40 protein-coding genes, 1 tRNA gene and 1 pseudogene are annotated in these 46,049 nt (G+C 65.9%); 11 read left to right on the top strand and 31 right to left on the bottom strand.

All coding sequences use genetic code 11. The features are described from left to right. Positions 1–168: 168 nt before the first annotated feature. From HMPREF2883_RS03660 to HMPREF2883_RS03650, 3 genes are all read left to right on the top strand, one after another. Positions 169–831 (top strand): hypothetical protein, encoded by a 663-nt coding sequence (locus tag HMPREF2883_RS03660; RefSeq protein ID WP_070659025.1) that lies wholly within the window; start codon positions 169–171, stop codon positions 829–831. Positions 832–925: 94 nt separating this feature from the next. Beyond that, the gene (locus tag HMPREF2883_RS03655; protein WP_141759018.1) at positions 926–1,339 is read left to right on the top strand and encodes a V-type ATPase 116kDa subunit family protein; all 414 of its coding nucleotides are present in this window, start codon (positions 926–928) and stop codon (positions 1,337–1,339) included. 286 nt (positions 1,340–1,625) lie between these two features. Beyond that, positions 1,626–3,086 (top strand): ATP-dependent nuclease, encoded by a 1,461-nt coding sequence (locus HMPREF2883_RS03650; protein ID WP_070659023.1) that lies wholly within the window; start codon positions 1,626–1,628, stop codon positions 3,084–3,086. A gap of 470 nt (positions 3,087–3,556) precedes the next feature. Here the strand turns inward: HMPREF2883_RS03650 and HMPREF2883_RS14630 are convergent, their stop codons facing one another. The 21 genes from HMPREF2883_RS14630 to HMPREF2883_RS03550 form a co-directional block, all read right to left on the bottom strand. Continuing rightward, on the bottom strand, positions 3,557–3,901 hold the full coding sequence (locus tag HMPREF2883_RS14630) for a hypothetical protein (protein ID WP_141759017.1): 345 nt from the start codon (positions 3,899–3,901) through the stop codon (positions 3,557–3,559). A 710-nt stretch (positions 3,902–4,611) separates the two neighbouring features. Further along, positions 4,612–4,839 (bottom strand): helix-turn-helix domain-containing protein, encoded by a 228-nt coding sequence (locus HMPREF2883_RS15020; RefSeq protein WP_070659022.1) that lies wholly within the window; start codon positions 4,837–4,839, stop codon positions 4,612–4,614. 275 nt (positions 4,840–5,114) lie between these two features. Further along, positions 5,115–6,545 carry a pyruvate kinase gene (gene pyk / locus HMPREF2883_RS03635; protein ID WP_070659020.1) on the bottom strand — a complete coding sequence of 477 codons (1,431 nt, stop codon included), beginning with the start codon at positions 6,543–6,545 and terminating at the stop codon, positions 5,115–5,117. Between the two features lie 122 nt (positions 6,546–6,667). Further along, positions 6,668–7,666: a prolipoprotein diacylglyceryl transferase gene (lgt, locus tag HMPREF2883_RS03630; protein WP_081381297.1), complete on the bottom strand. Its 999-nt coding sequence runs from the start codon at positions 7,664–7,666 to the stop codon at positions 6,668–6,670. 36 nt (positions 7,667–7,702) lie between these two features. Then, entirely contained in the window at positions 7,703–8,527 is an 825-nt protein-coding gene (locus tag HMPREF2883_RS03625) for an indole-3-glycerol phosphate synthase TrpC (RefSeq protein ID WP_070659018.1), read from the bottom strand. Positions 8,528–8,642: 115 nt separating this feature from the next. Beyond that, positions 8,643–9,005 carry a phosphoribosyl-AMP cyclohydrolase gene (gene hisI / locus HMPREF2883_RS03620; RefSeq protein WP_176747136.1) on the bottom strand — a complete coding sequence of 121 codons (363 nt, stop codon included), beginning with the start codon at positions 9,003–9,005 and terminating at the stop codon, positions 8,643–8,645. A gap of 27 nt (positions 9,006–9,032) precedes the next feature. After that, the gene (locus HMPREF2883_RS03615) at positions 9,033–9,422 is read right to left on the bottom strand and encodes a DUF2752 domain-containing protein (protein ID WP_070659038.1); all 390 of its coding nucleotides are present in this window, start codon (positions 9,420–9,422) and stop codon (positions 9,033–9,035) included. Between the two features lie 98 nt (positions 9,423–9,520). Beyond that, complete coding sequence (locus HMPREF2883_RS03610; protein WP_256277312.1) at positions 9,521–10,114, bottom strand: DUF4190 domain-containing protein; 594 nt, start codon at positions 10,112–10,114, stop codon at positions 9,521–9,523. Between the two features lie 190 nt (positions 10,115–10,304). Further along, complete coding sequence (locus HMPREF2883_RS03605) at positions 10,305–10,640, bottom strand: DUF4190 domain-containing protein (protein WP_176747135.1); 336 nt, start codon at positions 10,638–10,640, stop codon at positions 10,305–10,307. 139 nt (positions 10,641–10,779) lie between these two features. Then, the gene (locus HMPREF2883_RS13955) at positions 10,780–11,085 is read right to left on the bottom strand and encodes a DUF4190 domain-containing protein (RefSeq protein ID WP_081381298.1); all 306 of its coding nucleotides are present in this window, start codon (positions 11,083–11,085) and stop codon (positions 10,780–10,782) included. An 87-nt stretch (positions 11,086–11,172) separates the two neighbouring features. Then, positions 11,173–11,943: an imidazole glycerol phosphate synthase subunit HisF gene (hisF, locus tag HMPREF2883_RS03600; RefSeq protein WP_070659016.1), complete on the bottom strand. Its 771-nt coding sequence runs from the start codon at positions 11,941–11,943 to the stop codon at positions 11,173–11,175. Then, positions 11,940–13,037 carry a hypothetical protein gene (locus HMPREF2883_RS03595; protein ID WP_256277311.1) on the bottom strand — a complete coding sequence of 366 codons (1,098 nt, stop codon included), beginning with the start codon at positions 13,035–13,037 and terminating at the stop codon, positions 11,940–11,942. The genes hisF and HMPREF2883_RS03595 overlap by 4 nt, the downstream gene beginning before the upstream one ends. Positions 13,038–13,441: 404 nt before the next feature. Then, on the bottom strand, positions 13,442–14,887 hold the full coding sequence (pafA, locus tag HMPREF2883_RS03590; RefSeq protein WP_070659015.1) for a Pup--protein ligase: 1,446 nt from the start codon (positions 14,885–14,887) through the stop codon (positions 13,442–13,444). Next, on the bottom strand, positions 14,884–15,099 hold the full coding sequence (locus HMPREF2883_RS13950) for a ubiquitin-like protein Pup (RefSeq protein ID WP_075370963.1): 216 nt from the start codon (positions 15,097–15,099) through the stop codon (positions 14,884–14,886). The genes pafA and HMPREF2883_RS13950 overlap by 4 nt, the downstream gene beginning before the upstream one ends. Before the next feature lie 59 nt (positions 15,100–15,158). Continuing rightward, complete coding sequence (dop, locus tag HMPREF2883_RS03580; protein WP_070659014.1) at positions 15,159–16,799, bottom strand: depupylase/deamidase Dop; 1,641 nt, start codon at positions 16,797–16,799, stop codon at positions 15,159–15,161. Continuing rightward, on the bottom strand, positions 16,796–18,499 hold the full coding sequence (gene arc / locus HMPREF2883_RS03575; RefSeq protein ID WP_070659013.1) for a proteasome ATPase: 1,704 nt from the start codon (positions 18,497–18,499) through the stop codon (positions 16,796–16,798). The genes dop and arc overlap by 4 nt, the downstream gene beginning before the upstream one ends. Then, the gene (locus tag HMPREF2883_RS03570; protein ID WP_070659012.1) at positions 18,492–19,583 is read right to left on the bottom strand and encodes a tRNA (adenine-N1)-methyltransferase; all 1,092 of its coding nucleotides are present in this window, start codon (positions 19,581–19,583) and stop codon (positions 18,492–18,494) included. The genes arc and HMPREF2883_RS03570 overlap by 8 nt, the downstream gene beginning before the upstream one ends. A gap of 30 nt (positions 19,584–19,613) precedes the next feature. Further along, complete coding sequence (locus HMPREF2883_RS03565) at positions 19,614–20,408, bottom strand: family 1 encapsulin nanocompartment shell protein (protein WP_070659011.1); 795 nt, start codon at positions 20,406–20,408, stop codon at positions 19,614–19,616. Then, positions 20,405–21,544 (bottom strand): Dyp-type peroxidase, encoded by a 1,140-nt coding sequence (locus HMPREF2883_RS03560; protein ID WP_070659010.1) that lies wholly within the window; start codon positions 21,542–21,544, stop codon positions 20,405–20,407. Before HMPREF2883_RS03560 ends, HMPREF2883_RS03565 begins: the two co-directional genes overlap by 4 nt. Positions 21,545–21,894: 350 nt before the next feature. Next, positions 21,895–22,797 carry a class I SAM-dependent methyltransferase gene (locus HMPREF2883_RS03555; protein ID WP_070659009.1) on the bottom strand — a complete coding sequence of 301 codons (903 nt, stop codon included), beginning with the start codon at positions 22,795–22,797 and terminating at the stop codon, positions 21,895–21,897. A 47-nt stretch (positions 22,798–22,844) separates the two neighbouring features. After that, positions 22,845–23,966: a CBS domain-containing protein gene (locus HMPREF2883_RS03550; RefSeq protein ID WP_070659008.1), complete on the bottom strand. Its 1,122-nt coding sequence runs from the start codon at positions 23,964–23,966 to the stop codon at positions 22,845–22,847. A gap of 155 nt (positions 23,967–24,121) precedes the next feature. Here HMPREF2883_RS03550 and HMPREF2883_RS03545 point away from each other — a divergent pair, with 155 nt between their 5' ends. The 4 genes from HMPREF2883_RS03545 (at position 24,122) to HMPREF2883_RS03530 (ending at position 27,830) form a co-directional block, all read left to right on the top strand. Next, positions 24,122–25,051, top strand: a complete 930-nt coding sequence (locus tag HMPREF2883_RS03545) for a RecB family exonuclease (RefSeq protein WP_256277310.1) — start codon at positions 24,122–24,124, stop codon at positions 25,049–25,051. 386 nt (positions 25,052–25,437) lie between these two features. Continuing rightward, positions 25,438–26,523, top strand: a complete 1,086-nt coding sequence (locus tag HMPREF2883_RS03540) for a YeeE/YedE family protein (protein WP_070659007.1) — start codon at positions 25,438–25,440, stop codon at positions 26,521–26,523. Positions 26,524–26,604: 81 nt separating this feature from the next. Next, positions 26,605–26,826 (top strand): sulfurtransferase TusA family protein, encoded by a 222-nt coding sequence (locus HMPREF2883_RS15015; RefSeq protein ID WP_010615135.1) that lies wholly within the window; start codon positions 26,605–26,607, stop codon positions 26,824–26,826. Positions 26,827–26,849: 23 nt separating this feature from the next. Continuing rightward, positions 26,850–27,830, top strand: coding sequence for an aldo/keto reductase (locus tag HMPREF2883_RS03530; protein ID WP_070659006.1), 981 nt, complete (start codon positions 26,850–26,852; stop codon positions 27,828–27,830). A 79-nt stretch (positions 27,831–27,909) separates the two neighbouring features. On the opposite strand, the gene HMPREF2883_RS03525 is transcribed toward HMPREF2883_RS03530, so the two are convergent. From HMPREF2883_RS03525 to HMPREF2883_RS03515, 3 genes are all read right to left on the bottom strand, one after another. Then, positions 27,910–28,233 carry a DNA primase gene (locus HMPREF2883_RS03525; protein ID WP_070659005.1) on the bottom strand — a complete coding sequence of 108 codons (324 nt, stop codon included), beginning with the start codon at positions 28,231–28,233 and terminating at the stop codon, positions 27,910–27,912. Between the two features lie 82 nt (positions 28,234–28,315). Then, complete coding sequence (locus HMPREF2883_RS03520) at positions 28,316–29,416, bottom strand: NAD(P)/FAD-dependent oxidoreductase (protein WP_070659004.1); 1,101 nt, start codon at positions 29,414–29,416, stop codon at positions 28,316–28,318. A gap of 48 nt (positions 29,417–29,464) precedes the next feature. Then, positions 29,465–31,516, bottom strand: a complete 2,052-nt coding sequence (locus HMPREF2883_RS03515) for a M3 family metallopeptidase (RefSeq protein WP_070659032.1) — start codon at positions 31,514–31,516, stop codon at positions 29,465–29,467. Positions 31,517–31,640: 124 nt separating this feature from the next. Between HMPREF2883_RS03515 and HMPREF2883_RS03510 the strand changes: the two genes are divergently transcribed. Further along, a complete protein-coding gene (locus HMPREF2883_RS03510; RefSeq protein ID WP_070659003.1) occupies positions 31,641–33,383 on the top strand; it encodes a pyruvate dehydrogenase in 1,743 nt (580 codons plus the stop codon). A gap of 9 nt (positions 33,384–33,392) precedes the next feature. Here the strand turns inward: HMPREF2883_RS03510 and HMPREF2883_RS03505 are convergent, their stop codons facing one another. The 3 genes and pseudogenes from HMPREF2883_RS03505 to HMPREF2883_RS03495 all read right to left on the bottom strand — a co-directional run bounded on the left by HMPREF2883_RS03505 (position 33,393) and on the right by HMPREF2883_RS03495 (position 36,384). After that, positions 33,393–33,941, bottom strand: a complete 549-nt coding sequence (locus HMPREF2883_RS03505) for a TetR/AcrR family transcriptional regulator (protein ID WP_070659002.1) — start codon at positions 33,939–33,941, stop codon at positions 33,393–33,395. Beyond that, positions 33,938–35,182: pseudogene (locus HMPREF2883_RS03500) on the bottom strand (MFS transporter); the annotation flags it as partial. The gene HMPREF2883_RS03505 and the pseudogene HMPREF2883_RS03500, both read right to left, overlap by 4 nt. A gap of 62 nt (positions 35,183–35,244) precedes the next feature. Beyond that, positions 35,245–36,384 carry a bifunctional GNAT family N-acetyltransferase/nucleoside triphosphate pyrophosphohydrolase family protein gene (locus HMPREF2883_RS03495; RefSeq protein WP_070659001.1) on the bottom strand — a complete coding sequence of 380 codons (1,140 nt, stop codon included), beginning with the start codon at positions 36,382–36,384 and terminating at the stop codon, positions 35,245–35,247. A gap of 119 nt (positions 36,385–36,503) precedes the next feature. Here HMPREF2883_RS03495 and HMPREF2883_RS03490 point away from each other — a divergent pair, with 119 nt between their 5' ends. Beyond that, positions 36,504–37,853, top strand: a complete 1,350-nt coding sequence (locus tag HMPREF2883_RS03490; RefSeq protein WP_070659000.1) for a hypothetical protein — start codon at positions 36,504–36,506, stop codon at positions 37,851–37,853. Here the strand turns inward: HMPREF2883_RS03490 and HMPREF2883_RS03485 are convergent. Next, entirely contained in the window at positions 37,835–39,100 is a 1,266-nt protein-coding gene (locus HMPREF2883_RS03485; protein ID WP_070658999.1) for an MFS transporter, read from the bottom strand. The two genes, HMPREF2883_RS03490 and HMPREF2883_RS03485, sit on opposite strands and share 19 nt — an antisense overlap. Before the next feature lie 209 nt (positions 39,101–39,309). On the opposite strand from HMPREF2883_RS03485, the gene HMPREF2883_RS03480 reads away from it, so the two are divergent. Further along, positions 39,310–39,873, top strand: coding sequence for a DUF805 domain-containing protein (locus HMPREF2883_RS03480; RefSeq protein WP_070658998.1), 564 nt, complete (start codon positions 39,310–39,312; stop codon positions 39,871–39,873). A gap of 65 nt (positions 39,874–39,938) precedes the next feature. Here the strand turns inward: HMPREF2883_RS03480 and HMPREF2883_RS03475 are convergent. Further along, positions 39,939–40,029 (bottom strand) — tRNA-Leu (locus tag HMPREF2883_RS03475). Positions 40,030–40,142: 113 nt separating this feature from the next. After that, on the bottom strand, positions 40,143–41,054 hold the full coding sequence (locus tag HMPREF2883_RS03470) for a D-hexose-6-phosphate mutarotase (RefSeq protein ID WP_070658997.1): 912 nt from the start codon (positions 41,052–41,054) through the stop codon (positions 40,143–40,145). 69 nt (positions 41,055–41,123) lie between these two features. Here HMPREF2883_RS03470 and HMPREF2883_RS03465 point away from each other — a divergent pair, with 69 nt between their 5' ends. After that, on the top strand, positions 41,124–42,581 hold the full coding sequence (locus tag HMPREF2883_RS03465; RefSeq protein WP_070658996.1) for an AI-2E family transporter: 1,458 nt from the start codon (positions 41,124–41,126) through the stop codon (positions 42,579–42,581). Between the two features lie 12 nt (positions 42,582–42,593). Here HMPREF2883_RS03465 and HMPREF2883_RS03460 read toward each other — a convergent pair whose 3' ends face one another. Next, the gene (locus HMPREF2883_RS03460; protein WP_070658995.1) at positions 42,594–45,992 is read right to left on the bottom strand and encodes an error-prone DNA polymerase; all 3,399 of its coding nucleotides are present in this window, start codon (positions 45,990–45,992) and stop codon (positions 42,594–42,596) included. Between the last annotated feature and the right edge of the window lie 57 nt (positions 45,993–46,049).

The raw sequence follows: 46,049 nt of genomic DNA, 5'->3' as shown, positions 1-46,049 counted from the left end.
TCCGCATCGCCCACGCCCTCGACACCGACGCCGGTGGGCTGGTGAGCGGGTTGGAGGTGTAGGAGAAGAGGAGGACGTCACTGGCTACGATGCCGCCATGAGCCAACGTGCACCCCTCCCCCAGGGTCATCCCACCGACACCGATCTGGCGCGGCGCACCAGACGATCATGAGCGTTGCGACTTTCAGCGTCGATACTGCCGTCGGCATCGTTACCGCGCTGACTGGCCTGATCGCTGCCGCTGTGGCCGCAACACAGTTGTCCTACCGCCACCGGATGATGCGCACCGCCACTTGGGCACAGGAGCAGGTCCCTTCAGCCACCGGTGAGCGCAAGCAGCACCTAGAAAACATGCAGCGCTGGGCGCAGTCCGAGGTGGTGGCAGCGACGATGATTCCGGCCTGGAAGTATGTTGAAGCGATTGTTGCTGCAACGGTCACCGTGGTGGGTCCCGTTCTCCGAGAGCAACCCTTAGTGCCGTTCCTACTCACTATGTTCGGGCTCCAGATGTTGGAGTATCGGCGCGTTATCCTCCTATATCTCGAGCGCCGTCGCTGCGCAGCCGACTACTACGGGGATCAGCCAGTGCAGCCTGCACGTATCGGATTCCTAATTCCACTCAACAAGCAGACGTGCAAGACTTTCATTCCAGCTAGTCTTGCCGCTCTCGCGGTGACGATAACGTCATTTGCGTTAGCGAAGTTCGTTCACCACAGTGGGAATAGCGCATTTATGTGCGCCATTATTATAGATGTTGTGGCACTCAACTGTATTGGAGATGTCCGCCGCTCCGCCATTCATCCTTTTCTCGAGCACTTGAAGACATACTAGTTGTATCGACGATGCACCGTTGACAGACCGAACTCTTTCTATCCATCATGATGTCGTGGTTTACACTCGAACACCAACATGCTTAAATAGAAGTATGACTGAAAAGGACTTTCAACGTATACAAGAATTATTAACCACGAGTCTCAACGCCACAGAGGCACGGAATGCTGAACGCTTCGACAAGATCGACAAGCGCTTAGACGGTATGGAGAGACGGCTCGACAAGCTAGAGCATGAGATAAAAGACGTGCGCAGCAGCATGGAGGAAGGTTTCGACGCCATCGGTGCTCAGTTTAATGAGATTGACAATCGGTTTGCAGAACTGGATGAGAAGATCGATCGCAATCATCAGGAAGTAACCGAGCGGATCGACGCACTCAGTAAAGACATCGAGTCTCAGCACCAAGACGCCCTCGAGGCGAAAGGCGCACTACGGCTGCTCACCACGCAGCATGAGGACCTCGCCGGCCGGGTAGCGGTTGTTGAGAGTAGGTTGCAGGCGGCATAACGGGACCTTCGTTTTCACAGAGCGATTTTGAGCCCCAATGAGTTGATTGTTATTAAGAGGCATGCAACTCCAGCCCAACACCGATCAGTCTAGGATGCCTACCACTTAAGGTGCCACATCCAGATCGACAAGCGGCTTGAGAGGTCCGCGCCCCGCTGCCGTTACCAAACCGCAACGGCGTAGGCTCACTCACCATCCTCACGACAAGCTATCGTGAAAGCGCCCCACTCGGGCACGATGTCGCAATGGCTGCGACAGGCACACCATGAGGAATCAGGAATCCATCATGTACTTCAAGTCCCTAACTATCACCAACTTCAAGTCTTTCGAGGGCGAACAGAAGATCACCTTTTCCAAAGGGATCAACTATATCGTTGGTGACAATAACTGCGGAAAGTCTACAATAGTTCACGCACTGCGCTACCTCATTGAGAACGTCGGCGAGCAGTCAAGTTTACAGAACAAGTCGACCACTGAAGACCTGTCAGTGGAAGCAATTTTCGCCGGCCAAGACTTAATCAATATCGTTCAGTCAGAAAAGTACAAAAAACTCGCAAAGTACTTAAACAATAACCACGAAGAGCCCTATTTTAGAGTCCGTCGGTCACCGAAAGTAGAGACAATCACACAAGGCCGCAAAACAGCGGCACTTGACGGAAAGAAGATTACTTTCTGGAATCCTGAGACGCAGCAGTTCGAGAACCCAACCGGCATCGACGCACTTTTCAGGTCGTTAGTCGACCTCGTGCCGGTGCTTGCCGACACCACCACCTCCGAAGTCGTCGATCTTGGTACAACAAAACCACTCGGTAAACTCATCGCGGCCGTCTCGCAAAAATTCCAAGAGACCGACAGGTGGACGGCGTTTCAGAAGGCTCATACAGAGGCATTCTCCGATGGCGAGGAATCGCTCTCGTCTCTGACCGAAGATGTCACCAGCCAAGTTGAAATCCTTTTACAGGCGCAATACGGCGCGGCCAAAGTCCGGCTCGACTTCGATCTTCCTGATGCTACGACCTTCATCAAGGGTGGCCAGCTACTCGTCACGGATGGCAACTACGAGACCCCGCTGTGCGACAAAGGTACCGGGATGCAGCGCGCCGTCACGTTGGCACTGATTCAGGTGTACTCGAATATGCAGCACAAAACGAAGGAGCTTGCGCCCCTTACGCTCCTCCTGGACGAGCCCGAAACCTGGCTCCACCCTCGTGCGCAGATTCAGCTCGGAAAAGCGCTGGCAAAAATCTCGGAAAACGAGCAACTATTCCTCATCACGCACTCGCCGTACATGCTGCGCTCATACCGCCCAGCACAGCACAAACTGCTCATCCTTTCGCGCGAAGATGGCGGGCCATCGATTCGGTACTCGGAAGAACTCGGACTCGTTGCCAGCCAAAAGCCTTCTCTAGGCGAGATCACCTACTTTGCATTTGGAATTTCTTCGCCTGAATTCCATGATGAGTTGTGGGGTGAGATACAGGTGATTACGAAACGTAAGAGTGAGTGGAGTCTTAACGTCTGCCTACACGATACGCACAAGCTGCCATACGACAAAGAATGGAAACGCGATGACCGGCCGAACGATGGCCCAGAGGGAGCCACACTTCCATACTTCATTCGGAACTCTATACACCATCCAGAGAACAGACTCAACGCTCCATACACGGACGACGAGTTGGAAGAGTCAACCGAGAGTCTCATCGCAGTACTGAAGGCGCTACAGGGCACGCAAGTTAGCAACCCGTAAAAAAGGCTCGGCCACTCACATCAAACACCGTTGCCTACCAGAAGGCTGTCGGTCGTGCACCTGTGGAATGTGCCAGGGATTCTCCGCACCTTCCACAGGTGGCACGCCTGCGCCATCAGTTCGCAACGGTTCGCATCCGTGTTGATACTGAAGAAGCTGGGCACCGTGTTCTCGATGCACAGCCACCACTCAGCTGGACGCCCGACGGAACATCACGGATGTCGCGGCTGAGCGGCACAACGCCGCTGACAGAACATATTAACTGCTCAATATGTTGCGTAAGCTCACTACATGCAGAAGCCCGGCCTACTGACCTCACCATCTTGCAACACACTCCCACTCTGAGAGTTAGGCACGATATTCATCTGCGTGTCACTGGCGCCCTTCACTACCCTCCGCTGCCGCAGCGCTCCGATAGTTCCCCTCCCCCTCTGATATCAAGTTGCAAGATGTATTCCAGACGAGTTGCATCACTCTAGATTACTGGCACGGTGATTCAAGATTGCCGACGCTGCATCTCGCGCGCCCACATCTATGATTGTGAAGTATGAGTATACGGTTGAAATTGAAGTTAGCGCTAATAATAAGGCGATATATTGTAGGTTGAAGATGCCACCAGAAACGATCCATACGCCGACCAACGAGAATGCACCTATAATAGCAAAGGCACCTCTGAGCCTGAGATCTTGACTTGCCTTGATCGACGCAGAGATTGCAAGCATTCTTTCTGATTCACCACTAATCTCTGGATACCCGTAGTCTTTGAGTATTTTGTTTGTCTGGCGGATTATTCGTGGAACGTCCAAGCTTGACATATTCCCACTGTATGGCAATTAACAACGATAGGTGCTGTATTTTGTGCGTGACTCACATCTCATATAACAAGGGCAAGATAGTTCACTGTTTTACATTTGAAGACGGTACTCACGACTCTCAGAATCATCACACGACGAAGTTCTAAAGCATTGTCTTTAGGAATATAACGTAATCGTGCGCTCGCCGAAGTGGTAACCGCACGTCAAGTATTAGCTCGATTCAGATACGATCGCAAACAGCAAAGATATGCGGATGCTGCCCCATCGGTTCTATTGCGTAACGAAGGGTGACAGCTACTTGTGCATGCAGGTCAAACAAGACAAGCGCACCAGCCGCAAGGACTTCATGTCAGTCTTTGATAGGAAACCGCGTTAAAGCTCACCAAATAAAAATCTCCCGCTGTGTGGCTTAGAAACCACCCGCCGGAGATTCTGGTGACACGGTGTTGGCCTGTGTCTACTTACGATTATATGCTTTTCTTTGGTGATGTCAATAGTAATTTCCGGAATCACGTCGAATACTGATCACCGCTGGCAGGGTACGCAGACGGATCTTGTGGTGTATTCGTGCTCGTTCCGACCTCACCTTCTACGAGAATCAGAACTGCTAGCAACGCTAAAGTACTTGCCGGGCCCAACCTGCAGCGGCAACGAGAGAAGACGCGTAGTGGCGTTCTGACTCTGTCTGTCTTCACTCCCCTAGCCATTAGTCAGGCCTGTGTCGCCGCCAGATGCTTGCTCACCGTATCCCGTCCGAAGCCAAGCTCCAGGCCGATCTCGATGTATGTACGGCCCTGGGCGTGGAGCTGCTGTGCACGTTGGAGATCATCGCTGGTGAAGCGTCGCTTGCGGCGGAGTGGTTGCTTGGCCTGGCGGCAGACAGCCTTCACCGTGGAAGTGGATGTGCCGACCTGCCGAGCGATCGCGCGGGCAGACATGCCGGTGGGCTCCAGATCGAGTATCTGCTGCTTCTTCGCCGCGCTGATCGGACGGCAGGCCGTGTTGCGGATGCCGCGGGCCGTCGTGGTCTCGTTCCTCTCCTCGGTAGACGCTACGCTAGCCGTGCTCGACTCCGGAGCAACCTCACCCTCGATGAGACGCTTGCGGAAGGCGAGCAGGGGTAGCCAGTTGTTCGGATTGATGCTGCCCAGGTGTACTCATGACTGAAGGGGGCTCCCACCATCTGGTGAGAGCCCCCTTCAGTTCACGGTGCTCAGACCTTGTAGTCACCCGTCTCGCCGACGGTGTGGACACGGATCGAGTTGGTCGAGCCGGGCGTGCCCGGAGGCATGCCGGCGACGATGACGACGGTATCCCCGGGCTGGGCCAGGTGCTTGTCCTGAAGGATCTCATCGACCTGGGCCACCATCTCGTCAGTGTGCTGGACCTCGGGCACCTCGTAGCACTGCACGCCCCAGGAGACGGCGAGCTGGTTGCGCGTCTCGTGCAGCGGGGTGAAGGCCAGCAGCGGAAGCGGGGAGCGCAGACGAGACAGGCGTCGGGCGGTGTCACCGGACTGGGTGAAGGTCACCAGGTAGGTGACATCGAGATGCTCGCCCATCTCCGCGGCGGCGCGGGTCAGGGCGCCACCGCGCGTCTGCGGGTAGGAGCCCAGGCTGGGGATGCGCTCCCCTCCGTGCTCCTCGACGTTCTCGATGATGCTGGCCATGGTGCGCACAGCCTCGATGGGGTAGGCGCCCACGGAGGTCTCACCGGAGAGCATGACGGCGTCGGCGCCGTCGAGAATCGCGTTGGCGCAGTCGGAGGCCTCGGCCCGCGTGGGCCGAGGGTTCTGGATCATGGACTCCAGGACCTGGGTGGCCACGATGACCGGTTTGGCCTGCCGGCGAGCCAGCTCAATGGCGCGCTTCTGCACCAGCGGGACGGCCTCCAGGGGCATCTCCACACCGAGGTCGCCACGGGCCACCATGATGCCGTCGAAGGTGGAGACGATGTCGAAGAGGTTCTCCACCGCCTGGGGCTTCTCGATCTTGGCGATGACCGGGAGGCGTACGCCGACCTCGTCCATGATCTCGTGGACGTCCTTGATGTCATCGGCGTCGCGCACGAAGGACAGGGCGATGAGGTCGGCACCGATCTTGAGTGCCCAGCGCAGGTCCTCGCGGTCCTTCTCGCTGAGGGCCGGCACGGAGACGGCGACACCGGGCAGGTTGATGCCCTTGTTGTTGGAGACGTAACCGGGCACCTCCACCTTGGTGACGACATCGGTGTCGGTAACGGCCACGACGCGCACCGCGACGTTGCCGTCGTCAATGAGGAGACGGTCACCGGGGCGGCAGTCGCCGGGAAGCCCCTTGAAGGTGGTGGAGGCGCGCTTGACAGTGCCCAGGACGTCATCGATGGTGATGGTGAACTCGTCGCCCTTGTTGAGCATGACCTTCTGGTCGTCCACGAACCGCCCCAAGCGGATCTTGGGGCCCTGGAGATCGACGAGGACGGCGATGGCGCGACCGGAAGCAGCTGCGGCCTCACGGATGCGGCCGATGACCTCCTCCTGGTCCTCGGCGCGGCCGTGGGAGCGGTTGATGCGCGCCACGTTCATGCCGGCGTCCACGAGCGCTTGCACCTGCTCGGGAGAATCAGTAGCGGGTCCGAGGGTACATACGATCTTGGCTCTACGCATGGGCTAAGAATACGGGACACCGGGCCCTGTGCACGAGGAGGAATCTCGTCACTTGTCAGGTTGCGACCATCCTCACCCGGTTGCCTTCCGGCGGCGTGGCGGGCGGGTCCCCGATTCGTTCCCTACGAATCTGCCCGGTCCGGGCGGGCCGACGCCGCAGCGGCGGGTTCTGCCGGTGAGGCGTCGTCAGGCGAGTCGTGCTCGGCGGAGTCGTCCTCCCGGCCCTGTAAGCGATCCTTCCTTGCCTCGCGCCCCGGCCTGTCAATGGCGTCGCTCAGGGGGCGCCGGGAGGTGAGGATCAGTCCGATGGCGCCGACGAGGAAGATAACGATGGAGGTCCACACGTTCAGTCTCAGGCCGAGGATCGTCTCCGCCTCGTCGATGCGCAGCATCTCGATCCACACGCGGCCGGCGGTGTAGATCATGAGGTAGATCCACAGCAGTCTCCCGCCCGTGACCCCGCTGCGGGCGAGCATCCTTCTGCCGATCCACACCAGGAGGACCGCCCCAGCCAGGTTCCACAGGGCCTCATAGAGGAAGGTCGGATGAAACAGGGTCCCCGGCGGGTAGGTGGAACCCGCCGGCAGGTGGGCGTCGTCGATCCGCAGTCCCCAGGGCAGCGTCGTCGGGGAGCCGTAGAGCTCCTGGTTGAACCAGTTGCCCAGTCGGCCGATCGCCTGAGCGACCAGCAGCGTCGGGGCGACGGCGTCGGCTAAGGGAGCCACCCGCAGGCCGCGATGACGCAGAAGGAGCACCCCGGCCAGGACCCCGCCGGCGATGCCTCCCCAGATTCCCAGGCCTCCCTGCCATGTCTGCGGGATACGGGCCAGGTCGCCGTTGGGGCCGAAGTAGTCGTCGGGCGAGGAGACCACGTGGTAGAGCCGGGCACCCACGATTCCAGCCGGCACGGCCACGATGGCGACGTCGAGGACCAGCTCCGGTCGGCCTCCCCGGGCCCGGTAGCGCCGATCCGACCACCACACGGCCACGAAGACCCCGGTGAGGATGCACAACGCGTAGGCCCTCACCGGGATGGGGCCGAGGTACCACACGGCCGAGGACGGGCTCGGTATGCCTGCGGTCGGCACGGCCGTGAACGGCATCGCCGGCATCGTTGGCATTGTTGGCATTATGGCGGAAAGGGTGGCGACAGGCACTCAGAGAACCTCTCGATGGGCGGAGGGGATCAGTGCCGGGTGGGCGCCGGCGGCGACCAGCTCGGCAACGAACTGCTGGGGGTCGGTGGAGCGGATGATGGCCTCACCGACGAGGACGACATCGGCGCCGCAGCGCGCCAAGCTCATGACATCGTGCGGACCTCTGACGCCTCCGGCAGCGATCCGCACGACCTGCGTCGGCAGAACGTCAGTGACCTGATCGAACAGGCTGCAGTCGACGACCAGGGTGTCGGGATCGCGGGTGTCGATGGCCACGATGCAGGCCCCTGCATCGACCGCGGTCAGCGCCTCGCGGCGGGTACGGACCTCGACGACGGCGCCCATCCCCAGGGAGTGGACCCTCTCGATGAGTCCTTCGAGCACCAGGGTCTCAAGGCGGGCGTCGAGCATGAGCAGATCGGCACCGTGAGCCCGGGCCTCGTGCACCTGGTAGGGCGTGACCACCAGGTCGTTGGCGAGGATGGGAAGATCCACGGAGGCCCTGACGGCGTCCAGATCCTTGAGGGAGCCTCGCGTGGTGCTCGGCCCGGTGACCACTGAGACGCAGGCGGCACCGCCTGCGGCGTAGAAGCAGGCCAGCATCCCCGGATCCCCAACGCCGCTGAGGTCCGCGAACGTGGCCGTGGAGCGCTTGACCTCAGCGATCACCGTGACCGCGCGATCATCGGTACGCAGGCTAGACAGGGCGTTGATGGCGCCGGGAACCAGGCGAGAGGCCTCTTTGAGGCGGGCCAGGGGAACCAGCGAAGCGCGACGGTCGGCGGCCGCCTTGGCCCCGGCCACCATCGCCTCGAACGAGGTCATCACACACCTCCCCGATGTCGCCTGCCGGCGCTCTGGAAGAGCGCCTGTTCGTATCCATCGTGACGGTCCGAGGCCGTCTGTTGCAAATCGCTAAACCGCGCTGCCCGAGGAGTGGTCAGTCGGGGCGCTCTCCTACGTACGCGCCCAGATCGCCGCCGGCCAGGAAGCAGGTGCGCTCGCCGGTGTGGCAGGCGGCTCCGACCTGATCGACCTCGATCAGGAGGGCGTCGCCGTCGCAGTCCAGATGAACGGACTTGACGTACTGGGCGTGTCCGGACGTGTCCCCCTTGCGCCAGTACTCACGGCGGGACCGCGACCAGAAGGTCACTCGCCCCTCTTCCAGGGTGCGCCGGAGCGCCTCATCGTCCATCCACCCCACCATGAGGACCTCACGTGAGTCGTACTGCTGGACGACGGCGCAGACCAGGCCGTCTGCGTTGCGCTTCAGACGCGCAGAGATCTGGGAATCGAGAGTCACAACCGCATTATGCACGCCAGGTGCTGCTCAGCCCGGAGGGCCGAGCAGCGGGCCGAGGTAGACCCACATGCCCGGCAGGTTGCGCACAACCGCAAAAACGGCCAGCGCCGCCCCGAGAAGGATGCCCTCCCTACCGGTGACGAGCGGTCGTCGCAGGCCTCGGGCGGATGCGAGCAACCAGCGCGCCACCAGAAGAACGACCACCGCCTCCAGCACGAGCGCAAAGGGGTTGTAGCCCATGGCGGCCCACAGGTCGCCGTGCATGAGCTCGCGAGTCGCCCTGGTGCCTCCGCACAGCGGGCACCACAGCCCTGTGGTGCGGTGAAGCGGGCAGAGGTCGGGAAGCCCTGGAGAGCTGCGGGGCAGAGTCAGTGCGCGAAGCACGATGAGGCCACCCGGCAGGGTGGACAGAACCATCAGAAGCCCCAGTCCGATCCGCCTTCCGGATCCCGCGCGCCCACCGGAGCGCTCGAGCTTCTTCGAGGCATTCGCGCAGCAGTCTTCAGACATACAGTTCATTGAAGCAACATCACCATGAGCAGAATAAGGGAGCCAGCACTGATGATAGTACCAATGGTGCCTGTCACCACTCCGGCTATCGACAGTCCCTTGTTCGAAGCACGCCCCTCATTGGCGGCACCCACGCCCAGCACTCCGACGACGATCGCCGGTATGCCCAAGATCAGGCCGAAAGATAAGCAGTTCGCAAAGATACTCGCGATACCGAGCCCGAGCGCCCACCCACCGAGGGCGTTGGCCTCATGCCGACGCGGATCGTAAGGTGCCCCCCAGTACGCACCTTGACCATATGGCGGATACGGGCCATAAGAAGGAGACGGATAGGGGTACTGCTGACTGTAGGGCTCCCCGTAGGTCTGATTGTAGGGCTGCTGGCCGAACCCTGAATAAGGGATCACCTGGCCTCCCGGTGCCGTCGGGAAGGGGAGCGACTGATCGCCAAGGTCGTTCGCGCTGTAGTAACCGTTCTGGGTCGACGACATGCCCGAAGCGGACTGGGAGGCAACATTGGAGTCAGAAGGATAGGGATAAGGAGAACCAGCAACTCCTCGACGATAAGGATCTGCTTGGTAAGGATTCAATTCACTCATTATTCCTCCCCTGGGGCGAAGCGCGGCACTCAGCCTACACGAGCACACATATCACACCCCTGGGAACGACCTCATCTCAACGGGGAGAACACCCCATCATTCTCGACGTTCACGCCACACAGTCCTTGCTCCGTTGTGCAGGCAATTGACGAAGTCCCTGCACAACGGAGCGGAGACGACAGACGAGGACCTAGGACTGGAATCCGCTCACGAGTCGTTCACTCAGACCAGTGGCGTAGAAGACGATCGCCAGCACAATAGAGAGAATACCCAAGGCGATACCCGCAATGGACATCCCCTTATTGGTGGCACGTCCCTCGTTCGCTGCTTGCATACCCAGAAAACCTACGATTATCGCAGGAATACCGGTGAAGATACCGCAGCAGACAAAACTGGCGATACCAAGACCAAGCGCCCACCCTCCCAACGAATTCTTCTCATCAGGGCGAGGACCGAATCCACCAGGGACATATCCTCCGGGCTGCGGATTGTACTGACCGCCGGGGTACGGGCCCATGTTACTCATAGCATCTCTCCGTGTAGATAGGGTTCAATGATGTTCAGTATGTTGCTGAAGTATAACAGGACTCACGCAGCACGCAAATCGAGCCGCCTGGGCGGCGCCACCTCAGCACAGCGCCGGTATCCGACCTGCCCCCCCTCTCTCACCTGAGTCCCATCCTCACAAGCAGATAAATCAGGGTGGCACAGAACCCGATAACCCCCAGGACAATTCCAGCGGTTCCTGCACCTCGATTAGTGGCCTCACCGCGATCTGCCGCCGCCTGGGCTTGCAGCCCTAAAACGATCGCGATGACCCCAAAAATGATTCCGCAGCAGAAAATACTCGCAATCCCCAGACCAAGAGACCAGTTCCCCAAGTAGTTCCTCTCACTGTCTGGGTTCCTCCAAGAATTCCCGCCACTTGGATAACTGTGATAACTGGGCTCGTTGTAATAGAAGTGGCTCACGCACTCTCCTCGGACTCAGCCACACAGGCACCTTCAGGAACGGGCAGTGCACCGGCACCTCACCCGCCGCTCAGTCTCCCACAGTTTTTAACGGACCGGGTGGTCTGCGTCTCGCAGGGCATTCTTGGCCTCAGCGATGGTCATCACTCCGTAGTGGAACACTGAGGCTGCCAGAACGGCGTCGGCACCGTGGTTGGCGGCTGTGACGAAGTCCTGTGGGCATCCGGCACCGCCGGAGGCGATGAGTGGCACCCGGACCCGTCGACGAACGGCGTCGATCATCTCGGTGTCGAATCCTTTGGTGACTCCGTCGGCGTCCATGGAGTTCAGGAGAATCTCACCGGCGCCGAGCTCTGCTCCTTGAACCGCCCAGGCGACTGCGTCGATGCCGGTGGAGGTCCGCCCTCCGTGCGTGGTGACCTCGAAGCCGGAGGCCGTTGAGACACCGGAGGGGCACCGACGCGCATCCACGGACAGGACGACCACCTGGTTGCCGAAACGCTGTGCTACCTGCGTCAACAGCTCGGGACGGTTGATGGCCGCGGTGTTGATACCGACTTTGTCCGCCCCGGCCCGCAGCAGCTGGTCCACGTCATCGACTGAGCGCACTCCCCCGCCGACGGTCAGTGGAACGAAGACCTGCTCGGCAGTACGGCGGACCACGTCCAACATGGTGGAACGTCCCTCGTGCGAGGCCGAGACGTCGAGGAAGGTGATCTCATCGGCCCCCTGAGCGCCGTAGCGGGAGGCCAGCTCCACAGGGTCTCCGGCGTCCTTGAGACCCTGGAAGTTGACGCCTTTGACGACGCGACCGTCCTTGACGTCCAGGCAGGGAATGATGCGGATGGCAACGCTCATGACTGGTCCTTGGATGTTGGGCCGGCGGAGGAGTCAGGGGCGGCGCTCGACTCACTGCTCGCACGAGCCCCGGATGCTTTGGGAGCCTGGGCGGGGTCCTTGGCCAGGACGTCGATCACGACGACGACTGGTTCCTTGCCCTGCGCCTGCTCAGCGGGCAATGAGAGGACCACCCGGGAGCCGACCGTGATATCAACCAGGTTCTGGGAGACTCCCACCAGCGCGTTGCTCATGTCGAGCTGCTTGGGCCGCTCCTGGTATCCGAAGGTTGATTTCTCCAGGGGCTGTCCCGTGGCCCAGCTGACCATCGTGGTCCGAGCGATCAGACGGTCCTGGGCACCGATCTGGGGACCGGTGCCCTTGATGAGGATCTCTGTGGACACTCGAGTCGGTGCAGGAAGTCCAGCGCTGCTGACGGTGATGGAGCCGTCCGGTCCCTCAGTCACGGTGGGGGTACCTGCCGCCGGCTGCCTCGCCTCCCCCGTTGCCGTGGTGGGCAGGAGGTCGACAACGGTGATCTTCGTCGTCCGGGAGCCGTTGTCCTCCTCGGCCGGTTCGCGCAGGACGACACGGGCGCCTTCGCGCTGGCCGGAGACCGCTGTGTTGATGTAGTTGCCCACGTCGGGGCCGAGCAGGCCCTGCCAGAGCTTGTACCCCGCTTCGTTACCCGTCGTGTTGCGCCCATTGAGACCGGAGAACTGCGAGACCTGCAGGATCACTGGCGTTCCCTCGGAGACAGCGCGCCCCTGCCCGGTCTGGACGACGTCGGTCAGTACCGAGCCGGGAGCTGACAGAGAGGCGTCGCCGTTCAGCTCGATGGAGGGCGCCACCCCCGATCCGACCCGTCCGCTGACCTTCAGCAGCTGACTGAGGGGGGCGTTGCCGTCCAGCACGGTCGACTGGGCCGCAGTGCTGGTGCCCGCACCGTTCCTTCCGGAGACGAGCTTGTTGACGGCCAGCGGCACCAGGATCATGGCAAGGACGACGACACCGATCAGGCCGACCGCAAGAGGACCCCTGGGCATGCGCCCCAGCGGGCCGCCCAGGGTACGTCGCCGCTGCGTCGGTTCCGGCTCCTGGGTTTCGGTGACCACCTCGTCGTGCCGGTGCCCAGGCTGATGAGGCAGATCGCGTCGATCAGCTCGTGCGGCCGGCATGTGCGCGCCGCGAGGATCATGGCTGCTACCCGGTATCTGAGGCTGTGGCTGAGGCTGTGGCTGAGGCTGTGGCTGCGGTTGCAGTTCAGTGCGCGGCGCCGGCGTGCCGGTTGCGGATCGGGTGCCGAGGGACGCAGTACCGGCGGGGCGAGTCTGAACAGCAGGATGGGACAGTGCCGGCAGGTCCTGGGTCGCCGCCTCCTGCTGGGCCTGCTGAGCACGTTCGAGCGCACGGCGCTGACGCCGTGTCAGGGGCATGCCCACTTCGGGATCCGGGGAGGAGGTAGTACTCATGTTGCGTCTTCCGTCTGTCGCCTTACCAGTGCCGTGAACCTCACTGTTCACACCCCGATGGGAAGGTCGGTTGCCGGGCGCTCCATACTCTCCAGGAGTGCATCGATGCGCTCGTCTACGGCACAGAAGGGATCACTCAGCGTAACAGGTGAGCAGACGCCGTCGTCGAGTCGAACCCCCACCCAGTCGACACTCACATCGCGGCGCAGGTCCTCAGCCCTGGCAACGACCGCGCCCCGTAGGCGCGCACGCGTGGTGGCCGGTGGGGTGTCCACCGCCCTCCGGCAAGTCTCTTCGTCAACGAATCGGCGCAGGAGCCCGGCACCTTCCAGCCGCTGTCGCAGTCCCCCACCGGCAGAGACGTCGTGGTAGGCCAGGGCCAAGCGCCTCACCCGGAAATCGGTCAGATCGGTATCGTGCCGCTGGCAGTAACGGGTCAGCAGCCGCTGCTTGACCGCCCAGTCCAGCTCCGTGTCCACGAGCTCGGACTGCTGCAGGCGCAGGGCCTGGAGTCCTCGTTCCCACAGATCCAGTGCGGCAGTGTGGAGAGCAGTGACCTCGATGTCCTGTGCGACGTGATCGCGGAGACGTCCCAGGTGCTCGGCCTGCATCTCCAACGGCGTGATGGTCCGCCCGTCGACTCGCTCCAGCAGCACCCCTCCACTCATGTCATGGCAGGTGTCGCGAATGGCCCTCATGGGATCGGCCAGGGCCAGGTCACCAAGGTCTCCCCCGTGCTCCAGGTAGTCCAGGAGCAGGTCCATGCCCGCCACCTTGAGCAGGGTGGAGCCCTGAGCGATGTTGGAGTCCCCGACGATGACATGCATGCGCCGGTAGCGCTCGGCATCGGCATGTGGTTCGTCCCGGGTGTTGATCAGCGGCCTGGCCCGGGTCGTGGCTGAGGAGACGGCATCCCACATCTGGTCGGCCCGCTGGGAGAAGACGTAGCCCCTGAGCCCGTCGCCCGCTGGACCGGTGTCCCCGTCGGCCGCGATATGGCCGGCGCCGACGAGGATCTGCCGGGTCACCAGGTGGGGTACGAGAGTGCGGGCATCGTTCCAGAAGTCTCCCCGACGACGCACGAGGTAGTTCTCATGGCACCCGAAGCCGTTGCCCTCGGCATCGCGGTTGTTCTTCAGCAGGTGGATCTGCCCGGCAACGCCCGTTGCGGCCAAGCGGGTGTTGGCCTGCTCGGCGAGATCGGCCATGACGAGCTCACCGGCGCGGTCCTGAGCGAGCACGTCCTCGAGGCGGTCGCACTCGGCGGTGGCGAACTCGGGGTGGGAGCCCACGTCCAGGTAGAGGCGAGCGCCCCCGCGAGTGAAGACGTTCGAGGAGCGAGAGCGCTGTACCACAGGTTCGAAGAGCTCACGAGCAGCGTGGTCGGCGTCCATGGGAGGAGGGCCGTCGGTGGTGGGGGCGCAGGTGATGCCGTACTCGGTCTCCACCCCGATGATGCGCCGCGCCAAAGGCCGTGAGCTGCTCATGCTCACTGGCCGCCCTTCTGAACGAAGCCCTGGACGAAGGCCGCGGCATTGGTCTCGATGACCGAGTCGATCTCATCGAGGATGCTGTCAACGTCACTGGCCTGCCCGGCCGACGCCGATGTCCCGGCGCCGATCGCCTGGTCAGAGTCCGCTGCGGTGGTCTCGACACCGCCGTGACGGACCTGCCCATGGGACTGACTGGCGTGCTGCGGCGTCATGTGCTGCTCCTTCACTCGTCCTGCCCAGCTGCGCACCGCTGGTGAGCGTGCTGTAAGGCTCAGTGTCTCTCAGGTTCCGCCCGGCGACCAATTTCCTCCAGGATGGTCGCCGTCTCATCGGGGCCGACGACCACGTCGTCGGGCAGGCGCAGACGCGCCAGCTCGGGGGCGCCCGGAACGTCGAGGAGGAGGCAGGTCCACGAGGCACCCACGATCTGCGGGTGGCGGCGGATGGCGGTTCCCCGGATGGCGGCACGTGTGCCCTCGGGTGGTGTGTCGGCCGCGCGCTGGATCTCTGCCTCGGAGGCCAACCGGTGGATCCTGCCGGCGGCGTCGAGCCTGTCGACGACGGATCGCCCCGGTCGTAGGTCGGCCCACTGGATGTCGAGAGCGGCCAGGCGGGGATCGTCCCAGCCGGTTCCCGACCTGCGGCGCAGTCCCTCACAGAGCTCGTACTTGGCGACCCACTCCACCATTTGGGCGGCCGGGCCGGATCCGTCGTGGCGCCACTGCTCCAGGGCGTCAAGGACCTGCCTCCACAGGGCCAGGGCGCGATGGGCCTGAGCGTTTTCCACACGTGTGACGGCTGGGCTGATGGCATCGAGGAAGGCGCGTTGAATCGCCAGGGCGGTCATGGACCCGGACTGGGTGCGCAGCTCGTGTGACAGGGAGGGGTCGTGGGAGAGCGCCCAGTGCTCCTCGACGGGGTCGCCGATGATGGTCAGGCGCCTGAGACGGGTCAGAGCCTCCGTGAACCGGTCGGAGCCCTCGGTGTACGCCTGCTCCAGGAACCACAGGAGCAGGTCGGTGGTGGCGATCTTGAGGTAGATGGGAACGTCGAAGCGGTTGGCGTCCCCGTTGATGACGTGAAGACGGCGCCAGCGGGCGTTGTCGGCGTGCGGCTCGTCGCGGGTGTTGATGATGGGGCGGTTGAAGGTGGTCTGCAGGCCGATCTCGGACTCGACGTAGTCGGCGCGCTGACTGATCTGGAATCCGGGGCGTTCACTGCGCTGTCCGATGCCGACCCGGCCGGAGCCTACGAGGACGGGCCTGGTGACGAGGAAAGGGGTGAGGACCTCGGCCAGCGCCTCGAAGGGCACGTCGCGCCGCACGAGGTAGTTCTCGTGGGAGCCGTAGGCCGCACCCTTGCCGTCCACATTGTTCTTGTACAGGACGATCTGCGCCGGCGCATCGGCGCTGCCTTCATCCAGGGCCGTCATGGCGCGCCGGGCGACCACCTCACCGGCACGATCCCAGATCAGGGCGTCGCGAGGGATGAGGACCTCGGGTGAGGAGTACTCGGGGTGGGCGTGATCCACGTAGAAGCGGGCGCCGTTGACCAGGACCGCCGTCGTGGCCCGGGGCAGGGCCGCCTCGGCGGCACTGGGGCGGGCGCGCGACCCCCAGGGAGCCGGCGGAACGTCACCTGACGGCGCCGGGCGTGCGGGGTCGTCGGTGAGCTGGCTGGGGTGGGCGGCGGAACGCCGAAGCCTGCCGCCACGCAGATCGGCCAGAGGATCCTCGCCCTCGTAGTCCCACCGCGCCGTGGGCACGCCGGCGCCGACGCTGTAGGCCTCCACCACCCGGGTGGACAGGACCACGGGGTTGGCGTAGGCGTCGCCCGGACGCAGGACCCCGAACTCGGTCTCCAGGCCGACGGGTCGCGTCACCGGGCCGGGCTGAAAGCCGACGTCGTTCATGTGCTCTCCTTGCCGAGTCTGCGCACGCTGAGGATCTGCGAGGCGCGGGTGCCGATGAGCCGAGCCCACCCCTCGGGGCTGGTGGCGCCAGTGATCTCCTCGTTCTGCCGCGCCTCGGTCTCGACGGCCAAGCAGAGCCTGGCTGCGCTCAGCCCGCCCGCTCCCCCGGCGAGCTCATCCTTGATGGAGGCGGTCTTGGCGCGCGAGACGATGGCGGCCAGCATGGCGCCACTGGTGAGGTCGGCCAGGTGAAGGACGCGGGTGGAGGTGCCGCCGGCCGCGTGGGCCTCGGTGATCTCCAGGACGGCGGTGGCGTCGTTGCGGGCGTAGAGGGCCTCGACGACGACGCGGCGCAAGGAGGCGGCGGTGGCCTCGTGGTCTCCCCCGTGGGCCGCGAGCTCGGCCGGGGCCAGGGGCAGGTCGGCGGTGAGGTGCCGGGCGAGGATCTCCTCGGCAGCGGCCGCATCGGGCCGGTTGATGCGGATCTTCACGTCCAGGCGCCCGGGGCGCAGGATGGCGGGGTCGATCATGTCCTCCCGGTTGGAGGCCCCGATGATGACGACGTTGCGCAGGGACTCCACGCCGTCGATCTCCGCCAGGACCTGGGGCACGATCATGGTCTCGACGTCGGAGGACACGCCGGTGCCACGGGTACGGAAGAGGGCCTCCATCTCGTCGAAGAAGATGACCACCGGCCGGTCCTCGGCAGCGGCCTTGCGGGCCTGGTCGAAGATGGCGCGGATCTGGCGCTCGGTCTCACCGACGAACTTGCTCAGCAGCTCAGGACCCTTGATGTTGAGGAACGCCGCCGAGCGCCCTGTGACGCCGCAGGCGCTGGGAGAGCCGGCCAGCGAGGTGGCCACGGCCTTGGCGATGAGGGTCTTGCCGCAGCCGGGCGGGCCGTAGAGCAGCAGCCCCTTGGGGGCGCGCAGGCCGTAGGTCCGGAAGAGCTCGGGGTGGGTGAAGGGCAGCTCGAGAGCATCGCGGATCTGCTCGATCTGCGGGCCCAGACCCCCGATGTCCGACCAGGAGACGTCGGGCGTCTCGGCGACGACCAGCTGCTCGACACTGGTGCGCTCAATGAGAGTCGTGGCGACGTCGGCGCGCAGGTCGGCGGCCAGGGTGTCGCCGGGCTTGAGCCCCTCGCCGGCCTCGGAGATGCGGCCAAGAGCCGAGGACAGGGTGAGGATCCGGGTGCCTCCTGCGCCGGTAGTCACCAGGACCCGGGCGTCATCGAGCCTCTCCTCCAGGGTGACGGCCTCACCGGTGCACGGCTCGGGGAGGGTGGCGACGACGAGCATCTGGTCGTTGACGGCCACGAGCCGCCCGACCTGCAGCTCGGTGTCATCGACGCCGGGGTGGACGTGCAGGAGCATCTGGCGGCCGGACAGGCTCACGGCGACCTCGCGGGGCCGGGCGGCATCGGCGGCATCGCCAGCGTCACCTACGGTGCCCCTTGTGCGGGGACGGCTGGTGAGCAGTCCTAGGGTGACCGGGGGGTGGGTGACGGCGTCGAGCTGTTGGCTGAGCTCGGTGATGCGCTCGCGGGCGGTGCCCAGAGCGGCCACCAGGCGCTCGTTCTTGGCCGCCAGGCTGACGGCCTGGGCGCGGGCCTCACGCAGCTGGTGGCTGGTGAAGTCCGCAGCAGGCATCCCCAGTGGCTGGGGTGTACCGGCGTCGGCGGCAGTCGTCTCAGACATGGTCAGTGCCGTCCTGGCTGTCATCTGCGCTCCCGCTGAGAACGGGTGTGGCGTCGGAGGGCTGCTTGGCCTGGCAGTCACGCAGAACGCGGCGGACCTTCTTGTCGGTGCTGGTGCGCTCCTTGACGTCGTCGGGCAGCCAGTAGCCGCCCTCGTCGTAGGCGCCGCGGGCGGGCGGGCGCTTGCGGGTCAGGGGCCGGGAGCCTGCGGCCAGGCGACGGGCGGTCAGCAGGAAGCCGGTGTGCGCCACCATGCGGTGGTCGGGGCGCACGGCGAGTCCGTCGACGTTCCAGGTGCGCACCATGGACTCCCAGGACTCGGGCTCGGTGAACAGGCCGCTGTGGCGCAGGGCCTCCACGGTGCGGGAGAGCTGGGTGACGGTGGCCACGTAGGCCAGGAAGAGTCCGCCCGGGGCCAGGGCTTGGGAAGCGGCCTCGACGTTCTCCCAGGGGGCGAGCATGTCCAGGACCACCCGGTCGATGCTGCCGGGTTCCACCCGGGCGGCGACGACGTCGGCGAAGTCCCCGGTGCGCAGCTCCCAGGCGGGATGGTGGCGGCCGAACCAGGCGTCGACGTTGGAGGCGGCGATCCGGGCGAAGTCCTCACGACGCTCGATGGACAGCAGGTGGCCGCCCTCCCCGATGGCGGAGAGCAGGTTCATGGTGAGGGCCCCCGAGCCGACGCCGGCCTCCAGGACGCGGGCGCCGGGGAAGATGTCGCCCAGGGCGATGACCTGACCGGAGTCCTTGGGGTAGACCACCTGCGCGCCGCGGGGCATGGACAGGACGTAGTCGGCCAGGAGCGGGCGCAGCAGGAGCAGCTCGTGGCCGGTGTCGGTCTCGATGACGCTGCCCTCGTCCATGCCGACGACGTCTCGGTGGTGGAAGGAGCCGCGCACGGACTGGAAGTAGCCGTGGGGGTCGAGCAGAAAGGTGTTCTTGCGGCCCTTGGTGTCGGTGACCTGGATGCGTTCGCCGTAGCGGAAGGGGCCACGGCGACCGGCCTGCCCCAGGATCTCCTGGGGAGCGGGGCGCTGGGAGGACTCCGTGGGTGAGTTCACCGTGTGCTCAGTCTGCTCGCTCATCAGGGCGAGTGTAGGACCCAGTGGGCGACCTCAGTGCGTCAGCACGACACTCGCCTCAGAGGTGTAAGGGAGGAAAGTGAGCGTCTCTTGGAGATAGAGCTCAATCGACTCGGCATCGTGTGAGAGATATCCGATGGAGAGGTCCTGACCGAGGTGCAGCTCGTAGTCGCCGCCCCGCGTGCTCAGCAGGACAGCGTCCTGAATGGCGGGAGCCCACAGGACCTCACCATCCAGGAGACGATCGATGTGCTTGCGGATGGGGTAACCGTCGTCAGTGGTCTCCGCGACGGCGGTCCACAGCTCGGCGGAGAGCAGGAGGGCGTAGGGGCCTTCGACTCCGGCGAGGCGGAGCTCCTTGAGGGCAGCAGCAACGGCGTCAGGAAGGTCCTTCGGCTGTGGGAGCGATACGGCAGGGTTGGAGCTTGAGGGAACCAGCCCCTCAATGCCCGCGCTCGCCAGCCCGTCGAAGACAATGCCGTCCTCGGCTCTGGCGATCTGAGCAACAGCGTCCTTCACGGGTTGCCAGTCGGAGTCCTGGGCTCCCCGGTCGACGGCGTCGACGGCCTCGCGACTGACCCGGAAGGGAACCCTCAGCTCGACGATCTGGCGGACCTGACGCTGGTGGGCCTGGACACCTTCGAAGGGGGTGTCCACGCGTACCTGGTGACCGGTGCGTACTGCCGCAAGGTCCTCTCCGTCGGGTCCGACCACGTCGACGACGCGTCGTCCAGCGATCCAGCGGATGAAGGTGCGTCGCGCCTCTTGGTCGATCTCACTCCAGGCGGCCTCGGAGATGGGGGCGAGCTGTCGATGCAGATTGTTCATACTCGGCCTTTCAGGTTTCCGATCCCAAGGGATCCGTCGGACGGTGCGGCAGTGGAACCCGCACCGTTGCTGTGGTCATCTGGTGTCTGGTCACGCGGCGCCTCAGACGATGCGTTGAGCCCTAGGTCCTTGGCGGCGCTCAGCTCAGTGGCAGGCTGGGTCGGGTCCTGCGGTCCGGCCTCAGGTCGGACAGAAGGCTTCGCGTACTGGTCGGCGTCGTCGAGGAAGGCGGCCGGCGGAGCGAAGAACAGGCATCCTGTCAGAGGCGTGGAGAAGTCGAGGATGCGGTCGTAGTTGCCCTCGGGCTCTCCCAGGAACATGCGCCGGAGCATGAGCTCGGTGACGCGTGGGTCTGCGGCGTAGCTCATGAAGAACGTGCCCTGCTCCCCGGAGGCCTCACCGAAGGCGAGATTGTCACGCACGATCTGGAGCTCGTTGCCGTCGGCGTCCTCAATGGTGTTCATGGTGACGTGGCTGTTGGTGGGCTGCTCGTCGTCAGGGAGCTGGGTGTCATCGAGCTTGGTGCGGCCGATGACGTGTTCCTGCTCCTCGACGTTCAATGAGTCCCAGGCGGTGAGGTTGTGGACGTACTTCTGCTCAATGATGTAGCTGCCGCCCGCCCAAGCACCCTCGTTGATGAGCGCGGCGGCAACGGCCGCCTGGCCCCGCGGGCTCTCAGTACCGTCGACGAAGCCCAGAGGGTCTCGATTATCGAGGTAGCGGAAGGCGTGAACCTCATCGTAGGTACTGACCGCAGAGCCCAGTCGGCGCATGATCTGGCGCGCCAGCTCGAAGCACATGTCGAGAGTTGAGGCGCGCAGGTGGAAGAACAGGTCTCCCGGCGTCGAGGGGGCACTGTGCTTTCCTCCCTGAAGTGCCTCGAAGTCGTGCAGATACTCAGGCCGAGGCACGTCGAAGAGACGGTCCCACATGCCTGCCCCAATACCGACGACGCAGCTGAGCATCGTCTCGGGGTAGCGGAAACCAACAGCCCGGGTCAGCCCGGACACATCGGTCAGCAGATCGATGACCGGGGACTCGCTCCCACTCCGTACGGTCACCGTGAGGAAGATCGATGCCTTGGCCGGCGAAGCCAGAATCTCTTGAGAGAGGTCCTGAGAGTTGACGTCGCTCATGGTTTCACCTTCAAAGATGACGCTGATACGGATGCCCAGAGGCACTTGATCCGATGCGAAGGTTATCATCCACAGCCCGTCCGGAACCGATGAGTGCCTGACAGATACCCAGCGTTTTCTCCTGCCAGCCACTGCCCCCTCGCAACATCCCGATATGGGACACGCCTCCTTCGTCACCATGATCGTGTGTCTGCGCAGATCACCGTCAGGCTTCCCGGCGACTTGGTCTCTTTTCTCGACGAGGCCGTCTCCGATGGACGGGTTTTGAGCCGCGCCGCGCTCGTGACTCAGGCACCTGAAAGAGAAATGCACCGGCAGGCAGCCGTCAACGGCGCGGGAGTCCTGGAGCGTCAAGGCATCTTCGATGAGCTCGACGAGCTGGTCATGGCCGGCCGGCGGGCGACAACGACCAGCTGGAGAGGCAGCATGTCGCGCATCGCCGGGTCGGTGAAGCGGTAGCCCTCCTCGCAGGGCCCCATGAGGTCGGGCCAGCGGCGCCAGGCACTCACACGGGTCTCGCTCACCTCCTCCAGGACGAGGCCCGCCCCCAGCAGCGCGGTAAGGATCTCCCCCACCGCGTGGTTCCACTGGTGGCTGCGGGTGTGGGCGATCGGCGCTGCGCCTTCGGGCGTCTCCACGTAGGAGCCTTCATTCTCCCAGGTCATGGGCTCGTGCCTCTGAAAGTAGGGCTCATGGAGGGTGAGCCCGTGGGAGGTGTCGTCTCCCACAGCCATGAAGGCGGGGTGGTCGTCACGCAGAATAAGGCGTCCGCCGGGGCGCAGCAGGCAGGCCACAACACGCGCCCAGGCGTCGATGTCAGGCAACCAGCACAGGACGCCCAGCGTGGTGTAGACCAGGTCGAAATCACCGGTCACAACCTCACGGGCCGCATAGACGTTGGCCTCGACCAGCTCGATGCGGGCCTCGGCCCGACGTGCCAGCTCCCGGGCCCGCTTCAACGAGCGCGGGGACATGTCGAGGCCGACGACGCGTCGCGCTCCCAGCCGGGCCAAGCTGATGGTATCGAGCCCCAGGTGGCACTGGAGATGGATGACGTCGAGGCCGCTTATGTCCCCCAGACGTCCCAGGTCATCGGTGACGTCTTTCGTGAGCGCTGTGGGCGAGGCGAGGAGCTCGGCGATGCCGTAGCCAGAGGCCTCGTGGAGGGCGGCGCGGTCGTCCCAGTTGGCGCGGTTGTCGGCGAAGTGGGAGCGGTGCGCGGCACTGGGGTCCAGCTGATTCGGCTCTATCATGACGTTAGCCTAGCCGGGCAGCTGATCGCTGTGGCCCCCGCGACTGCTCAGCGCGCGCCGGTGGGGACCGCGCCGGCCAGGCTCCCCGCCTCCACGAGCACCAGCCAGCGTGAGACCTCCCGGGCTCGTTTCATGGCATCGGCGGCCGCCTGGCCGGTCAGGTCGGTGGTCACCGCCGCGGCCGGCAGCACCGTGCAGACCTGCCTGGCGCTCACCCCGTTCACGGGGGCCGGGCTCGCTGCGTCCGACAGCCCGAGCTCCTTGAGGGATGCCTCATCGATCGTGCCCACCAGCTCGGGCCCGTCAGTGACGAGGACGAGTGCGGCTCCCTGGGCCAACGCTTCACGCACCTGGGACACAGGTGTGTCGGGGCCGACGACGCGCAGGGGTCTGGACAGCTCGCGCAGGTCCAGCTTCGAGGCGGCCCGGGCTCCTCCCCCGAGCTCGAGGACCTGCCAGCTGGAGGCCACGATCGACCAGCCCACCATGACAACCAGGATGAGGCTGAAGGCGTCGGGCTGGCGGCCGTCAAGCACGAGGGGGCGCAGGATCCACCACCACACGACACCGCCGACCACCGCCAGCCCGCCCCAGCCGGCCACTTTGAGACCGAGCCGACGATTACCGGTCACCTGGACCACGAGCGCGGCCAGGGCGTAGCCGCCGTCGAGGGGAAGACCCGGCAGGGCGTTGAAGACGGCCAGGGCCAGGTTGACCAGGGTCACGGCCCATATGGTGAAGGCGACGGGAACCGACAGACTCACGAAGTCCTGCACCACGGTTCCGATCAGCCACAGGAGCAGGTTGGTGGCCGGTCCTGACAGGGAGGTGACCAGGTCCTTCCACGCGGTCCACTCGCGTGCCGGCCCGAAGGAGGTGCGCCCGCCCCACAGGTAGAGCTCGTAACGGGTGGGGCGCCTGCCCATGAGAGTTCCGGACAGTCCGTGGGCCAGCTCGTGCAGCAGAACCGAGGCCGCAACGCCCAGGACCGTGGAGACCACCACCAGCAGCACCGTCGTGGTCCCGAAGGCGCCCAGGGCTGAGGAGACCAGCGGGTACCAGCTGCCGGCGATGAGCAGGCCGAGCAGGAGAGAGGTCGGCGAGATGACGACGGGGGCGCCGCCGACGCGGGCGATGACCCACTCGCCGGTGGATGTGGAGGCAGGCATGGGCGCGAGCCTAACGCCGTCGGCAGCGGGGCACCGCATCCACTCGGCGGCCACAGCCGCGGATGTCTCTCCCCACGGACGCAGCCTGTGGAGGAAGGCCGCTCCCTCCGTCCAGCTCCGACGCCGCCTCACCTCCTCACGGTAGCGTCATGCCCATGTCCCACGAGCCGCTCACCGCATCCAGCTCATCGCCCCAGACCGGCGTCAGGCCCACCGGTCCGGGTGCCAGTGGTCGTCCGGGGGGAGGCTCGGGCGGCGGACGCCGCGCGGCCCTGTCCCCCTCCCGGGCCAAGGACTTCATGCAGTGCCCGCTCATGTTTCGTCTGCGCACGGTCGACCGCCTCCCCGAGCCCGGTTCACTGGCCACGCACAAGGGCACCGTGGTCCACGGCGTGCTGGAGCGGCTTTACGATCTTCCGGCCTCGGATCGTCTCCCGGAGGCGGCCCTCGAGCTCCTGCCCGGCCAGTGGGCCTCCCACCGGGACAAGAACCCGGGGGTCATGGACCTGTTCGAGGACGCCGACCACGTGGAGACCTGGTTGGAGGAGGCCCGCGGACTCATTCGCACCTACTTCACCCTGGAGAACCCCCAGCGCCTGGAGCCGGCCGAGCGCGAGCTGTTCGTCCAGACCGAGACCGGTGGCGGCCTGCTCCTGCGGGGCTTCGTGGACCGTCTGGACGTGGCGCCCGACGGCGCCATGCGAGTGGTCGACTACAAGACCGGGCGCAGCCCCGGCACACGTTTCATGGAGGAGGCGCTGTTTCAGATGCGCTTCTACGCGCTGGTGCTGTGGCGTCTGCGCGGTCGGGCGCCGGCCCGTCTCCAGCTGGTCTACCTCAAGGACGGGCGGGTCCTGACTCATGACCCTCGCCTGGCCGAGCTGGAACGCACCGAGACGCGCCTGGCGCGCCTGTGGGACGAGGTCGAGGACTGCGCTCGCAGCGGCTCCTTCCGCCCCCACCGCTCCCGGCTGTGCGACTGGTGCGCCTTCCAGGCCCAGTGCCCGCTCTTCGGCGGCACCACGCCGCAGGTGCCCGATGACGGGATCGCCCGCCTCCTGACCGCACGCCGCTCCGCTGCCTGATCTCGGCCATTGTTCAGGAATTGCCACGGCCAGAGGCCGTCGATTACAGTCCGTGACGGCTGACAACCGTCGCCACGCACTTCCCAGATCCTCATGGAGAAGCACATGAACGTCGTCCAGGCCAACGCAGCCCGCACCGCCTCGCGCGGAGCCGGCATGTGTATGCGCTGCCTGGTTCGGGCGTTCTGAGGCGGTCTCAGACAGATCGTTCTCCCCGGCTCCCGGCGCCCCTGAGACGGCGTCCCATCAGCCACGTCCAGCCAGGCCTCCACCTCACTCCCCCACCGGATGACGTGGCCTGTCTCTGTCGTTCCACCTGTGCTGCGTCACCGGTCCCCACGCAGGCTGCTTGCACCTGACGCCAGCAGCCGGACAAGGACCGCACCGTGCCGTCACCCACCATCCTCACTGGGCTCATCGTTGGAGCCGTCCTCGGTTTCATCCTCCAACGGGGCCGTTTCTGCATCACCGGTGCCTTCCGGGACCTGTGGGTTTCCCGCTCCTGGCGCTGGTTCACAGCCTTCCTACTGGCCATCGCCGTTCAGGCGGTCGGAGTCGCCGTCCTGACCTCAGCAGGCTCCATCACCCCTGAGATCCCCAAGCTGTCGGTGGTTGCCACCGTTGTCGGTTCCTTCCTGTTCGGAGTCGGGATCGTCCTAGCCGGCGGCTGCGCCACCGGGACCTACTACCGCGCCGGCGAGGGCTTGGTCGGTTCCTGGTTCGCGCTCGTGACCTATGCCACCACGGCGGCTGCGTCGAGGACGGGACTCCTGTCGGGGGTGACGAACGGGGTCAAAGGACTGTGGGTCACCGACCTGACCACCATCCCGGCCACCATCGGTCTGCCGAGCTGGGGCGGCGTCGTCATCTTGGCCGGCATCACCGGGCTCGTTGTGCACCGCTTCATCGTTCTGGAGCGCAGCCGTCCCGCTCAGATCCAGCTGCCTGCCCAGCGCACGGGCCTGGCTCACCTGCTGCTGGAGAAGCAGTGGAACCCTCTGGCCACCGGATTCCTCGTGGGCGTCGTCGCCGTCATCGCCTGGCCCACATCCTGGGCCTCGGGGCGCCCGGACGGGCTGGGGATCACGACGCCGTCGTCGAACCTGGTGAACCTCATCGTCACCGGGGACGTCAAGCGACTTGACTGGGGCGTGCTCCTGGTCCTGGGCATCCTGCTCGGCTCCTACCTCGCTGCCAAGGCCTCTGGCGAGTTCCGCGTCCGCGTGCCCAGCGCCCAGGTCATCCAGCGCTCCATCGCCGGCGGTGTCCTCATGGGGATCGGCGCCGCCTGGGCCGGTGGCTGCTCCATCGGCAACGCCCTGGTGCAGACCTCGCTCCTGTCATGGCAGGGCTGGATCGCACTGGTCTTCCAGGTGCTGGGGGTCGGGGTGGCTGCCTGGTTCCTCCTCATCCGTCCCCGGCAGCGTCGTCGCGCCGAGCGGGCGGCCTCACGCGTGCCCGCCACCGTCTGAGGCCTCGTCAGAACCCCCGCAACCATCTCGCTGCCCCAACCCGCCCCTGAACCCTCATCACATCGCTTCAAGGAGTCACTCATGCGCACTGTTCTGGAGACCACCGGTCAGGTCTGCCCCTTCCCCGTCATCGAGGCCGAAGAGGCCATGGAGGAGCTCAGCGTCGGCGACGAGCTCGTCATCGGCTTCGACTGCACCCAGGGGACTCAGACGCTGCCCGCCTGGGCCGCCGACAACGGCTACACCGTCACCGAGTTCGAGCGCACCGGCGACGCGGCCTGGACTATCACCGTACGCAAGTAGGTCGAGCCGCTACGGTTAGGCCTATGGAGCACAGGAGACTCGGCCGGACCGGCCTGCGTGTGTCCTCCGTGGGCCTGGGCACGATGACCTGGGGCCGGGACACCGACGAGCTCGAGGCCAAGGAACAGCTCGACATCTTCCTCGATGCCGGGGGCACGCTCGTGGACACCGCCGCCTCCTACGGCGAGGGCGTCAGCGAGGAGGTGATCGGCACGCTCCTGCGCGAGCACGTGGATCGCCAGGACCTCGTCCTGGTCTCCAAGGCCGGGGTGCGCACCTGGCGAACCGGGGAGCGCTCCTCGGTGGCTGACGCCTCCCGCGGCTCGCTGCTGGACACGCTCGACACTAGCCTGGCCCGCCTGGGCACCGACCACCTGGACCTCCTACTGGTCCAGGTACCCGATCCCAGCACTTCCCTGGAGGAGACGGCCCACGCCCTGAGCCTGGCCGTCTCCTCCGGGCGAACCCGGTACGTGGGCATCGCCAACCACCCCGCCTGGGCATCGGTGCGCATGCATGACCTGCTCAACGAGTGCGGCCGGGGCCCGGGGCTGGCGGCCGTCGAGGTGGAGCACTCGCTGCTCTCCCGGGGCATCGAGCGCGAGCTGAGGCCCGCCTCGCAGGCCCTGGGCTTCGGCATCCTGGGGTACGCGCCCCTGGGAAGGGGCGTGCTCACCGGCAAGTACCGGGCGACGATTCCACCGGACTCACGGGCCGCCTCCCCTCACCTGCGCTCCTATGTGTCGCCCTACCTGGGCGAGGCGCACCGGGGTGTGGTTGAGGCCGTGGCCACTGCCGCCTCGGGCCTGGACCGTAAGCCGGCCGAGGTCGCGCTCGCCTGGGCCCGCGACGCCCCCGGGATCAGCTCAACCATTGTGGGGGCCCGCACTCCGGCCCAGCTCCAGGGCGTGCTGTCGGCCGACGACCTGGAGCTTCCGGTGCAGATCCGCCACGCCCTGGACGAGGTCACCTCCATCCAGCTCGGCTACCCCGAGCGCTTCTGAGCCGCGAGGCAACACGGGGGCCGCACACATCGTGTGCGGTCCCCGCTGCTGAAAGCAGGAGTAACCGAGAGGACCTCAGTCAGTCCTCGTCGTCATAGTCCTCATCATCGTCATCATCGCTGTCGTCGTAGTCGTCGTCATCCTCGTCGTACTCGCCGTCGTCATAGTCCTCCTCATCGTCATCGTCGTCCTCATCGTCGCCATCGGAGTCGAAGGCCTCGAAGGGCAGCTCGATGCCGTATGCGGTGAACAGCGAGTCGTCGTAGGTGAAGAAGGCGTCCTGGAGGGCGTTCTCGGCCGCGACCACGGCCGGGGAGAGCTCGTCACCGGTCGCGGCAGCATCCAGGTGCGCCTCGAAGGCGGCAATGAGTCGGTTGAGCGCGGACCGCGGATCGTTCGTCATGTGGGACACACTACCGGCTATCCCCCGCGCAGCGCACAGGCGGACGGCGTTGCCCAGCAGCGTCGCGCCCGGTCGTACCCGATCAGGCCTCCGACTCGACTCCCAGCTCCTGACGGATGAAGCCCAGGAAGAGGTCCTCCCCCTTGAGCTTGCTGGTCTCCTCAGGGCCGACGACCACACGCACGCCGTCATGCAGGATCTGGGAGGCACCGCCGTCGGGCCCCAGGGGCAGGATGATCCGCTCGGTTCCGGGCGTGTAGGTCGCAGAGGGCTCACGGCCAGCGATGATGTCGGCGATGTTGCTGGCGACGACTCGGGCATGGGCACGGGCGGCGTCGGCACGCTTGGACTCACGCACGTCGGTGATGTCTCCGATGGCCCAGACACCGGGGTGGTCCACCACGCGCAGGTACTCGTCGACGCGGATCGTGCCGTCGTAGTGGCGCACCTCGTCGTAGTCCTCACCGAGGAATCCGGTGGCGGCCGCTGAGCCGTAAGCGCGGAACCACATGTCGGCCTCAAGCTGGCGCCCGCCTTGGGTGGTGACCCGGAAGGGTGAGAGCACGCCGACATCGACCGGGGGCAGGAAGCTGAGGGAGTCACCGGTGAGGATCTCCACCCCCCGCTGGGTGAGCTGGTCGGAGATGGCCTCGCGGATCTCCGGCTTGTAGTCGCCGGCGGGCAGGATCCTGTCGGCGGCCTCCAACATGGTCACCTTGACCTTCGGGAAAGCCGAGGTAATCTCACCGGCCAGCTCGACACCGACGGCGCCGCCGCCCACGATGAGCACTCGTGAGGACTGCTCGAGGTTGGCGTGAACGCGCTCAATACGGGCCTTGGCGATGACCGAGGAGGACTCCATGTGCTTGGCGGGGAAGGGGTAGGCGGTCCCGGTGGCCAGCACCAGGTAGTCGGCCTCGATCGGTCCGTGACCGGAGACCTCAACGGTGGTGCCTCGCACCGTCAGCACCGTTCCGTGAACGACGCGCCCGTTGGTGAGGAGCTTGTCGTAGGGCAGGAAGATCTTCTCCGCCCAGTCACGGTCGACCGCCGCGCGCAGCGCCGCGGCGTGGCTGACGAAGGTGTCCTTCTGCTCCACGAGGGTGACCTCGGCGACGTCGTCGAGGGCCTTGGCAGCAGTGATACCACCGTATCCACCGCCGACGATGGTGACGCGAGCCATATTATGTTCCTTCCGGTGATGAGAGGGTGAAGATGCGAACTGCGTCCATCAGGCCAGTCCGCGACGTCGAAGAAGAGGCAGGATGCCGGGGTCGCGTCCGGTGAAGGCGCGGTAGGAGACCAGAGGGTCTCGACAGTCGCCGCGGGAGAGGAACTCGCGGCGGAAGATCTCTCCGGCCTGGCGGTTCAGGCCGAGGTCGCCGTCGATCGCACCATCGGTGGTGAACCACTCGACGGCATCGGCGTCCATGACCTCGCTCCAGATATAGGCGTAGTAGGCGGCGCTGTAGCCCCCGGCGAAGACGTGGGAGAAGTAGGTGGCGCGGTAGCGGGGAGGCACGAGCGCGTCATCGACTCCGGCCCGGGCCAGGGCCCGGTGCTCGAAGTCCTCCACCTCATCAATGCGCGTCGGGACCTCGCCAGAGGGCAGGGTGTGCCAGGCCTGGTCGAGCAGGGCCGCCCCCAGGTACTCGGTGGTGGCGTAGCCCTGACCGAAGGCGCCCTGGCCTCGTAGCTGCTCGGCGAGCTCAGGCGGGAGAGGCTCGCCGGTGTCCACGTGGCGCGCGTAGGAGGCCAGCACCTCGGGGTGAAGCGCCCACTTCTCGTTGAGCTGGCTGGGAAACTCGACGACGTCGCGGGGCACGGCCGTTCCGGAGGCCGAGGGGTAACGGGCCTGGGAGAGCAGGGCGTGCAGAGCGTGCCCGAACTCATGGAAGCAGGTGATGACCTCGTCCCAGGTCAGCAGGGCCGGACCGGAGGTGGGCTGCTCGATATTGCAGCAGTTGATGACGACTGGTTTGCGGCCGGTGAGCGTTGAGCCGGTGACGAGGCTGTCCATCCAGGCGCCGCCGGACTTGCCCGCCCGGGCGTAGTAGTCGCCGACGAACAGGCCCAGGACCGGCGCCTGGGAGTCCTCGCCGTCGCGCACCTCCCAGACCTTCACGCCCGGGGCGTACATGTGCTCGGCCAGGTCCTCGCGCTCGTGGAAGGTGATGCCGTAGAGGCGGTTGGCGGCATAGAAGACGCCCTTGGTGACCACGCTCCACAGCTCCAGGTAGGGGGCCAGGACCTCGTCGTCGACGCCGAAGCGCTCCTTGCGCTCAGCGGCCTCGTAGAGGGGCCAGTCGGCGGGCCCGAAGGTCTCACCGGCCTGGGTCTGCGGGTCCAGGTCCATGCGGGCGGCATAGACTCGCGCGTCTGCGCGGGCGTTGTCCATGGCCGGCGGAGTGAGTCGGCCGAGCAGCTCTGAAACCGCCTCGGTGGTGCGGGCGGCCGACTCCGCGGCCACGAGGGCGGCGTGGTGCGGGAAGCCCAGGAGGGCGGCCCGTTCGGCGCGCAGCCGGGCGAGCTCCAGAACGATGCCGCGGGTGTCACCGAGGGTGTCCTGCTTTCCCAGTCCTCGGCTCATGGACGTCTCCAGCAGAGCGAGCCTGGCGCCGTGGGGCCGGGTGGTGGCCAGGGCCGGCGGCACCGTGACGTTAGTGACCCCGGCGGCGTGCATGGCCTCGGTGACCAGGACGGAGAAGCGCGTCTTGAGCGCGTTGACGCGGGCGTTGATCTCCTTGAGCCTGTGCGTGTCCGCCTCGTCCAGGCCGACGCCGTTGCGTTCGAACTCCTCGACGGTCAGGCGGATGAGGCGGGCGGCCTCGGCGTCGATGACGGTGCCGTCAGCGTCGCGCGCGGTCTGCCCCTCAGGGGCTTGGGTCACCATCTCATCGAGGACCTTGAAGCGACGGTAAAGACGGGAGTCGAGGTGATAGGCGTCGGAGTGGGCCGCCTGCTCAGGGGCCAGGGCCTCCTCGAGCTCGTCGAGGTCCGGGCAGTCGGTGGCGGAGGTCAGAGCGTCCAGCACCGTCAGCGCCCGCTCCAGCAGCTCACCGGATCGCTCCAAAGCATCGACGGTGTTGGCGATCGTGGGCTGGTCCTCGTTGGTGGCGATCGCCTCCCACTCCCGGCGCTCAGCAGCCATCCCGGCACGGATGGCCGGTTCGATGTCGGCGTGGTCCACGGCCGTGAAGCCGGGCAGGCCAAGGTCGAGCGGCCACGGCTTGGCGAAGACGTTCGACTCCGGGAGGTCAGTGCCGTCAGTGGTCTCGCTCATGGGCCCATCGTGCCATGCACTGATGGTCTTCTCGTTCACAACAGGCCATCAATTCTAGGACTATGGTCGCACTGGGCGTAGCCTGATGGGGTCACTCGAATCCAGGATCTCCAGGGAGAGACGCATGAATGTCGCAGAACAACTCGTGGCCCAGCTTGTCGATGCCGGTGTCCACAGGATATACGGCATCGTAGGGGACTCCCTCAATCCGATCGTCAACGCCGTCCGTAAGACTGGCGGTTCCGCCAAGGGTGGGATCGACTGGGTCCATGTACGCCATGAGGAGGCCGCTGCCTTCGCTGCTGCAGCAGAGGCGCAGCTGACCGGCGAGCTCTCCGTGTGCGCCGGCTCCTGCGGTCCGGGCAACCTTCACCTGATTAACGGCCTGTACGACGCACAGCGCTCGGGCGCCCCGGTGCTGGCGATCGCCTCGCACATCCCCAGCGTCCAGATTGGCCAGTCCTACTTCCAGGAGACCCACCCGGATCGCCTGTTCAACGAGTGCTCGGTCTACTCGGAGCTCATCTCCACCCCCAAGCAGGCCCCTCGTGTCGTCAACGCCGCAATCCGCCACGCTGTCAGCCTGAGCGGCGTGAGCGTGATCTCATTGCCGGGAGATGTCTCCGATGAGAAGGCCACTGCCGCCATCCCTGAGTATTCCAAGGCCAGACCAGCCACCCTGTCGCCCAACCCTGCTGACGTGGCCGAGGTGTCCGCCTTACTCAACAAATCCCGGAAGGTGGCGATCTTCGCCGGTGCCGGCGTCAAGGGCGCTCATGACGAAGTCATCGCACTGGCCGACCTGCTCAAAGCACCAATCGGTCATTCGCTGCGCGGCAAGGACTTCATCCAGTATGACAATCCCTACGACGTCGGTATGACGGGCCTCCTGGGATACGGGGCCGCCGCCGAGGGCATGAAGGATGCCGACGTACTGCTCCTACTGGGAACCGACTTCCCTTACGATCAGTTCCTACCGGACACCGTGACGGTCCAGGTGGACAATCACGCTGAGAAGCTGGGGCGGCGCACCGACGTCTCTCACCCGATTCACTCAGACGTCATCCCGTTCATCGAGGCTCTCATTCCGCATATTAAGAAACGCCGCTCCGACGCTTTTCTCAAGGCTCAGCTCAAGAAGCATGCCAAGATCATGAAGGCACCCATTGGCGCCTATACGCGCAAGGCGGACAGGATCAAACCCATTCACCCCGAGTATGCCGCCCACGTGCTCAACGAGGTCGCCGCCAGGGACGCGATCTTCACTGCGGACACCGGAATGTGCAACGTGTGGACCGCACGCTACATCGACCCGCTGGGTACGCGCCGCCTCATCGGCTCCTTCCTGCACGGATCCATGGCAAACGCCCTCCCCCATGCCATCGGCGCACAGGTCTCCCACCCCCATCGCCAGGTGATATCCGTGTCCGGCGACGGCGGCCTGTCCATGCTCATGGGAGAACTCGTGACCGCCCGTATGCACAACCTGCCGATCAAGGTCGTGGTCTTCAACAACTCGACCCTGGGTATGGTGAAGCTCGAGATGCTGGTCAATGGTCTGCCCGACTTCGGCACTGATGTCCACGACGTCAACTACGCCGGAGTAGCACAGTCGATCGGTTTCCATGCCGAACGCGTTGACGATCCACGAGACTTGCGCAAAGCTTTTCAGAAGGCCTTCGACTTCAATGGCCCAGCACTGGTCGAGGTCATCACCGACCCCAACGCTCTGTCGCTTCCTCCGGAGATCACGGGTGAGCAGCTGATCGGCTTCGCCACAGCAATGAGCAAGATCGTCCTTAATCGCGGTGCGGGTGAGGCCGTGAGCATGGCGACATCGAACATGCGTAATATTCCCCGCTTCTAGGGGAGCCTGTCACTGCCGTCCGCCATCGCCGGCCTCACCGCGAGCCAGGGACACGATGAGGTCGGCGATGGCGGGCTCATCGGGGCCCTGCCTGTCAGTGTCGAAGGCGCGGTTGGCCCACCATCCGTCCACGGCCAGCAGCGCCACGCGTTGCATGGCACTGAGCTCACGGATCTCACCCAGCCACTCCCGGCGCAGCGTGTTCCAGGTCTCCTTGAGCATCTCCGCCTCCGGCGTGGCCGAGAGTATGAAACTGACCTCTCCAGGGAGGATCTCGCCGTCGAGGACGGAGCGCGCCAGGGCCTCGATGCGCTCGGCCCGGCTCGCCTCCTCCAGCGGCTTGCCCAGTGCTTCCAGCGCCGCAGCCCGCCATCGTTCCTGGAAGGCCGCGGCGATGCCCTCCAGGAGATCGGTCTTGGTGCGGAAGTGGTAGATGACTCCGCCTCGGGTCAGTCCGACGTGCTCGGCCAGGGCATCGAAGGTGAGGGCATCGAAGCCGTCACGGTGGGCCAGCTCGAGCGCCCCGGTGATGATGCGGTCGCGTTTCGAGGGTCTCATGGGGTCTCCTCACTCGTCTCGCTCGTGGCCGGAACATGGCGTGCGGCCATGACGCCCGCGCCCAGGAGGACGACGGCGGCGATGATCGCCGTGACCTGCATGGCGCGGGTGAACGCCTCTCGGGCCTGAACCATCAGCTCGGCCTGCCCGGGGTCGCCCAGGTCGATGGCACCAGCCAGGGTGGCCAGGGACTGCTCGGCGGCCTCTGCCGCCCGCCGCGGAAGACTGGAGGGAACCCGCCCGAGCAGCAGCCGGTAGCCGACATCCTGAATCGTACCGAGCACCGCGATGCCCAGGGCGACGCCCAGCTCAAGACCGGTCTCGGAGATGGCCGAGGCCGCTCCGGACCGGTCCGCCGGCACCGCCCCCAGGACTGCTCCGGTGGAGACCGTGAAGGCCAGGCCGATGCCTGCGCCGATGATGAGCAGGCCGGCGCAGATGACGACGATTCCACCGTAGGACTCCCCCAGCGCGACGACAATCAGTCCCACCGCGGCCATGAGCAGGCCGCTTCCGAGCGCCCGGCCATTGCCGAGCCGGCGTACCACCGCGGTGACGACCGCGACGACGACGAAGGAGGCCAGTGACGAGGGCAGCTCGGTCAGGCCCGCTCGGAGCGTGGAGTAGCCCCGAACGAGCTGGAGGTACTGGGAGAAGAAGTACAGCAGGCCGGCCAACGCGAAGATCGCCAGGACTGTGGCCGCAATCGCCCAGGTGAATGCGGGTCGTCTGAAGAGCTCGACGTCGATCAGCGGCGTGGCCAGCGTGCGCTGACGCCTGATGAACAGCCATCCGGCGGCCAGGCCGCCCGCCAGTGCTGCTACTGCGATGACGGTGAGGCCGTCGTGCGCGAAGAACTTGACGGCGTAGGTGATCGGCACGATGGCCAGGACCGACAGGACCGCGGAGGCCAGGTCCACCGGGGCTCCCTGGTCGTTCTTGGACTCCGGTAGGACCCACAGGCCCGTGACGATGACGGCCGCCATGACGGGAACGTTAATGAGGAAGACGCTGCCCCACCAGTAGCGTTCGAGCAGGACTCCACCGACCAGGGGTCCCAAGGCGGTACCACCCGAGCTGCCAGCCGACCAGATGGCGATGGCGGTGGTGCGGTGGCGGGCGTCGGGGAAGATGTTGCGGATGAGGGACAGGGTGGAGGGCATGATCGTGGCGCCGCCGACGCCCAGCAGGGCTCGAGCGGCGATGAGGGTTCCCGCGCTGGGCGCGAAGTCCAGGAGTACGAGTCACACCCAGAACTATACTTTACGTGCAGTATAGTTATGGCTGTGTCGACGGTCTCTTCTCAGCGCAGGCGGCGACTGCGCAGCACCGCCTCCACGTTCGGAGGGAAGTAGTCCGGCCCCTTGAGGACCTTGCCGTCCTCGCGGTAGACCGGCTTGCCGTCGGCACCCAGCTTGGACATGTTGGAGCGCTGCACCTCGGCGAGCACGGACGCCAGGTCGATCCCGGTCTCCAGGGCCATGCCGTAGATGACGTAGATGAGGTCCGCCAGGGCGTCGGCGGTCTCGACGGTGTCGCGAGCGCCGTCGTCGGCGGCCACGGCGCGGCGGTAGCTCGACTCGATCTCGGCGCGTGCGGCCTGCCCGTAGACGGCGCCGACGAGCTCGGAGAACTCCTCGGCGATGAGACTCATGCGCATGTCGAGGCTCTCGCGCTCGAGACTGGCGCCGTCGGTCTGGATGGGAAGTCCGTAGACGTGGTGGAAGCGCCGCACCAGGGCCTCGGGGTCGTCGCCCTCCCGCTCTCCGACGCCGTCGTGCGCTACGAGGGGAAGGACGTCGTCTGTCTCGACAGGGCCGTCCCAGGGAGCTCGCGGCTCGCGCGGGTCCTCGGGCAGCAGGGTGGCGATCCAGCCGTCATGGAGCCGACCGTCGTTGGGCAGGAAGCGGCGCACTCGCCCTTCCCGCTGGAAGCCGAGGGACCAGGCGACCTTCCAGGAGCCCCAGTTGGGTACCGGCCCGTGGCTCGTCTCGTGGATGTTGCAGCGCCACCTCAGCGCGGACAGGGCCAGGGGGCCGTTCGGGTCGAAGGCCGTATCGATGAGGGCAGCGACGGCACGGGTCATGGTGCCGCGCCCGCGCGCCGCAGCAGCGAGCCAGTAGCCGACCTCGCCGGTCCGAGCGTTCTCAGGGCCACTCAGGGTGATGCCAAGCATGCCCACTAGGTCCGGAGAGGCACCGGCATCGGCCTCGCGGATCGCCCAGGTGAACTCGCGTCCCTCGCTCCAGCCCTTGGCCACGACCTGCTCGACGAAGAACTGCGCGTCACTGCGCTGATAGTTGCGAGGGACGAAGGTCCACTCCTGAATGTCCGCGTCCTGGCAGATCTCGGTGATGCGGTCGAGGTCGTCGCCGGTCGGGACCGACAGGACCAGTGCGGGCAGGTCGCCGTCAGCAGCAACGGTCATCTCAAAGGAGTCCATGGAGGCCGATGCTAACGCCTCTGCCTCGCCTCACTCGTGAGGAGCCGCCCGAATTCCTCTCCCGGGTCATTTCATGGGCCTATGCTCGAGGATGATGTCCCCCAACGAGAAGAGCCTGAGTGACTACCGCCCCCACGCCTGAGAGCCGCCGCCATGGTCCCGCTATTCCCCGCTGGATGCTGCCCTCGGTGCGAGTATGCAGACGCGGCGATGTCATCACGGTCGAGCAGCGGGTCCCCGCCCGCGTGGAGAGCATGCACACGAGAAGCACCTTCGACTCAGCTCATCGCGGCTACGTGGAGCACCATGACATTCCGAGCTTCGAGTCTGGCCTGGGGTCTCCGACCGGCCTTGCGCTCGTCAAGGAACGTTTGTCCATTCCGGCTAGTGCCGCAAGTGAGCAGCAGGTGCGGCAAGCCGTAGACCACGCTATCGCCGCCTACGACCCGGGCACGGCGGCGCTGTCCGTTCAGCTCAGTGGGGGCATGCTGCTGCGACTGCTGCAGACCGCCGCCTCACTGGGACTGGCGGGAATCGGCCTGTACCTCGCCATCTCCTTCCACCGAAGCCCCTCCATCGCACCCCCGGGCGATCCTTTCGCCGGTATCCAGAAGGTCTTCACAGTTCTTCCCAGCATCTTCGCCCTCGTGACACTCGCCATCGCGGTCACCTGCGCTCGCGGCGCATGGGCCCTGCGCACTCCGAGGTTCGTGGCCGAGGAGCAGTGGGGGCTGTTGCGTCAGACCCTGACCCAGCTGGCGGGGCAGGAGCCCGGCTCATCACGCCCCCTGGACATTGAGGCGGGCCAGCGCCGGGATCTCATCACTCACCCGAACGGAGTCTCCCTCACGCGTAGCGTCACCCGTGACGGGCGCATGGGTCCCCCATGGCCGGATGCCTACGACGTCGCCAAGCGCGTCAGGCAGGGGCGGCGCGCCCTGGCCGGCATGACCGTCTTCGCCTCAGTCTTCCTGCTCGTAGGGCTTTTGATCTTCCTACTGTTCATCGCGGCCGGGCAGCTCACACTCATTCCCCTGCTCTTCGGCGTCAGCGTCTTCGGCGCGATCGTCTCCCACACCTCCAAGCGGTGCGACCGTCTCCTCGTGTCTTATCCCAGCACGATGCCCGGAGGGGAGGAGCCGCGAGAGATCGGCTGGGAGGATGTCGACACCGCCTCCTTGCCCGCGTGGTGCGATGCGCGCCGGCGCGAGCGCTACTGGAACCTTGCTGCGATCGTGTTCCTGGTTGAGTTCGTCGTGGCTGTTCTCGCCATATTCGCCTCTGTGATGCTGAATCAGACTACGTTCTCGACCGGCTCCTCCTCGCAGGAGGCCCACACCCACGCACTGATATGGAACTCGGTCCTTGCACTGGTTGTCATCGCTGCGGCACTCGCCACCGTTGTGATTGGCAGGCAGTGGATTCAGAAGAAGGACAGCGAGCTGCGCCATCAGGCAGGACTGCTCTGAGTCCTCGCGGGCCTACGGTGCAGGACCGGCCAGCAGGTGACCATGATGAGGCCACCCAGTAGGCCGTAGGCCAGAGCCACCCACAGTCCGTGAACGTCAGCCAGCCGGCCGACAAGCGGCGGTGCCAGGAGGCCCGCCAGGCGGGCCAGCCAGGACACGATGGTCAGTCCCCGTCCAGGAGGAAGCCCGTCAACGTCGTCGGCGGCGGAGTAGGTCACGGGGACGGCGACGGCGCATCCCGCACCGGAGATCGCCATCCCCAGCAGCGTCCCGGGAACGGAGGAGACCAGGAGGGCGACACTCATTCCGAGGGTGACCAGCGCTCCGCCCGAGGCGATCACGGCTCGCTGGCCGACAGCGTCGATGATGCGGTCGCCCACCAGACGCCCCACGATCATCGTTCCTTGAAGGGCAACCAGCCCCAGCCCGACGCGACCGGCGCTGGCGCCCTGTTCCGACAGGAGCAGGGAGGACCAGTTCATGGCGACGTCCTCAGGGAACATCGAGGCGGCGCACAGCAGCCCGACGACGAGGAGCACGAGTACCGTGACCGGCCGGGTGCGACGAGCCGAGGCCACCGGCCCCGCCTCGGCACCAGCGTCGAGCGCCTTGTTCTGGTCGGGGGCGCGATCAGCGCGGTCGTGGCCGGGCAGGAACCAGCCGGCGAGCAGGGGGCCTATCGAGAGGACGAGCAGCACCACCGCCGTCAGCACCATGTGAGTTCCCAACCCCACTCCGGCTCCCGCCATGGCCTGCCCCATGGCGGCTCCCAGGACCGCCCCCAGTGACCACGAGGCATGGAAGCTCGTCACGATGGAGGTGCCCCAACGGCGCTGAACCCGCAGCCCGTGTGCGTTCTGCGCGACATCGACAATGGAGTCCGTCCCGCCCACGACCAGCAGGCAGACCGCCAGGACGATCCACGAACGGGCCAGGCCCGCTCCAAGGAGAGCCAGGGCCACCACGAGCATGCCCAGGCTGGCGACCTTGGCCGAGGTCAGGCGGGAGATGAGCCATGACGCGGCCAGCCCCGCCACGAGAGCGCCGACGCTGGCTGCGGCCACCGCCTGCCCGAAGGCGCTCTTGCTCAGCCCCAGCGTCGCCACGATCTGTGGGAAACGCGGCACCAAATTGGCGAATCCCAGGCCATTGGCCAGAAACACTAGACAGACCCCGGCGCGCGCACGTAACAGCTCAGGACTGCGCCGCGCATCAGGAGGACTGCTCAGTGGGGTGGCGGAATGCATGACGGCCCACTCTACCGAGGAGGGTATCCTGTGACCCGACATAGGGAGTACTTCCCACCGCACCTGGAAGGGGCCAACGTGACGAGCCCTCCCCTCTGCCCTTAGGCTGTGACTCGTATGCCGATCTGACACCAGAAAGCGCATCAGCCCGGGTGCTCTCAGCCATGACCGCGCCCGTCACTCCCTGCCCCGTCTTACATGGAGGATTCATGTCCTACGGAACCGGCCCCGCACCCTACGGCGGCCAGGCACCATACGGCGGTCCCATGCCCTATCCCGGCGGCCCCGCCCCCTACGGCGCACCCAACCAGTTCGGACAGTTCGGGCCCCCGCCTCTGACACCCGACATCGCCCCACTGCCTGGTGCGAGCTTCGGTGAGGCCGTCAAGCGCTACTTCCAGCGCTACGCCCAGTTCCGCGGCTATGCGTCCCGCTCCGAGTACTGGTGGGTTGTACTCTTCAACAGCCTTGTTGTGATGGGTCTCTACTTCCTGCTGTTCATGGTCATTGGCCTTGGTGGGGCGTTGGGTGGTTCCTCAGACGATGTCGGGACTGGTACCGGTATCGGGATGATCGTCGTCATGCTTCTCTACTTTGCCTATGCGATAGCTATATTCATCCCGAGCCTGGCCATCGCGGTACGGCGCCTGCACGACAATGGAAAGTCGGGGCTCTGGTTGCTCATCGCTTTCGTTCCTGGCGGCTCAATAGTGCTCCTGGTCTTCTTCTGCTTGGAGTCCCGCCCCGACCTCTACCGCCCTGAGTGGAGCTAAGCGAAGCTCCCTGAGGGACAACGCATGATCCCCGGAACCTTCTGGTTCCGGGGATCATCTATTGGTGGTGTCCGAGGGGGGACTTGAACCCCCACGCCCGTTTAATAAGGCACTAGCACCTCAAGCTAGCGCGTCTACCTATTCCGCCACTCGGACTTGTGCTGTCTCCTCCGCCTTTCAGCGGCTTGGCCAGGACCTCGCCCTGGCGACGCAGAGAAACTTAGCATGACGGCCACCGAGGCCACCAAGCCACGTTCAAGTGCTTCCCATCACACTGCGGTGCTCTCGACGCTCAAGGTCACCTGCATGGACCAGCTCACCCCGGGCTCGATGGTGGGTGCGTGCTCTCGCACCGCCCCACTTTCGACGCACACCATGGCAGGGAACTCGTCGTCGGCCATGTCCGGCAGCGGGGCGCTGTACGTGGACCAGGGGTTCCACACGATCGTTGAGGGCGCGTTGCGCTTGTCGATGCCGATGGTGCGCTGATGCCCAGGATCAGTGACGGTGATCGGCTCGGCGGAGTCATAGATGCGGTCCACGGGGCCGCCGATCGTCACATCGCCTTCCTGGACGTGGCGGGCCTCCTGGGGACTGCGAGCCAGGTTGTCGCTGTAGGGGGTGCCTGCGAGCCCGCTGATGCGGCTGGCGGTGACGTCGTGGACTGAGAGATAGGTGTGGGCGGCCGCCTCCACCGTGCGAGGCTCGGTCCCCTCGTTGCGCAGGCTAAGTCCCAGGCGCAGAGTCTCACCGACCTCGACCTCGTAGAGCGCTGTCAGGCGGTCACGACTGACGCTGAGAAGAGCTCGGACACCGCCGCCGTCGGTGGCGGTCACCGTTAGCAGCCGCCAGGGGGCGATGCGGGCCCACCCGTGCTTCGGTACGGCGTCGCCGTTGATGCCGACGCCGAACTCCGGTAGGCACAGGGGGATTCCTCCACGGATGGCGGTGGCGCCGTCGAAGACCGCCTGCCGTGAGGTGAAAATGACCTCTGAGGCGCCGCGCGGGACCCAGGAGGTCACGGTAGCGCCGTGAAGGTAGATCTCCGCCGCTCCGGCCGGGGCGTCAATAAGAAGCCTCTGCTGCCCTCCCCGTCCTGGCCCTAACGCAGCGGAGCGGGGCAGACGCATCTGGTTCATCACGGCGGGGTGCGTCGGATTGCCGACATTCGGGGCGGTCATGGGGCCACGCTAGTAGGCTGGACGTGTTTCGTCAGCCCGTTATCCAGCGAAGGACTGATCGTTCACCCCATGGCAACAAACAGCTCTCCGTCACAAGAGCCGACTCAGGACGCGTCGGCCGAAGTCCCCAAGTCCTCCCAGAACCCCGACTCCCTCCAGACGGCTCAAGAACGTGACTCGGAGAAGAGGTCCACCCGAGAGATCCTCAGCAGCAGTGGCCTGCTGAGTCGGCTCAAGGGCGCCCGTACGGCGCTGGACCGGGGGATCGACTGGGCGGAGAGACGCAGGCAGGCTGACCGCGACTACCAGTTGCACTGGGAGTCGGACCCGGAGGAGGAGGCGACCAGGCCGGTCTCTCCCCCGGTATCCACCACCCATGTGCGCGTGGCCCCCTCGGTCTCCTTCCCCGAGACGGTCACGACCCGTTCCTCAGTCATGGACTCCCTGCCCTCCTGGCTGGTGCGAGGCGGCATGGGGGCCTGGCTGGGACTGGGCATCATCATTGTCATCGGCCTTGTCTTCTATGCCACCTCGCAGGTGATCCCGGTCTTCATCGGCCTGTTCATGGCACTGGTGTTCACTTCGATCCTCCAGCCGATGGTCAACCTCTTCGCCAGGATCATGCCCCGATACCCGGCGACCTTCCTGGCGCTGCTCGCCACCATCGGTGCGATCGCCGGGCTGGTCACGTACGTGGTCACCTCGGTCACCAGCCAGTGGAGCTCCTTGGCATCCCAGTTCGGTGATGGCCTCAACACCATCATGGACTTCCTGGAGAAGGGGCCGTTGCACCTGACGCAGCAGCAGATCTATCACCAGCTCCAGCTCTGGCTGCGCCAGGGGCAGCACTATCTGCAGTCCAACGCCCCGTCCCTGGCCTCGGAGCTGCTGTCCAACGCCAGTGCGGTCGTTGATGTGCTCACGGTCCTGGCCCTGGCACTGTTCGTCACGATCTTCTTCCTGGCCTCCGGGGGCAGGATGTGGCGCTGGTTCCTCAACGAGCTGCCTGCCACGATGCGGGAGTCGACCCACCGGGCCGCGGGCGCCGGCTGGTACACCTTCGCCGGTTACGCCCGCGGCACCGTGCTGGTGGCGCTCACCGACGCCATCATGGCCGGGATCTTCCTCCAGCTGGTAGGGATCCCGTTGGCGGCCCCCCTGGCGGTGCTTGTGTTCATCGGTGCTTTCATTCCGATCATCGGCGCACCTCTGGCGATGCTTGTGGCCATGGTGGTGGCCCTGGCCTCCGGCGGCTTCGTCACCATGATTGTTGTCGGCGTGGGAGTGGCCGGGATCGGCCAGATCGAGGGGCACATCCTCCAGCCCCTCATCATGGGACGTCAGGTCTCTCTGCACCCTGTGGTGGTGATCATCGGTGTCGCCCTGGGGACCTACGCCGCCGGCCTGCTCGGCGCGATCGTCGCGGTCCCGCTGATCAGTGTGCTCTGGTCCGTCTACTCCGAGCTGCACACCAAGGACGCCCCGGTCACGGGTGAGCTGCCCGCCTACTCCTCCCGCAAGGAGTGAGAGGCGCCGCTCTCAGCACCAGTCCCGGCTGCCGGTACTCGGGACCCCAGGAAGGACCTGGAGACGATCCGCCATGAGTGCGATGACTCCGTCGCCCTTCTCAACGGTGCCGCGCACGATGAGGGCGACGGCGCGTCTGCCGATGCTGCGGTAGCGACGCCACATGCCGGCTCGGCAGACGACGTTGAGCAGACCAGTCTCATCCTCCAGGTTGAGGAAGATCATGCCGGAAGCCGTGTGGGGGCGCTGCCGGTGGGTGACGACGCCGGCGACCCGCACCCGGCTCCCATGCTCCTGATCTGCCAGGTCGGCTGTGCTCAGCACGCCGTCGGCGGCCAGTGAGGGGCGCAGCAACCTCAGGGGCGAGCCCTGCGTGGACACTCCGGTCAGGCTCAGGTCGGCGGCCTGGCGCTCGCGGTCAGTCATGGTCGGCAGGGTCGGGGCCTGCGCACCGACAGCAGTTCCCGGAAGCGTGGGCTGGCACCACGCGCCCCGCCCCTGCCGGGAGGCGACACGACGTCGGCCGTGCTCATCGGAGAGGACTCCGGCAGCCCACAGGGCCTGACGGCGCTCCACACCTAGACTGTCCAGGGCTCCTGAGACCGCCAGCGACTCAAGGCGGGAGCGGCTCAGACTCACGCGTCGCGCAAGATCAGCCAGGTCCCGGTAGGGGCCGTGGGCACGGCGCTCGGTGACGATGGCCTGCGCGGCCCGCTCCCCCAGCCCCTTGATGGGGGCCAGGCCCAGGCTCACTGCGAGGTCGTCGTGGACGTCCAGAGCAGACGGGGCGGCAGGATGGGGCCTCAACGGCTCCCACTGGTCTGATCCGCCGGTATCCCGGTGGTCCTCCCGCCGCTCGACGGTGGCCTGAGCCAGTGAGCGGTTGACGTCCGCGGACAGGACGCGCACACCGTGACGGCGAGCGTCGGCAACCAGGGACTGCGGGGACCAGAAGCCCATGGGCTGGGCGGCTAGGACCCCGGCATAGAAGTCCTCAGGCTTGCGTGCCTTGAGCCAGGCCGAGGCGTAGACCAGGTAGGCGAAGGAGAAGGCGTGGGACTCGGGGAAGCCGAACTCGGCGAAAGACCTCAGCTTGCTGTAGATCGTCTCCGCGGTGGGTGCGTCGATGCCCCGGGACCTCATTCCGGCCACGAGCTTGTCGCGGAGGGCGTCCATGCGCTCGATGGATCGTTTGGCCCCCATGGCCTGACGCAGGGTGTCGGCCTCGGCGGGGCTGAACCCCGCGGCGTCGACGGCGATCTGCATGAGCTGCTCCTGGAAGAGCGGCACTCCCAGAGTCTTGGTCAGGGCGGGCTTGAGGGACTCATGCAGGTAGGTGACCTCCTCACGCTTCAGCCGGCGGCGGATGTAGGGGCTGACGGCGTCGCCCTGGATGGGGCCGGGGCGGATGAGGGCGACCTCGACGACGATGTCGTAGAAGGTCTGGGGGCGGAGTCGGGGCAGGGTGGCCATCTGGGCACGCGACTCGACCTGGAAGACCCCGACCGTGTCCGCGGCCGTGAGCAGCCGGTAGACGGCCGGGTCCTCCTCGGGCAGGGTGTGCAGCCCCCAGGGACGGCCGGACTGGGAGGTGCGCAGCTCTCCTTCCGTCACGGAGTCGGGAACGGTCTGTCCCCGCTGTGCCAGTGTGGTGAAGGCCAGTCGCAGTGCGGTGAGCGCCCCCAGGCCCAGGAGGTCGAACTTGACCAGGCCGGCCTCGGCGCAGTCGTCCTTGTCCCACTGGAGGACCGAGCGGTTGTCCATGGCGGCCCAGCGCACCGGGCAGACCTCGGTGACAGGGCGGCCGCACAGGACCATGCCTCCGGGGTGGACCCCCAGGTGGCGGGGCAGTCGCAGCAGCTTCTCCGCGATGTCGAGGACTGGCTCGGGGACCTCGTCGCTCTGCCCGGTCAGTCCTCCGGGGCGCACCGAGGTCCACCGCTCCATCTGTTTGGCCCAGGCGTCCTGCACGCCGGCGGGGTGGCCGAGAGCTCGGGCGGCGTCACGGACTGCGGATCGGGGGCGGTAGGAGATGACGTTGGCGACCTGGGCGGCACGTTCTCTGCCGTAGCGGGAGTAGACGTGTTGGATGACCTCTTCGCGGCGGCAGGCCTCGATGTCGAGGTCGATGTCGGGGTAGCCGGCTCGCCCTGGGGACAGGAAGCGCTCGAAGAGCATCTGGTGCCTGACGGCGTCGACGGCTGTGATGCCCAGGGCGTAGCAGACTGCGGAGTTGGCCGCCGAGCCTCTCCCCTGGCACAGGATTCCCGACTGTGCGCAGAACTCGACGATGGCGTGCACGATGAGGAAGTAGCCGGGGAATCCCAGGGACTCGATGACCTCGAGCTCGTGGTTGAGCACCTCCCAGGCCCGGGGGTGCTCCTGCGGGGTGCCGTAGCGGCGGGTGGCGCCTTGGCGGGTGAGCTCACGCAACCAGCTGGCAGGTGTGTGGCCCTCCGGGACATCGGCGTCGGGGAGGTCGGGGGCGATGAGGGACAGGTCGAAGGCGAGGTCTGCGGCGAGCTCGGCGGCCAGGTCGACGGCGTCGGGGCGGCGTCGGTGGAGCCGTGCCATGTCCTGGGCTCCTCGCAGCCAGCGGCCGATGGCGGGCAGGTGACCGCGGGCACCCTCCAGGTCGGTGACCAGGCGGGTTGAGGTGAGCACGTCGGCGAGTCGGGCGTCGGTGGGGCGGGCGCAGCGCACTGCACCGGTGGCCACGAGGGGCAGCCGGTGGTCGTGGGCCAGCCGGGTCAGGGCATCGGTGAGGGCGGCGTCGGTGGGGCCTCCGTCCAGGGTGATCTCGACGGCCAGCCCCACAGCGGCGTCTCCCTCCACCTGTGTGTCACCGGTGGTGGTGCTGGTTGGGCGGCCACGGTCGGGAGCGGCGAAGAGCTCGGTAAGGCGGCCCAGGCAGGCATCTGCCGCCGCCAGGTCCCAGGTTCCGGGCCGGTGGGGGTCTCCCAGGGCTCGGCGCAGAGGACCGTTGGAGGTGCCAGTGAGGACGAGGCAGGTTCCGCAGGCTCCCCCGGTATGGCTGGTGGGGGCGGCGCGAAGGGCCGAGGCGAGAGTGGGCAGGTCATGGGCGGGTTCTCGGCGTTCTCCGGCATCCAGGTTGTGCTGTGAGATGGCCGAGACCAGTCGGTGGTAGCCGACGGGGCTGCGAGCCAGGACGGGCAGGTGGGAGCCGTCGGCCAGGGTGAGCTCGGTGCCGTGAATGGTGGGCAGGCCGTGGGCGCGGCCTGCTTGGGCATGCTTGACGATGCCGGGCACGCCGTCGTGATCGGTCAGGGCGAGGGCCTCCAGACCGAGCTCGACGGCGGCCGAGACCAGGTCGTCGGGCTCATTGGCCCCGTCGAGGAAGGAGTAGGCGGAGTGGGCGTGGAGCTCGGCATAGCGGTGTCGACTGATCATGTCTGTCCGTGGCACCTGATGGTTCAGAAGGGTGGGGCTTGGTCGATGAGGGGTGCG

Source organism: Actinomyces sp. HMSC075C01 (genome assembly GCF_001812965.1).
Classification (GTDB): Bacteria; Actinomycetota; Actinomycetes; order Actinomycetales; family Actinomycetaceae; genus Actinomyces; species Actinomyces acetigenes.
Note: the sequence above shows the minus strand (reverse complement) of the source record. Positions and strands in the feature narration are given on the sequence as shown.

What these genes read in the sequence shown, in the direction of transcription:
- arc (WP_070659013.1), bottom strand. Translation starts at nt 18,499, where the DNA reads ATGTCTGAGACGACTGCCGCCGACGCCGGTACACCCCAGCCACTGGGG.
- HMPREF2883_RS03650 (WP_070659023.1), top strand. Translation starts at nt 1,626, where the DNA reads ATGTACTTCAAGTCCCTAACTATCACCAACTTCAAGTCTTTCGAGGGC.
- HMPREF2883_RS03610 (WP_256277312.1), bottom strand. Translation starts at nt 10,114, where the DNA reads ATGAGTGAATTGAATCCTTACCAAGCAGATCCTTATCGTCGAGGAGTT.
- HMPREF2883_RS03465 (WP_070658996.1), top strand. Translation starts at nt 41,124, where the DNA reads ATGGCAACAAACAGCTCTCCGTCACAAGAGCCGACTCAGGACGCGTCG.
- HMPREF2883_RS03565 (WP_070659011.1), bottom strand. Translation starts at nt 20,408, where the DNA reads ATGAACAATCTGCATCGACAGCTCGCCCCCATCTCCGAGGCCGCCTGG.
- dop (WP_070659014.1), bottom strand. Translation starts at nt 16,799, where the DNA reads ATGAACGACGTCGGCTTTCAGCCCGGCCCGGTGACGCGACCCGTCGGC.
- HMPREF2883_RS03570 (WP_070659012.1), bottom strand. Translation starts at nt 19,583, where the DNA reads ATGAGCGAGCAGACTGAGCACACGGTGAACTCACCCACGGAGTCCTCC.
- HMPREF2883_RS03480 (WP_070658998.1), top strand. Translation starts at nt 39,310, where the DNA reads ATGTCCTACGGAACCGGCCCCGCACCCTACGGCGGCCAGGCACCATAC.
- HMPREF2883_RS03550 (WP_070659008.1), bottom strand. Translation starts at nt 23,966, where the DNA reads ATGCCTGCCTCCACATCCACCGGCGAGTGGGTCATCGCCCGCGTCGGC.
- HMPREF2883_RS03485 (WP_070658999.1), bottom strand. Translation starts at nt 39,100, where the DNA reads ATGCATTCCGCCACCCCACTGAGCAGTCCTCCTGATGCGCGGCGCAGT.
- HMPREF2883_RS03510 (WP_070659003.1), top strand. Translation starts at nt 31,641, where the DNA reads ATGAATGTCGCAGAACAACTCGTGGCCCAGCTTGTCGATGCCGGTGTC.
- HMPREF2883_RS13950 (WP_075370963.1), bottom strand. Translation starts at nt 15,099, where the DNA reads ATGACGCCGCAGCACGCCAGTCAGTCCCATGGGCAGGTCCGTCACGGC.
- HMPREF2883_RS03495 (WP_070659001.1), bottom strand. Translation starts at nt 36,384, where the DNA reads ATGGACTCCTTTGAGATGACCGTTGCTGCTGACGGCGACCTGCCCGCA.
- HMPREF2883_RS03525 (WP_070659005.1), bottom strand. Translation starts at nt 28,233, where the DNA reads ATGACGAACGATCCGCGGTCCGCGCTCAACCGACTCATTGCCGCCTTC.
- HMPREF2883_RS03530 (WP_070659006.1), top strand. Translation starts at nt 26,850, where the DNA reads ATGGAGCACAGGAGACTCGGCCGGACCGGCCTGCGTGTGTCCTCCGTG.
- HMPREF2883_RS03460 (WP_070658995.1), bottom strand. Translation starts at nt 45,992, where the DNA reads ATGATCAGTCGACACCGCTATGCCGAGCTCCACGCCCACTCCGCCTAC.
- HMPREF2883_RS03660 (WP_070659025.1), top strand. Translation starts at nt 169, where the DNA reads ATGAGCGTTGCGACTTTCAGCGTCGATACTGCCGTCGGCATCGTTACC.
- pyk (WP_070659020.1), bottom strand. Translation starts at nt 6,545, where the DNA reads ATGCGTAGAGCCAAGATCGTATGTACCCTCGGACCCGCTACTGATTCT.
- HMPREF2883_RS14630 (WP_141759017.1), bottom strand. Translation starts at nt 3,901, where the DNA reads ATGTCAAGCTTGGACGTTCCACGAATAATCCGCCAGACAAACAAAATA.
- HMPREF2883_RS03615 (WP_070659038.1), bottom strand. Translation starts at nt 9,422, where the DNA reads ATGGTTCTGTCCACCCTGCCGGGTGGCCTCATCGTGCTTCGCGCACTG.
- HMPREF2883_RS03605 (WP_176747135.1), bottom strand. Translation starts at nt 10,640, where the DNA reads ATGAGTAACATGGGCCCGTACCCCGGCGGTCAGTACAATCCGCAGCCC.
- HMPREF2883_RS03505 (WP_070659002.1), bottom strand. Translation starts at nt 33,941, where the DNA reads ATGAGACCCTCGAAACGCGACCGCATCATCACCGGGGCGCTCGAGCTG.
- HMPREF2883_RS03655 (WP_141759018.1), top strand. Translation starts at nt 926, where the DNA reads ATGACTGAAAAGGACTTTCAACGTATACAAGAATTATTAACCACGAGT.
- HMPREF2883_RS03560 (WP_070659010.1), bottom strand. Translation starts at nt 21,544, where the DNA reads ATGAGCGACGTCAACTCTCAGGACCTCTCTCAAGAGATTCTGGCTTCG.
- lgt (WP_081381297.1), bottom strand. Translation starts at nt 7,666, where the DNA reads ATGCCAACGATGCCGGCGATGCCGTTCACGGCCGTGCCGACCGCAGGC.
- HMPREF2883_RS03520 (WP_070659004.1), bottom strand. Translation starts at nt 29,416, where the DNA reads ATGGCTCGCGTCACCATCGTCGGCGGTGGATACGGTGGTATCACTGCT.
- HMPREF2883_RS03625 (WP_070659018.1), bottom strand. Translation starts at nt 8,527, where the DNA reads ATGACCTCGTTCGAGGCGATGGTGGCCGGGGCCAAGGCGGCCGCCGAC.
- hisF (WP_070659016.1), bottom strand. Translation starts at nt 11,943, where the DNA reads ATGAGCGTTGCCATCCGCATCATTCCCTGCCTGGACGTCAAGGACGGT.
- HMPREF2883_RS15020 (WP_070659022.1), bottom strand. Translation starts at nt 4,839, where the DNA reads ATGTCTGCCCGCGCGATCGCTCGGCAGGTCGGCACATCCACTTCCACG.
- HMPREF2883_RS03470 (WP_070658997.1), bottom strand. Translation starts at nt 41,054, where the DNA reads ATGACCGCCCCGAATGTCGGCAATCCGACGCACCCCGCCGTGATGAAC.
- HMPREF2883_RS15015 (WP_010615135.1), top strand. Translation starts at nt 26,605, where the DNA reads ATGCGCACTGTTCTGGAGACCACCGGTCAGGTCTGCCCCTTCCCCGTC.
- HMPREF2883_RS03555 (WP_070659009.1), bottom strand. Translation starts at nt 22,797, where the DNA reads ATGATAGAGCCGAATCAGCTGGACCCCAGTGCCGCGCACCGCTCCCAC.
- HMPREF2883_RS03545 (WP_256277310.1), top strand. Translation starts at nt 24,122, where the DNA reads ATGTCCCACGAGCCGCTCACCGCATCCAGCTCATCGCCCCAGACCGGC.
- HMPREF2883_RS03515 (WP_070659032.1), bottom strand. Translation starts at nt 31,516, where the DNA reads ATGAGCGAGACCACTGACGGCACTGACCTCCCGGAGTCGAACGTCTTC.